Raw genomic sequence first — 56343 nt, 5'->3', positions numbered from 1 at the left:
GCGCCCCGGCGCGGACCTCCAGGTCCGTTGCGGTGATCACGGGCGCGTTTCCTCCATACGGGGGTGGGTGACGAAATTCGGGCGCGACGAAGCCGGCCGCCATGACATGGCTACGTCGAGGTTACGTGCAGGTCGGCACCGCACGCCAACTCATTACGGCGGTCGTGGCGACGCTCACGCTTTGTCGTCGGTGAAGACCGCGGGGCGCTTCTCCTTGCGCGCCGCGACCGCTTCCTCGAAGTTCGCGGTGAGCAGCCGCACGTAGAGCTGGCCGAGACCTTCGGCCTGCATGTGCGCTTCGAGGCTGGCGGCGTCCAGACCGCTCCACAGGGTGCGTTTGGTCAGCTCCACACCGGGGCGGGAGAACGCCGCGATGCGCTCGGCGATCTCGCAGCAGACGTCGAGCAGATCCTGTTCGGGGACGGTGCGCGACACCAACCCGATGCGCTGCGCCTCATCGGCGTCGACGTCGCGGCCGGTCAGCATGATCTCGAACGCGCGCGACGAGCCGATGGCGCGCGGCAGCAGGTAGCTCAGGCCGAGTTCACTCGCGGTGAGGCCGTTGTTGATGCCCGCGGCCCGGAAGTAAGCGCCGGATGCGGCCACCCGGATGTCCGCGGCCAGCGCGAGGCAGAGCCCGCCGCCGATCGCCGCGCCGTTCACCGCGGCGATCACCGGTTGGTGCATCTTGCGCAACGCGAGGATGACGTCGTCGAGGATCTCCATCGACCGCAATCCGTACGACGGCCGGGTCAGCCCGTCGACGTGCGGCACCGAACCCGCCGATTTGTGGTCGGCGCCGGAGGAGAAACCCCGGCCTGCCCCGGTGAGCACGACCGCGCGCACGGAGTTGTCGTAGGTCAGCTCGTGGAGGACGTCGCATAGCGGCACCATGACGTCGAAGGCCATGGAGTTCATCCGCTCCGGGCGGTTGAGCGTCACCACCGCGACCTGCGGACGCGGGCGGTCGACGAGGACGTACGAGTCGTGTGCGGTCACGCAGAGCACGCTAGCGCGTGCCCGGCGTCGAACCCGTCACTCGGACTGGGCGTTTTCCTGCTCGGCGATCGCGGCGTCGATGTCGAATTCCTTGACCTTCTGCACAAGGTCCTCGAGCGCGGCGGGCGGAAGGGCACCGGCCTGGTTGAACACCAGCTTGCCCTTCTTGAACGCCATCAGCGTCGGGATCGAGCGGATGTCCGCCGCGGCGGCCAGCTGCTGCTCGGCCTCGGTGTCGACCTTGGCGTGCACGACGTCCGGGTGCTTCTCGGACGAGGCGGCGAAGGTCGGGGCGAACGCGCGACACGGCCCGCACCAGGACGCCCAGAAATCGACGAGCACGATCTCGTTGTCGTTGATCGTCTCGTTGAACTGATCTGCGGTGATGTCTTGGGTAGCCACGATTGTCCTAACGTTGTGACGTCGGTGTCTGTTCCCCGATAGCCGCAGCTCAAACCCGAGGCGGCTGGCCTCAGCCTCAAAACACCCGTTGGTGTCGGTGCCCGCGCGCATACTGACCGGCGAGATGCCGGAATGGGGAGGCTGCACCAGATGAGCAAGCGGTCGTCCAATGCAGCCGACGGTGTTGGCGGACTCATCTTCTTCGTCATCCTTCTCATCGTTCTGATTCCCAAGCCGGTGTGGATCTTTCTCGGCGTGCTCGTCGGAGTCGTGCTCATCGGCTGGTTCGTCGCTTGGATCGTCTCGTCGGAGAAGGAGCGCCGCGCGGCTGCAGAAGAGCAGGAGCGTGTTGGGCGGGCTGAGAAGGCGGCGGCAGCCAAGCGGCAACGCGAGGAGCGGCTGCGCAAGGAGAGACAACTGCGCATCGACACCCTTGGCAAGGACAACGCCGCGCTTGTCGAATCGGCGTTGAGCGCGGTCAGGCAGATCACCGCCTCCGAGGCCGCCCACGCCGGATGGTTGGGCGACGTCAACTTTACCGCCGACATCAATGGAGTCACCGCCAGCTTCGAGAAGGCCTTCGCCTTACGCCGGGTTGCCGACAAGCTGGCGGCCCTCGACAAGCCCAGCGCCGACGATCGCACGATCCTGGCCGAGGCGAGGACGACCATCGCGACATTGGAGGGCGCTGCGCGCGAACGGGTGGAACTGATCCGTAAGTGTGCCAAGGAAGCGCAACTCATCGACAAATCGCTGCGCACCGAACGCGAGGACGCCCACGTCGCCGAACAGCGCGCCGAGCTCCATGCGAAGTTGAGCGCGATGCTCTACGGCATCGAGGCCACACCGGACACCACGCCGGCAGATTCGGCGGTGGACGCGGTCATGGCGCGCGTACACGCGTACCGAGAGATCGAGAACCAGATCGAGCTGGCCCGCAACGACGGAGATCGCCACCCATAGCGCCGAGCGGCAACGTACGCGCCACGTCGCTCACAGATCGAATTCCTCGTCGGTGAGCACCGCTCCTTGACTCGTGATGACGTGGGCCTGGGCCGATCCGCCGGCCACGCGACACCAACTCAGTGATTCGAGGTAGCCCTGGCGCAGGGTGACGTGGAATCCGCCGTACATGCCGGGGATCGGAAACCACACTGACTGGCCTGGCGCCTCATGAAGCACGCCGACGGGCGGGTAGCGCAGCGCCTTGCGAGGGTCCCGGTCGGGGTAGTCACGGTCGAGCCCGAATTCTCGGATGCGTCTGTCGATGACCTCGGCGAGATACCGGTCGAACAGTGCGACCCGCTGCTCACCCAACGGGGATCGACGCGGGGTCAGAAGTGTGATCACGTCGTCCGAATGCCTGCGCTCCACCGCGACGTCGCGAGCCGTCCGCCCCTTCGCGTCCATCAAGGATCGGAGTGCTCCGCGCTCGAGGAGCGCCGCGACCACCGGAACCGGGGCACCGTGCCAGGCTGCTTGATGCAGGGGCGTGAACCACTTCGGGCTCCCCGGCCGCCATTGGTTCGGATTCAGCTCGATGTCCTTGATGCCCAGGTGGTCGCCGCCGCTGTCGAGCAGATGGAGGACGGCGCTCCAATCACCAGCCCGGGCCGCGTCTGCCAGTCGGTGTCGTGCCGCGACGACGGCTTCGGAGAGCATCGACGGGTCCAGAACGCCCGCCCAATCGAGCGGTTCCTCGTCCATTCCTGGAGCATATTCGCGACACTGGGACCAGATCTCGGGATCGATCCTTCACTGCTGCCGGGGGCCGTCATGATCGAAATGCTGTCCGACATGCCGGAAGGCGTCACCGGCATCCGCGTATCGGGGCGGGTGGGCGGTGATGAACTGCGTGAGATCGGGCCGACGATGGAGCAACTCGGCGAATCCGGCGAGATCAGGATCGTCGAGGTCATCGAGGACTACGCGGGCTTCGGTCCCGGCGGATTGGTGCAGGACCTGAAGCTGGGTCTCGGCGTCCTCTTCGAGCACCACTCGGCTTTTAAGCGGATCGCCATCGTCACCGACATGGACTGGGTCACCCATACGTTGCACCTGTTCGCGTGGATGGTCCCCGGCGAGATCAAGCTGTTCGGGCTCGCCGACCTCGAGCAAGCCAAGCAGTGGGCCGCCGGCTGACGTCGGCCTCCGCATCCGCGTATCGATGTCGGACCCCTCTGCTTGTATGGGGTCATGTCCTCGAGCGCACCGTGTTTCGTGCCGAGCGCGCCTGGCGCTGCGCGGCTGGAGGCGTTGTTCGAGGAACTGTCCGAGCTGGCCGGTCAGCGCAACGCCATCGACGGCCGCATCGTGGAGATCGCCGCCGAGATCGAGCACGACGGGTTGTGGGGCGCCACCGGGGCCCGTTCAGTCGCCTCGCTGATGGCGTGGAAAACCGGCGTGTCTGCGGCGAATGCGAAATCGATCGTCGCGGTGGCCGAACGGATCGAGGAGCTCCCCCGCTGTGTGCAGGGTCTCCGTGAGGGACGGCTGTCGCTGGATCAGGTCGGAATCATCGCCGAGAAAGCCGGCGCCGGATCCGACGAGCACTACGCCGAGTTGGCCCAGCACGCCAGCGTCAACCAGCTCCGCACCGCGATCAAAGTCGAACCCACACCCGAACCCGCACCCGCACCCGATTCCGACGTCAAAGACAAGCCGCCGCCCCCTCCGCCGCCGCCGCAGGCGTCGATCACCACGACCTCAGATGAGCAGCACACCTACTGGCGCATCACTCTGCCCCACGCCGAATCAGCGAAAGTCGACGCCGCCCTGACGTGCCGGCGCGAAGGCATGGTCGCCCAGTGGGACCGCGACCACGCCGACACCCCGTCCGGGCAGCGGCCCCCAGCCCCGACGACGGTGGATGCGTTCCTCGACATCATCGACACCGCCTGGGACACCGACGCCGCCCGCCGCCCCCACAGCGCACACACCACCGTCGTCGTGCACCTCGACGTCAAAGACCGCATCGCCGCCCTCCACCTCGGCCCACTGCTGCCCGACGCCGACCGGCAATACCTGACCTGCGACGCCACCTGCGAGGTGTGGTTCCAACGCGACGGCCACGTCATCGGCGCCGGACGCACCACCCGGCTGATCAACCGCCAACTACGGCGCGCCCTCGAACACCGCGACCGCACCTGCGTGGTGCCCGGCTGTGCGGCCACCCGCGGGCTCCACGCCCACCACATCGTGCACTGGGAGAACGGCGGCCACACCGAACTCGACAACCTCGTGCTGGTCTGCCCCTACCATCACCGGGCCCACCACCGCGGGATCATCACCATCACCGGCCCCGCAAGCCAACTCGTCATCACCGACAGCCGCGGCCAACCCATGCAACCGGGATCGTCGGCGCGACCACCCACCACCGCACCACCGGCAGTGCCGCCCTACCCCGGACCATCCGGCGAACGCGCCGACTGGTGGTGGTACACCCCATACCAACCCACACCACCCACCACCAACTAGCTCGCGCTGAAAGTCAGTGCTGCACTGGGTAATCGGCAGCCGCCGAACGCGGCCTACCCTTCCTCCGACGGCTCCTCCGCCAGCACCTGTTTGGCCAGCGCCGTCGCGAGCGCCGAGTTCAGCAGCAGTTCCCGGCGGCGGGCCGGCCACCACGTCAGTTCGATGGCCAGCAGTCCCAGGTATACGCAGGAGGCGACGGTCTCCCGCACTGATCCGGTGACCGCATCGACCGCCGCGGTCACGAGCGCCACGACCAGTACCAGCGGCAGCACCCAGCGGTAGCGGTACAGCGGTTCGGCCGAGGCGCGCAGACCGGCGTCGTAGTCGACCACACTGCGGGCCAGCCGCCGGTCGCGAACGGGATAGCCGCGACGCGCGGCCCGCACCACCGTCACACGGTCGGCGGGGCTGAGCTCGTCGGCGCCGGGCCAGTAGCGGTTCATCCGGCGAACAGTCAGTGTGCCGAGGACCGCGCCGGTCGCGACGGTGACGATGGCACCGACGACGAGAAACCCGGAGTCGAGGAGCGCCAGCGCGCCGAAGAACAGCCCTGCGGTGGCGCCGATCAGCACACCGCGCGCGACGGGGCCGCCGCGCCATCCGGTGGCGGGGACGGTCATCACCCGGTGATTGTCACCCGCCGCGCGGCATCAGGGACCTAGACGGTGAAACCGAGCGCGCGGAGTTGTTCGCGGCCGTCCTCGGTGATCTTGTCCGGGCCCCACGGCGGGTTCCACACCCAGTTGATCTTGATCTCCTTGACCAGCCCCGCGCCCACCAGCGCGGTGCGCGACTGGTCCTCGATGACGTCGGTCAGCGGGCAGGCCGCCGACGTCAGCGTCATGTCGATCAGCGCCACGTCGCCTGCGTCGCCCTTCTCGACGTCCAGCCCGTAGACCAGTCCGAGGTCGACGACGTTGATGCCGAGTTCGGGGTCGACGACGTCGCGCATCGCCTCCTCGATGTCGGCGAGCAGTTCATCGTTGGCGGCCGTCGTTTCGCTCATCGTTTCTCCTCCGAATCGTGGGACGCCTGGGCCACGGCGTCCTTGAAAGCCATCCAGCCGAGCAGCGCGCACTTCACGCGTGCCGGGTACTTCGAGACACCCGCGAACGCGATGCCGTCACCGAGCACATCCTCGTCCCCCTCGATGGTCCCCCGCGACGAGACCATCTCGGTGAACGCGGCGACGGTCTTGAGCGCGTCGCCGACGGTCTCCCCGATCACCTGATCGGTGAGCACCGACGTCGACGCCTGGCTGATCGAGCAACCCTGTCCGTCATAGGAAACGTCCGCCACGGTCTCGCCGTCGTCGGCCAACGCCACGCGCAGTGTCACCTCGTCGCCGCAGGTGGGGTTGACGTGGTGCACCTCGGCGCCGAACGGTTCCCGCAGCCCGCGGTGGTGCGGATGTTTGTAGTGATCGAGGATCACTTCCTGGTAGATCTGCTCGAGGCGCACGTCAGTCCCCGAAGAACTCGACGGCGTGGCGGACACCGGCGACCAACCGCTCGACCTCGTCGAGGGTGTTGTAGACCGCGAACGACGCCCGGGCGGTGGCGGTGATGCCGAACCGGCGGTGCAGCGGCCACGCGCAGTGGTGGCCGACGCGCACGGCCACGGCGTCGTCGTCGAGAACCTGGCCGACGTCGTGGGCGTGGATACCGTCGACGACGAACGACACCGGCGAGCCACGCTCGACCGTCGACAGCGGCCCGACGATGCGGACGCCGCCGATCCCCGAGAGTCCCTCCAGCGCGGCGGAGACCAGTTCGGCCTCGTGCGCCTCGACCTCGGCCATGCCGATCGCCGACAGATACCGCGCCGCCGCCGCCAGCCCGACGACCTGTGAGGTCATCGGGGTGCCCGCCTCGAAGCGCTGCGGTGCGGGCGCATAGGTGGCGCCCTCCATGGTGACCGTCTCGATCATCGAACCGCCGGTCAGGAACGGCGGCATCGTCGCGAGCAGCTCACGCCTGCCGTAGAGCACGCCGATCCCGTTGGGGCCCAGCATCTTGTGCCCGGAGAACGCGGCGTAGTCGACGCCGAGAGCGTGGAAGTCGATCGGCTGGTGCGGCACCGACTGGCACGCGTCGAGCACCGTGAGCGCCCCGACCGCCTTCGCCCGCGACACCAGTTCGGCGACCGGTGCCACCGCGCCGGTGACGTTCGAATGATGCGTGAACGCAACCACCTTCACCCGCTCGTCGAGCTCCAGGGAGTCCGGGTCGATGCGGCCGTCCTCGGTGACCGAGTACCAGCGCAGCGTCGCACCGGTGCGGCGGGCCAGCTCCTGCCACGGGATCAGGTTGGCGTGGTGCTCGAGTTCGGTGGTCACGATGACGTCGCCCGGGCCGACGGCGTGCCCCTCGAACCGCTCGTCACCCAGCACGTAGGCGACGAGGTTGAGCGCCTCGGTCGCGTTCTTGGTGAACACCAACTCGTCGGTGTCGGCGCCGACGAAGGCCGCGATGTCGGCACGGCCGGCCTCGTAGGCGTCGGTCGACTCCTCCATCAACTGGTGGGCGCCGCGGTGCACGGCACCGTACGACGTGGTCAGGAAGTCGCGTTCAGCATCGAGGACCTGCAGCGGACGCTGCGACGTCGCACCGGAATCCAGGTAGGCCAGCTGATTTCCGCCGCGCATCACCCGCTGCAGGATCGGGAAGTCCGCACGGATCCCGGCCACGTCCAGTCGGCTCGCCGCGGTCGTCATGGCAATGGCCCCCTTACGCGCCCGCCGCCGCGGCCTGCTGGGTGAACCGCACGTACCCGTTGGCCTCGAGCTCGTCGGCGAGTTCGGGTCCGGCCGACTCGACGATGCGCCCGCCGACGAACACGTGGACGAACTGCGGCTGGATGTAGCGCAGGATCCGGGTGTAGTGCGTGATCAGCAGCACGCCGCCGTCGGACTCCGCGGCGTAGCGGTTCACGCCTTCGCTGACCACCCGCAGCGCATCGACGTCGAGGCCGGAGTCGGTCTCGTCGAGGATGGCGATCTTCGGCTTGAGCAGCGACAGCTGCAGGATCTCGTGACGCTTCTTCTCGCCGCCCGAGAACCCTTCGTTCACACTGCGTTCCGAGAACGCCGGATCGATCTCGAGGTCGTCCATCGCTCCCTTGACCTCTTTGACCCAGTGCCGCAGCTTCGGCGCCTCACCGCGCACGGCCGTGGCGGCGGTGCGCAGGAAGTTCGACATCGACACCCCGGGCACCTCGACCGGATACTGCATGGCCAGGAACAAGCCGGCGCGGGCCCGCTCGTCGACGCTCATCTCGAGCACGTTCTGACCGTCGAGCGTGATCGACCCCGACGTCACCGTGTACTTCGGGTGACCCGCCACCGCGTACGACAGCGTCGACTTCCCGGACCCGTTGGGCCCCATGAGCGCGTGCGTCTCCCCCGAGTTCACGGTGAGGTTCACACCCTTGAGGATGGGCTTGGCCTCGGCGTCATCACCGCCGGTGACGCTGACGTGCAGATCTTTGATTTCCAGTGTGGACATTACGAATTGCTTCCTTCAGTGAGCTCGAGTTCGCGTTCGATGGCGGCGGTGAGGCGGTCCCGCACGGCGGGCACGGCGATCTTGCCGATGATCTCGCCGAAGAAACCGCGCACGATCAACCGGCGCGCCTGGTCCTCGGGGATGCCCCGCGCCTGCAGGTAGAACATCTGCTCGTCGTCGAATCTGCCGGTGGCACTGGCGTGCCCGGCCCCGACGATCTCGCCGGTCTCGATCTCGAGGTTGGGCACCGAGTCGGCGCGGGCGCCGTCGGTGAGCACCAGGTTGCGGTTCACCTCGAAGGTGTCGGTGCCGGTGGCCTCCGCCCGGATCAGCACGTCGCCCACCCAGACGGTGTGGGCGTCGGGCTTGTTGGAGTTCGGATCGCCCTGCAGCGCACCCTTGTACAGCACGTCGGACTTGCAGTTCGGCTGTGCGTGGTCGACGAGCAGGCGCGATTCGAAGTGCTGGCCGTCGTCGGCGAAGTAGGTGCCGAGCATCTTGGCGTCACCGCCGGGTGCGGTGAACCGCACGGTCGCGGTGGTGCGGACGACGTCGCCACCCAGCGTCACGTTGACGTGTCCGAGCACCGCGTCCTTGCCCAGCCGGGCGTGATGGGAGCTCACGTGCACCGCGTCGTCGGCCCAGTCGGCGATCCAGATCACGCCGAGGCCTGCCGCATCGCCGACGATGATCTCCACGTTGTCGGCGTAGGTTCCGCTGCCGCGCAGGTCGACCACGACGATCGCCCGCGAGAGTTCCTCCACGCGGATCTGCAGATGCCCGTAGCCCACCTGGCCCTCGCCCGGCCCCTCGACGGTGATCTCGATGGGCTCGGCCACCTCGGTGTCGCGGGCCACGGTCACCACGGTTGCCGAGTCGAATGACGAGAACGCCTGGGCGGCAACGCGGTCCGAGGGCACACCGCCCTGGCCGAGTCGTTCGTCACCGCGCTGCACCGTTTCCACCGTGACGCCGGGGCGTTCGGTGACGTGGATGCGGGCCTGCGCCGTCGCGGCCGCCGACCCGTCGTGCAGGCCGCGCAGCCGCTTGAGCGGGGTGAACCGCCAGAGCTCGTCACGGCCGCCGGGAACCTCGAAGGCGTTGACGTCGAACGAGGAGAACAGTTCACCCTTGTTCAGCGCGGAACCCGCGGGAGTGCCCTCGGCCGCCGCTGCCAGATTGGACGACGTCACTTAACCCACGGCCCCTTCCATCTGCAGCTCGATCAGCCGGTTGAGCTCCAGCGCGTACTCCATCGGCAGTTCCTTGGCGATCGGTTCGACGAAGCCGCGCACCACCATCGCCATCGCCTCGTCCTCGGTGAGGCCGCGGCTCATCAGGTAGAACAGCTGGTCCTCGCTGACCTTCGACACGGTCGCCTCGTGACCCATGGTGACGTCGTCCTCGCGGATGTCGACGTACGGGTAGGTGTCGCTGCGGCTGATCGTATCGACAAGCAGCGCATCGCATTTCACGCTCGAGCGGGAACCGTGCGCACCCTTGTTCACCTGGACCAGACCGCGGTAGGACGCGCGGCCACCGCCGCGGGCCACGGACTTGGACACGATGTTGCTCGACGTCTGCGGCGCCAGGTGCAGCATCTTGGCGCCGGTGTCCTGGTGCTGGCCCTCACCGGCGAACGCCACCGAGAGCACCTCGCCCTTGGCGTGCTCACCGGTCATCCACACGGCCGGGTACTTCATCGTGACCTTGGAGCCGATGTTGCCGTCGACCCACTCCATGGTGGCGCCCGCCTCGGCCCGGGCCCGCTTGGTGACCAGGTTGTAGACGTTGTTCGACCAGTTCTGGATGGTCGTGTAGCGGCAGCGGCCACCCGGCTTGACGATGATCTCGACGACCGCGGAGTGCAGGGAGTCGCTCTTGTAGATCGGGGCGGTGCAGCCCTCGACGTAGTGCACGTAGGCGCCCTCGTCGACGATGATGAGGGTCCGCTCGAACTGGCCCATGTTCTCGGTGTTGATCCGGAAGTAGGCCTGCAGCGGGATGTCGACGTGCACGCCCGGCGGCACGTAGATGAACGAGCCACCCGACCACACCGCGGTGTTGAGCGCGGAGAACTTGTTGTCACCGGCCGGGATCACCGTGCCGAAGTACTGCTTGAACAGTTCGGGATGCTCGCGCAGGCCGGAGTCGGTGTCGAGGAAGATCACGCCCTGGGCCTCGAGGTCCTCGCGGATCGAGTGGTAGACCACCTCGGACTCGTACTGCGCGGCCACACCGGACACCAGCCGCTGCTTCTCGGCCTCGGGGATGCCGAGCTTGTCGTAGGTGTTCTTGATGTCAGCGGGCAGGTCGTCCCACGTCGCGGCCTGCTTCTCGCTGGACCGCACGAAGTACTTGATGTTGTCGAAGTCGATGCCCTCGAGGTTCGAGCCCCAGTTCGGCATCGGCTTCTTGTCGAACGTGCGCAGCGCGCGCAGCCGGATGTCGAGCATCCAGTCGGGTTCGCTCTTCTTCGACGAGATGTCGCGCACGACGGCTTCGGAGAGCCCGCGCTGGGCGCTGGCGCCCGCGACGTCGGAGTCCGCCCAGCCGTAGCCGTAACGGCCCAGCGAGGCGATGGCCTCCTCCTGCGACAGCGGCTCGCCGATCGTGTGGTCGGGCGTGACGCTCGTCGTGTCCGGGGTGGCGGTCATGTCGACGCTCCTTGGTCGGTGGGGACGGATCCGGCGCGGGCTGTGCGCCGAAGGGGTGGTGCCTGGTCGGGCTGCAGCGGCACGTGGGTGGTGCACGCACAGTCGCCGTTGACGATCGTGGCCAGCCGCTGCACGTGGGTGCCGAGGATCTCCGCGAACGCCTCGCGCTCGGCCTCGCACAGCTCCGGGAACTCCTCGGCGACGTGCGAGACCGGGCAGTGGTGCTGGCAGATCTGCACACCGTCGATCGGGCCGCTGACCCGGTTGGTGGTGGTCGCGTATCCGGCCTCGGTGAGCGCATCGGCCACCCGGTCGGCAGTTGATTCAACACCATCGGCCCCCTCGGTTACTCCCGAGAGGATGGTGTCGATCCGCCGGCGGGCGAAGGTGCGCACGGCCTCGTCGCCGCCGATCTCGCGCAACTGCCGCATCGCCGCCGCGGCGAGGTCGTCGTAGGTGTGGCCGAGCTTGGCGCGGCCTGCGGCGGTGAGGCGGTAGCGCTTGGCCGGGCGGCCCCGGCCGGAGTGCTGCCAGGCGGCCGCCGCGGCGGCCTGCGCATCACCCGCCTCGATCAGCGCGTCGAGGTGCCGCCGCACGCCCGCGGCGGAGATGCCGAGCCGCTCGCCGATCGCCGATGCGGTGACCGGCCCCTGCAGCAGCATCTGGACGATCGCACTGCGGGTATGCCCGTCCGAGACGTGCGCAGCGGACACGCCGGCAGCCTCGGTAGGGATTTTCACAACACCATTGTGACGGAATTCGACAGGTGGTTCCACCAAGGCCACCCTTAGTCGGAGCGTGAGAATGGCCATAGGCGCGGCGGCTACTCTGCTCGAATGGCTCGTATGGCCGGGCGGCTGCAGTCCTTCAGTTCCTCGATCGCCCGCTGGCACGGCGACGAGCGCACGGTCGGCTCACCGCTCACCGAGGCCGATCTGGTCGCGCTGCGCCGGACGCGGTTGTTCGGGGCGACGGGCACCGTGCTGATGGCGATCGGCGCTCTCGGTGCCGGCGCCCGCCCTGTCATCCAGGACCCGACCTTCGGCGTCCGGCTGCTCAACCTGCCTTCACGCATCCAGACCGTGTCGCTGACCATGACGACGACCGGCGCGGTCATGATGGCCCTGGCCTGGCTGATGCTGGGCCGCTTCGCGCTCGGCAGCAGGCGGATGTCGCGCAGCCAGACCGACCGGACGCTGCTGCTATGGGCGATCCCGCTGCTCATCGCCCCGCCGATGTACAGCAAGGACGTCTACTCCTACCTCGCACAGAGTGAGATCTCCCTGCAGGGACTCGACCCGTACGAGGTGGGCCCGGCCACCGGGCTGGGACTCGACCACGTCTTCACGCTGTCGGTGCCGAGCCTGTGGCGCGAGACGCCTGCGCCCTACGGTCCGCTGTTCCTGTGGATCGGCCAGACCATCTCCTCGATCACCGGCGAGAACATCGTCTGGGCGGTGCTGTTCCACCGACTGGTCGTGCTGCTCGGCGTCGGCCTGATCGTGTGGGCCACCCCCCGGCTGGCCCGCCGCTGCGGGGTCGCCGAGGTCAGCGCGCTGTGGCTGGGGCCGTGCAATCCCCTGCTGTTCATGCACCTGGTCGCGGGCATCCACAACGAGGCGCTGATGCTCGGGCTGATGCTGGCGGGCACCGAGTTCGCGCTGCGCGGGGTGGACGCCGCCCGGCCACTCGTCCCGCGACCGTTGCACTGGCCGTCGGGGGCCACGCAGTGGGCGCGGTGGTATCCCATGGCCATGCTGCTCGCCGGCACCGTGCTGATCGCGATGTCGTCGCAGGTGAAGTTGCCCTCGCTGCTTGCGCTCGGGTTCGTCGCGATGGCGCTGGCGTGCCGGTGGGGCGGCACGGTCAAGGCGTTCTTCATCGCCGGCGGATCGCTGACCGCGGTCGCGGTGGCGGTCATGGCGCTGATCGGCTGGGCGAGCGGGCTCGGGTTCGGCTGGTTGTTCACCCTCGGCACCGCCAATGTGGTCCGCAGCTGGATGTCCCCGCCGACGCTGATCGCGCTGGGCACCGGTCAGGTCGGCATCCTGCTCGGGCTGGGCGACCACACCACCGCGATCCTGGGGCTCACCCGCGCCATCGGTGTGAGCATCATCGCCGTCCTGGTCAGCGGGCTGCTGCTGGCGGTGCTGCGGGGACGGCTGCATCCGGTCGGCGGTCTGGGCGTGGCGCTGGGGGCGACGGTGCTGCTCTTCCCGGTGGTGCAGCCCTGGTACCTGCTGTGGGCGATCATCCCGCTCGCGACGTGGGCCACCCGCCCGGGATTCCGCGGGTCGACGATCGCGGTCACGCTGATCGTCGGCATCTTCGGGCCGACCGCCAACGGCGACAGGTTCGCACTGTTCCAGATCGTGATGGCCACCCTGGCCAGCACCGTCGTGGTCGCCGTGCTGATGGCACTGACGTGGCGGAGGCTCCCGTGGCAGCCGTTGCCCGACGGCGATCCGCCGGCCATGCCGGGGCTGCCGCCCGAGTCGCCGGCGCCCGCCCAGAACGAGCCCCGACCACCGCAACCGCGGTCCGCCGCGCCGGGCGCATACGCTGATTCCCCGTGACCACCGGATCCGAAGCCGTCGGCTCCTCCCGCGAACGCTCGTCCGCACAGCCCGTGCGGATGCGTGGTGTGAGCAAGCGCTACGGGTCGACGACGGCGGTCGCCGGCCTGGACCTCGACGTGCACCGCGCGGAAGTACTGGCGCTGCTCGGGCCCAACGGCGCGGGGAAGACGACGACGGTCGAGATGTGCGAAGGGTTCCTGCGTCCCGATTCGGGGACCATCGAGATCCTCGGCATGGACCCCGCCGCGCACAACACCAGAGTCCGCGAGCGCATCGGCGTGATGCTGCAGGGCGGCGGGGGTTACCCGGCGGCCCGGGCCGGCGAGATGCTCGACCTCGTCGCCGCCTACGCCGCCGATCCGCTCGACCCGCGGTGGCTGCTCGACATCCTCGGGCTCACCGACGTCGCGCGCACCACCTACCGTCGGCTGTCCGGCGGCCAGCAGCAGCGGCTGGCGCTGGCCTGCGCTGTCGTCGGCCGTCCCGAACTGGTCTTCCTCGACGAACCGACGGCCGGGATGGACGCCCACGCCCGCATCGTGGTGTGGGAGTTGATCGACGCGCTGCGCCGCGACGGCGTCACCGTCGTGTTGACCACCCACCAGCTGACCGAGGCCGAGGAGCTGGCCGACCGGCTGGTGATCATCGACCACGGGGTCGCGGTGGCCGCCGGGACGCCGGCGGAGCTGATGCGCAGCGGCGCCGAGAACCAGTTGCGGTTCAGCGCGCCGCCCAAGCTGGATCTGTCGCTGCTGATGACCGCGCTGCCGGAGAGCTACAAGGCCACCGAGACCACGCCGGGTGAGTACCTCGTCGAGGGGCACGTCGACCCGCAGGTGCTGGCCACGGTGACGGCCTGGTGCGCGCGGCTGAACGTGCTGGCCACCGACATGCGCGTGGAGCAGCGCAGCCTCGAGGACGTGTTCTTGGACCTGACCGGCCGGGAGTTGCGGAAATGACGACCAACCAGTTCGCGCCGGGCACGTTCACACCCGATCCGCGGCCCGCGGCCGTGCCGAAGATGCTGGCCGCCCAGTTCGGCCTGGAGCTGCGGTTGCTGCTGCGCAACGGCGAACAGCTGCTGCTGACGATGTTCATCCCGATCACCCTGCTGGTCGGGCTGATCGTGTTGCCGCTCGGCGACTTCGGCGACGACCGCGCGGGCACGTTCGTCCCCGCGATCATGGCGCTCGCGGTGATCTCGACAGCGTTCACCGGACAGGCCATCGCGGTGGCCTTCGACCGTCGCTACGGTGCGCTGAAAAGGCTCGGTGCGACGGCACTCCCGGTGTGGGGCATCATCGCGGGCAAGTCGCTTGCGGTGGTCACCGTGGTATTCCTGCAGTCGATCCTGTTGGGCGCCATCGGGTTTGCGCTGGGATGGCGCCCCGAGGTGGTCGGACTGCTGCTCGGCGGGGTGATCATCGCGCTGGGCACCGCGGGGTTCGCGGCGCTGGGCCTGCTGCTCGGCGGCACGCTGCGCGCCGAGATCGTGCTGGCGGTCGCCAACCTGCTGTGGTTCGTGTTCGCGGGCCTGGGCGCGCTCACCCTCGAGGGTCAGGCGGTGCCCGGTGCGCTCGCGTGGGCCGCCCGGCTCACGCCGTCGGGCGCGCTGACCGAGGCGCTGACGCAGGCGATGACGCTCTCGGTCGACTGGTTGGGACTGGCCGTCCTCGCGGCGTGGGGCGGCGTCGCGGCGCTATGCGCGCTGCGCTGGTTCCGCTTCACCTGAGACCAGCGCGGGCAGCAGATACTCCAACTGGCCGACCTCCTCGATGTTGTGCCGCACCCAGGCGCGCATCTTGTCGTCGGGGAAGTGCCGCGCCACCAGCCTGTTCACCGGCGCGAAGAGCGTGGACCGGACGCCCAGGTCCATCACCGTGACGTAGTGCGCGCCGTCCGCCCCGGCCGACCAGGTGTGCTCGAGCTGGAAGAACACCATGCCCGCGAGCCGCTTGACCAGGCGGATGCCCGTCGCGTCCAGCTTCTCGACACGCGCCACCTCGTCGATCGTGAACTCGGGACGCCCGCCGAACGCCTCCACCATGCGGAATCGGGCGCCGTCGGCCGCCCCGCCGCCGGGGGCGGGACGGGTCAGCTCCCACCGGATGTGGTCGATCGGATGCCACGCCAGATAGCGGTCGATCACCTCGCCGCCGTAGACCATCGTCGCGCCGAGATGGGTGAACCAGTCGAGCAGCATCGCCGGCGTCACACCCGCCAGCGGCCGGTGGTCGATCGTCACCCGGCGGCGGTGATGCGGTGCGTTGATGAGCTGCACGGTGGCGGTGTCGACGGAGCGCAGCGGGTAGAGCACAGGGCGGGACATGGCGACCTCCGGGAGAAACGGTTTCGTATCTCCGACGCTAGAACCGTGCGATAAGATACGCAAGCGTTTCTTTCGAGGAGGGTCATGGGAAGACGACACGGCGCGGAACTCGACGCGGCCATCCGGGCCGCCGTGCTGACCCTGCTGGCCGAACAGGGACCGGGCGCCGTGACCATGGAGTCGGTGGCCGCCGCGGCCCGCACGAGCAAGCCGGTTCTGTACCGGCGGTGGCCGGACCGGGCGAGCCTGCTGCGGGACACGCTGATGCAGATCGCGACGACGGCCATCCCGCACGACGACACCGGCAGCTTCCGTGGCGACATGCTCGCGGTGCTGCGCGGCTGGGCGGCGCTGTTCACCGGACCCGACGCCGCGGTGATGAAGGCCGCCGTCGCCGCAGCCGCCCACGATGCGGAGCTGGCGGCCGCCCTGCGCGACGACGTCATCGGCTGGCGCAAACGGGAGATGGCCGCGCTGCTGCGGCGGGGCGTCGACCGGGGGGACGTGCGCCCCGACGTCCCGGTGGAGATCGCCCGTGAACTCGGCCAGAGCGTGCTGTGGCACCGGCTGCTGATCACCGGGGATCCGATCACCGACGACCTGGTGGTCGCGCTGGTCGATCAGGTGCTGGTCCCCTTCGTCGCGCCGCGGTGACGGGCGGGCCTACTACGAGCCGTAGTTAGGGCTGCTCTACCATCGGATTCGTGCCCGTCAGACGACTCTTCCTGCGGCTGGTCGACCTGCTGCCGCTGCCCAGTCTGCGGGTCCAACGCGCGATCGCCGTCGCGGTCATCCTGACCCAGGGCGGGATCTCGGTCACCGGCGCGATCGTCCGCGTCACCGCGTCGGGGTTGGGCTGCCCCACCTGGCCGCAGTGCTTCCCCGGCAGCTTCACGCCGGTACCGCACGCCGAGGTGCCCGGTATCCACCAGGCCGTCGAATTCGGCAACCGCCTCATCACGTTCCTCGTCGTGCTCACCGCCGCGGCGGCCGTGCTGGCCGTCACCCGCGCCCGGCGCCGCCGCGAAGTGCTCGTCTACGCGTGGCTGATGCCGGCGTCGACGGTGGCGCAGGCGGTGATCGGCGGCATCACCGTGCTGACCGGGTTGCTGTGGTGGACCGTCGCGATCCACCTGCTCGTCTCCATGGCCATGGTGTGGCTGTCGGTCCTGCTGTTCGTCAAGATCGGAGAACCCGACGGCGGCGCCCCGGTGCGCACGGTTCCCAGACCCCTGCGCCAGTTGACGCTGCTGAGCGCCCTCACCCTGGCCGCCACCCTGGTGACCGGCACCCTGGTGACCGGGGCCGGGCCACATGCGGGCGACAAGAGCATCGAGCAACCGGTCCCCCGCCTGCAGGTCGAGATCACCACGCTGGTGCACCTGCACTCGTCGCTGCTCGTCGCGTATTTGTCCCTCGTGATCGCCCTCGGCTTCGGGCTGCTCGCGGTGCGGGCGCAACGGCCGGTGCTGATCCGGCTGGGCGTCCTGGCCGCGATCGTCGTCGCCCAGGGCACGGTCGGCGCCGTGCAGTTCGTCACCGGGGTTCCCGCGGCGCTGGTCGCCGTGCACGTGGCGGGGGCGGCGGCCTGCACGGCGGCCACCGCGGCGCTATGGGCGTCGATGCGACAGCGGACCGAGTCCGAGGCGCTCGAGCGCGACCTCGACGGCGACGGCGAAGTCGCGCTGGCGGTCCGCGCGCGTGGCGGCGTCGAGTTGCCGCCAACCCAGTGACGGCTCGACGAGTTCCACCTCTAGTACGCGCGCGTCCGCGTCGGTCCCGATGACGTCGACCCGCGCATAGAGGAACTCGGCCACTGCCATCCCCAGGGCGTCGGCGGCCGCCTTCAGCGCCGCGCGCCCGAGATCCCACAGCTCGAAATCCGGTTCCGCGGGACCCAGCGTCTCCAACGCGTAGGTGCCCGATTCGTCGAACACGGGCGGCCCCTCCGGGGGCAGCATCGCGGCCTTGGTGAACGCATGCGACTGCTCACCGCCGAGGAACACCAGCGCCGTCTCCCCGTACTCCACCCGCGCGTCGTACGTCTGCACGAGGACCGCGCGGCCCTGCGCCTGCAGCTGCGCCGCGTGGGCGGCGGCGGCCAGCGGATCGGTGAAGCGTTGCGCCCCTGCAGAACCCCCGCCGACCGCGGGTTTGACCACGACCTCGCCGTCGGGGACGACGACGGTGTCACCGCCGCCGAAGTAACGGGTCGGCACCGTCGGGATCCCCCGCCCCTCCAGGTCCGCGAGGTAGCGCTTGTCGGTGTTCCAGGCGACGACGTCGGGGCCGTTGAGCAGGTTGCGCACCTGCCGCGTCCACACCTTGAACTCGTCGAGACGCTCGATGTAGTCCCACGTCGCCCGCAGGATCACCAGGTCGGCGTCCAGCACCGCGGGATCGTCCCAGGGCAGCCAGCGGGGGTGCAGACCCCGTGTGCGCAGCGCCTCGACCAACCCGTCGTCGTCGCCGTCGCCCTCGGGCAGCGCCGGGCAGCCGGCCAACACGATCCGCGGGTGGAACAGGTCGGGACGCGCGAGCCTCACCTGCGTCATGCTAAGCCGTGGATGATGGTTCGCATGTACGCCATCGAAGTCTCCGAAACCGGCGGTCCCGAGGTCCTCACCCACGTCGAGAAGGATCCCCCGTCGCCCGGCCCGGGTCAGGTGCTGATCAAGGCCGAGGCGATCGGCGTCAACTTCATCGACACCTACTTCCGGTCCGGCCTGTATCCGCGAGAGGTGCCGTTCGTCGTCGGCACCGAGGTCTGCGGCACCATCGAGGCCGTCGGCGACGACGTCGCGGCCCTTCAGGTGGGCGACCGGGTGGTGACCGACAAGGCGCTCGGCGCCTACGCCGAATACACCGTGGCGCCTGCGGATTTCGTGGCTTACGTACCCGCCGGGGTGGCTCCCGCGGTCGCCGCCTCCTCGCTGCTGAAGGGGATGACCGCCCATTACCTGATCAAGTCGACCTATCCGGTCCAGCAGGGCGACACGGTGCTGGTGCACGCGGGAGCCGGCGGGGTCGGGCTGATCCTCACCCAGTGGGCGACCAGCCTGGCGGCCAAGGTCATCACGACCGTCTCCACGCCGCAGAAGGCCGAACTCTCCCGCCAGGCGGGGGCGATCGAGGTGCTCGACTATCCGGAGGATCCGCAGGAGTTCGGCGCCCGGGTCCGCGAGCTCACCGGCGGCAACGGTGTGGCCGCCGTCTACGACGGCGTGGGTGCGGCGACGTTCGACGCCAGCCTGGCCAGCCTCGCGGTACGGGGCACCCTCGTCCTGTTCGGTGGCGCGAGCGGCCCGGTGCCGCCGGTCGACCCGCAACGGCTGAACTCCTCGGGCTCGGTGTACCTGACCCGGCCCAGCCTGGTGCACTACACCCGCACCCCCGACGAGTTCTCCTGGCGTGCCGGCGAGGTGCTGGACGCGATCGCCAGGGGGCAGATCACGGTGACCGTCAGCGAGCAGTATCCGCTGCGCGAGGCGGAGCGCGCGCACCGCGATCTGCAGGGGCGCAAGACCGTCGGGTCCGTGGTCCTAATTCCGTAACGATCGTGTGACTGGTGTGAAAATTTCACACCAGTGGCTTACGCTGGAGCGGTGCCCACTCTGAACGCGCATGCCCGGCGGGCGGCGATCGCCGCGAGGATCAACGCCGACCGGGAAGTCGACTTCGCTTCGCTCGCAGGGGAATTCGATGTCTCGGAGATGACGATCCGGCGCGACATCGAGCGGCTGGAGGATCAGGGCATCGCCCGCCGGGTGCTCGGCGGCGCGATCGCGTTCGGCGGTAAGTCCACCGAGCCGTCCTTCGCCTCCCGCGCGGCCGAGGCGGCCGACGAGAAGATCCACATCGCCAGCGCGGTCGCGGATCTGCTCACCCCGCAGGAGACGGTCATCCTCGACAGCGGCAGTACCGTTCTGGCGGTGGCCCGGGCGATCAAGGGACGCGCCCTGGGCCTCACCGTGATCACCCCGAGCATCCTGGTCGCCGTGGAGCTCGCCGACGAACCCGACACCACGATCCTGCTCACCGGCGGCAAGGTCCGGCCCGGCGAACTGAGCCTCATCGGCGCCGAGGCGGAGGACTTCTATCTGCGCTACAACTGCGACACCTACGTGATGGGCATCGCCGGCGTCGACGGCAAACGGGGCGCGTCGGAGTATCACCGCGAAGAGGGCAACGTCAAACAGGCGGCGATGCGGTCCGCCGACCGGGTGATCGTGGCGGCCGACGCCGCCAAACTCGGTCGCGTGCAGCTGATCAACGTCGCTCCGGTGTCGGACATCTCGGTCCTGGTCACCGACGGCCCGTGTGACCATCCGACCGTGGAGAGTCTGCGCGCCGCGGGCGTTCAGGTGGTGTGCGTCGACGCCGCGGGGCCGCAGACCACCGCGACGGCCTGATCAGCCCCAGCGGACCGCCACGGTCTCGTCACCGTGGGTGGGCCGGTGCACCGTCGCGCCCGCCTCCTCGGCGATGAGAGCGCCGGCCGCCCAGTCGTGCACAGCCAGATCGTCTTCGACGAAGGCGTGCAGACTGCCCTGGGCGACGAGGCACAGGTCGACGGCCGCGGCGCCGAAGCGGCGCATGTCGGTGTAGTCGGCCAGCAGCGCGCCGAGTTCCCGGACCTGACGCCGCCGCCGTCCGGGATCGTAGGCCAGGCCGGTGCCGATCAGCCGCGCCGAGGTCGGGGGCAGCTGCAGCGGCAGCACCGCCCGCTGCGCCGGCGACCTGAGCTGCGCTCCCCCGCCTCTGGCCGCGCTCCAGGTGGCACCCAGCGCCGGTGCGCTCACCGCGCCGGCCAGCCAGACCCCGTCGGCGGTGCGGCGCACCGCCACCGAGGTGGCGAAGTACGGGATCAGCCGGGTGTAGTTGGTGGTGCCGTCCAGCGGGTCGACGACCCACTCGAGCCCGCTGGTCCCGGTGTGCGCGGGCAGTTCCTCCCCGAGTACGGAGTCCGCGGGGCGGGCGTCGAGCAGAACCTGCCGCACGGCTTCCTCCGCCGCCCGGTCGACCGTGGTGACGACATCGCCTGCCGCGCTTTTGGTGCTCACGACGATCGGCTCACCGAGCCGGCTCAGGCACAACCCCGCCCCCGTCTCGGCGGCGAGCACCGCCAGCTTCTCCAGCTCTACGGCCGCGGCCGGCATCTCCCGGACATTCACAGCGTGGCGCGGAAGTCCCGCACGGCGGTCATCAGCTCGGTGACCCGGGACGCCACCGCGCGATTCTCGAACACGCCGTCCTCCTTGAAGTAGGTCCCGACGATGGCTCCGTCGGCGATCGACAACTGCTCGGCGGCGTTGTGGGCGCGCACACCGGTGTTGACGAAGACCGGCACGTCGCCCGCCTCGTCCTTGACCACCTGCAGGGCCTGCGAGTCGGTGGACGCGCCTGCGGTCAGCCCGGAGACGCAGATGCCGTCCGGCCGGGTCGCGAACACCGTCGTCTTGGTGATCGACGCGAGATCGCGGTCGGACAGGTAGGCCGCCGACTCCGGCACGATGTTGAACAGCAGCTTCACCCCGGCGCCGCCGATGCGGTGCCGGTGGCGGGCCACCGCCCCGACATTGGTGTCCCAGAGCCCGAAGTCGCTGGCGTACACGCCGGTGAAGATCTCGCGCACCCACTGTGCGCCGGTCGCCACTGCGAGGTCGATCGATGCCCGGCCGTCCCACAGCACGTTGACGCCGTAGGGCAGCGTGAGGTCGGGCAACAGCTCCCCGATGATGCGTGCCATGGTGATGGCGGTGATGGGTTCGGTCTTGGTCAGGTACGGCAAGCTGAACTCGTTGGAGATCATCACGCCGTCGACGCCACCCTCGCGCAGCGCGGCCAGTTCGCCCTTCGCGCGGTCCACGACCGCGCGCAGCCCGGCCGCGGAGTCGTATCCGGGATCGCCGGGGAGCGCGGACAGGTGCAGCATCGCGATCACCGGTTTCTCGACCGCGAACACCTCATCGAGCCAGTTAGTCATGGAACGCCTCTCACGGTTGTCGTCGACATCCTGGATGTTATTCAATAACAGTCAACGTGCGGCAGCACAGCGTTTTACGTGACGGTTACACACAACGTGTGAGAATCTAACAGATGCGCGGTACGGTCAGCACCCGAGCGAGACGAGAGGACGGCATGTCGGAGTTCACGATCGGTGTCGACGTCGGCACCACGGGGACCAAGACGGTGCTCATCGATGTCGCGTCGGCGCGGATCGTCGCCCAGGCGTCCGCCGAGAGCCGGCTCTTCGCCGATGCGCCCGGCCACGCGGAGGCCGACCCGGCGCAGTGGATCGACAACGCGCACAGCACAATCCGCGCGGTTCTCGAGGAATCCGGGGTGGCCGCCGAGCGGATCGGCGCGCTCGCCACCACCGGCATGGTGCCCGCGGTGGTACCCGTCGACGCACACGGCGCCCCGGTGCGCCGCGCCCTGCTGCAGAACGACGCCCGCGCCACCGCACAGATCGACCGGTTGAGCGAGGCACTGGACCCCGCCGACGTCCTCGCGGCCACCGGATCGGCGATCACCCAGCAGTCGGTGGCGCCGACCGCGATGTGGCTGCGGGACAACGATCCGGACTCCTGGGCGCGGACCGAGCGCCTGGTCGGGTCCTACGACTGGGTGCTCATGGCGCTCGGGGCGGGGCCGCACGTCGAACTGAACTGGGCGATCGAGTCCGGCCTCGCCGCCCTCGACGGCCGCCGCTACGACCCGATGTTCGCCGCTGCCGGCCTCGGTCCGGACGTCATGCCGGACGTGCTGACCCCGGGTGGGCAGGCCGGGACCCTGAGCGCATCGGCCGCCGCGGCCACCGGACTGCCGCAGGGTCTGCCGCTGATCGTCGGCGGGGCCGACCACGTGCTGTCGGCGTACGCGGCGGGAGTGAACGCCGCGGGCGACTGGCTGGTGAAACTCGGTGGCGCCGGCGACGTCCTCGCCGCCAGCGACACCCCCGTCGTCGACAGCCGTCTCTACCTCGACGCCCATCCGGTTCCCGGCCGCTGGCTGCCCAACGGGTGCATGGCCACCAGCGGCAGCCTGATCCGGTGGTTCCAGACGCTGACCGGCGGCGTGGACCTGCTGCAGCTCGACGACGAGGCCGCCGACCGGGGTGCGGCCGAAATACTGTGCCTGCCCTACTTTCTCGGCGAGAAGAGCCCGCTCCACGATCCGGACCTGCGGGGCGCCTTCGTCGGGCTCGACCTGGCGCACACCCGTGCGGACATGTACCGCTCCGTACTCGAGGCGATCGCCTTCGGTTTCCGACACCACACCGAGGTCTTCGCCGAGATCGGCGTTCCGTTGCGGCGCGCGATGGTCACCAACGGCGGCAGCCGTTCGGTGCTGTGGAAGCAGATCCTCGCCGACGTTCTCGACACCCCGCTGTGGCCGGTCGTCGGGCATCCGGGAGCATCCCTCGGTGCGGCGGTGATCGCCGCCATGGGGATCGGCGCGCTCGACGACTGGGCCGCTGTCGAGCGTTTCCTCACCCTCGGTGACGCCGTCGGACCCGACCCGCGTCACGTCGACCGGTACGCCGAGGCCTACGCCCAGTGGCGCACACTCGGCGGCCTGCTCACTCCTGTCTCCCACGAACTCGCCCGAAAGGCCCATTGATGACCGACGTTTCACCTTCGATCCGCACCGCTGTCGTCACCGGCGCCGGCTCAGGGATCGGCCGCGCGATCGCCACCACGCTGGCCGCGCGGGGGTGGCGGGTCATCGTCACCGACATCGACACCGCAACCGCCGCCGAGACCGTGGCCGCCCTCGACGGCGCCACCGAGCGGGGCCACGAGGCGCTGCCGTTGGACGTGACCGACGCCGCGGCGGCCGGTCGGCTCGCCGACGACGTCGCCGACCGACTCGGCCTCGACGCGTGGATCAACAACGCGGGCATCTCGGCGATGGAGCGGTTCGTCGACGTCACCGCCGGCCAGTACGACCGCACGCTGGACATCAACACCAAGGCGGTGTTCTTCTGCGGGCAGGCCGCGGCGCGGGCCATGATCCGCACCGGCCGCCGGGGCACGATCGTCAACACCGCGTCGATGGCCGCCAAACAGGGCCGGGTGCCGTTCCTCTCGGACTACGTGGCGTCGAAGTTCGCCGTCCTCGGCCTCACCCAGGCGATGGCCTACGAGCTGGCCGGGCACCGGATCACCGTGAACTGCGTGTGCCCGGGCTTCGTCGCCACCCCCATGCAGTCGCGGGAACTGGAGTGGGAGGCGCGGCTCACCGGCTCCACGCCGGACGCGGTACGCGAAAGCTGGATCGAGGCAACGCCTTTGGCCCGGCTCCAGACACCGGAGGACGTCGCCCGCGCGGTGGCGTTCCTGGTGTCCGAAGACGCCCGTTTCATCACCGGGGAAGCGCTCTCGGTCAACGGCGGTGCGTACATGGATTGAGCCGGGCCCCGCCGACCCGGTCAAGCTCGATCCAGCCCAACCAGGAGGAAGTGAGTACCCATGAAGATCCCGATGCTCGGCCGGCGCCCAGCGCGGCGGAACGCCACGCGCTGGATGCCGGCTCTGGCCATGACCGCAGGGCTCGTGCTGGCCGGCTGCGCCGGATCCGGCGGCTCCGGCGATGAGCAGAGTTCGTCGGGGCTGGGTGACGTCCCGACCGACACCAAGGCGACGGTGCGCGTGCTGATGGAGAACGTGCCCGACACCGACATCGTGCAGGGGATGGTCGGCAGGTTCAACGAGAAGTACCCCGCCGTCGACGTCCAGATCGAGACCATGACGTTCGACCAGATGCGCGACCGCCTGGTGTCGTCGTTCCAGTCGGCCCAACCCGCCTACGATCTGATCGTCGTCGACAACCCCTGGATGGACGACTTCGCCGCCGCCGGGTTCCTGGAGCCGCTGAACGACCGGATCTCCTCCACCAGCGACTACCAGCCCGACGACTTCTTCCCGTCGCTGACCGACATCACCGACGTGGACGGCACGACCTACGGGGTGCCGTTCTACAACTACGCGCTGGGCTACATCTACAACACCCGCGACCTCCAGGCGGCGAACCTGCAGGCGCCCACCGATCTCGACGCTCTGGTCACCACGTCGCAGCGGCTCAAGGCCGGCGACCGCGCAGGCATCGCCATGCAGCCGCAGCGTGGGTACAAGATCTTCGAGGAATGGGCGAATTGGCTCTTCGCCGCGGGCGGGTCGATCTACGGCGAGGACGGCAAGCCCACGCTGAACACCGAGCAGGCCGCCCGCGCCCTGGACGCCTACATCGAGACCTACCGCACCGCCGCCCCGGCGAACAGCCTGTCCTGGGGCTTCGACGAGGCGTTCCGCTCGGTCTCCGGCGGCAACGCCGCCTCGATGATCGGCTACAACTGGAACCTGCCCGCGCTCAACGACCCGGCGGGCGCCTCCGGGGAACGGGCCGGCCAGTTCGCCCTCGCACCGATCCCGGGCGGCAAATCCGCTCTCGGCTCGTGGAGTTGGGCCATCCCGGCGAACTCCGCGGCGCCCGACGCGGCGTGGGCCTTCGCCTCGTGGATCACCTCACCCGCCGTCGACGCCGACCGCGTCGCCGCCGGTGGTGCGGTGATCCGCCAGGGCTCGCTGACCGATCCCAAGGTGCTCGCCGACGGATACGGCGAGGAGTACTACCGCGTCGTCGGTGAGATTCTGCAGGACGCGGCCCCGCTCACCCAGGGCCGCGGCGGCGAGGAGATGATCCAAGCCGTGGGAACCGAACTCAACGAGGCGGCGGCGGGTAACAAGAGCGTCGCCGACGCCCTGCGCGACGCGCAGGCGGCGGCCGAGCGTATCCAGCAGTGACGCACGGGAATCCGACGGCCGCAGGAACGGGCACATGACATTCAAGTACGGCATGCTGTTGCCGCTGCTCGCTCTGTTCGGCGTGGCCGTCGGATTCCCGCTCTGCTACGCGGCCTACCTGTCGGTCACCGACTACCAGCTGACCGACCGGCAGGCACCGGCGTTCGCGGGCCTCTCCAACTTCGGCAGCGCGCTGTCCAACCCCGCGTTCTGGGAGGCGTTCGGCACCACCGCGATCTACGTCGTCGTGGCGGTGGCGCTGGAACTGGTCATCGGCTTCGCGCTCGCGCTGGCCCTGCACCAGCAGAAGTGGGCCAAAGACCTTTCCCGCGCGATCGTGCTGGCGCCCATGTTCATCACCCCCATCGCCGTCGGGCTGATCTTCCGGTTCCTGCTCAACGACCAGATCGGTGCCATCCCGGCGCTGCTGCACGCCGTCGGCGCCGACTACGACTTCTTCGGCTCCGGCCGCGCGTTGCTGACCCTGGCGTTCATCGACGTGTGGCAGTGGACCCCGTTCATGGTGCTGCTGATCCTGGCGGGCCTGGAGTCGATGCCCAAACAGCCGATGGAGGCCGCCCGGGTCGACGGCGCCGGGCCCGTCTACCGGCTGCGACGGGTTCTCATCCCGATGCTGGCGCCGGTGCTGACGGTGGCGGTGCTGCTGCGTGGGCTCGACGCGCTTCGCGTGTTCGAGTACGTCTACGCCACCACCCGCGGTGGGCCGGGCACCGAAACCCAGACCCTGCAGTACTTCATGTACCTCGAGGGCATCCAGTTCTTCCGGCTCGCGCAGGCCAGCGCGATGGCGTTCATCGTGCTGGTGCTGGTGCTCGCCGTGATCGTCGTCGCCTTCCGGGCGATGGAACGCAGCCGCGAGAGGGCCACCGCCTGATGACCCGGCCGCGTCCCCTGGAGGTCCTGCGTATCGCCGTGCTGACCGCGGCGCTGGTGTTCGTGCTGTTCCCCATCGCCTGGGTGGCGCTGGCGAGCTTCAAGACCCCGGCGCAGATGTCCGAGCCGTTCCTGTTCGCATTCGGCCCCACCCTGGACAACTGGCGGGCGGTGCTGGACTCGGGCATCTTCGCCGCCGCGGGCCGCAGCGTCGTGGTCGGCGTGGTCACCGTCGGGGTGAGCCTCGTGGTCGGCAGCATGGGCGCCTATGTGATCGCCAAGTACCGCGCCGGCGGGTCGCTGACCCGGTTCGGCATGCTCGCCGCGCAGGTCGTGCCGCCCGCGGTGATGGTGTTCCCGTTCCTGACCATGGCCCAGGCGCTGCGCCTGACCGACACGCTGGCGCCGGTGATCTTCGCGCACCTGTCGTTCGTGCTGCCCCTGGTGACGTGGTTCCTGATCGGCTTCTTCGAAGCCGTTCCCGCCTCGCTGGAGGAGCAGGCCCGCGTCGACGGCTTCACGCGCTGGCAGGCGTTTCGGCTGGTGGTGCTGCCGCAGGTGCTGCCCGGGATCGGCGCGGCGGGGATCTTCGGGTTCACGCTGTCGTGGAACGACATGTTCTACGGGCTGATCCTGGCACCCGGCAACGCCGCGATCCTGCCGGTGGCGATCTCGAACTTCAACACCTTCCGCGGCGTCCAGATCGGGACGATGAGCGCCGCGATCATGATCGCCATCGTGCCGGTGGTGGTCGCCAGCTTCTTCATCCAGCGACGCCTGGTCCAGGGGATCAGCGGCGGCGCGGTCAAGTACTAGTAGCGAGGAACTCCCCCATGGCATCGGTCACCTTCTCCGCGGTCACCAAGGCGTTCGGCGACGCCGCCGTGGTCTCCGAACTCGACCTCGAACTCACCGACGGCAGCATGACCGTGCTGGTCGGTCCGTCGGGATGCGGTAAGACCACGTCGCTGCGGATGCTCGCCGGGCTCGAGAAGGTCAGCTCCGGATCGATCCACATCGGCAACCGTGACGTCACCGCGCTGGAACCCAAGGAACGCGACATCGCCATGGTGTTCCAGAACTATGCGCTCTACCCGCATCTGTCGGTGCGGGAGAACATCGCGTTCCCGTTGCGCGCCAAGCGCATTCCGCGCGCCGAGGCGCTCGAGCGCGCCGACGAGATCGCCGAGTCGCTCGGTCTCGGCCACCTCACGGCGCGCAAGCCCAAGGATCTGTCCGGCGGGCAGCAGCAGCGGGTGGCGATCGGCCGCGCGATCATCCGGGAACCCTCGGTGTTCCTGTTCGACGAACCGCTGAGCAACCTCGACGCGAAGCTGCGGGTGGAGACCCGCACCGAGCTGCTGCGCCTGCAGCGCCGGCTCGGGATCACGTCGCTCTACGTCACCCACGACCAGGAGGAGGCGATGACCCTGTCGGACCGCATCGTGGTGATGCGCGACGGCCGGATCGCCCAGGCCGCTCCCCCGGCCGAGGTCTACCAGCGCCCCGCGGACACCTTCGTGGCGACGTTCGTCGGCAGCCCGAAGATGAACCTCGTGACCGGCGCCGTGGCGGCCGGGGAACTGCGCTGTGACGGGCTGCGGATGACCGTCGGCGGCCCCGACGCCGCAGCCGTGACGATCGGTGTGCGTCCCGACGACCTCATCCTCGCTCCGGCCCGGGACGGCTCCGCGACCGTGGAACTGGTCGAGTTGCTGGGTCCGCGCGCGATCGTCACCGTGCGGGCCGGTGCCGAACAGCTGACCAGCGTGGTGGCCGCAGCGCAGTTGGCCGACGTCTCCCCCGGCACCGCGGTCGAGCTGTCCGCGCGACCCGCCGACGTGCACCGCTTCGATCCGCAGACGGGCGTGCGGCTGCCGGTCGAGTGACCGGTCAGCCGAACAGCGTCGGCAGCGCCAGCACCGAGTCGACCGCCAGCGCGGCGAACACGACGGCCAGGTAGTTGTTCGACTGCAGGAACAGCCGCAACGGTTTGACCGGCTCACCGCGCTTGACCCCGCTGTAGAGCTGGTGGGCCATGACCAGGAACCAGGTGCCCGCGAGCACCGCCACCGAGGCGTACAGCCAGCCCGTGGCCAGCGCCAGCGCCAGCGTGGTCAGCACCGTCAGCCAGGTGTAGATGAGGATCTGGCGGGTGACCTGACGCTCGGTGGCGACCGCGGGCAGCATCGGCACCCCGGCCGCCTTGTAGTCGTCCTTGTAGCGCATCGCCAGCGCCCACGTGTGGGGCGGCGTCCAGAAGAAGATGATCGCGAACATCACCAGCGCGGGCCATTGGATCGTGCCGGTGACCGCCGACCAGCCGATCATCACCGGCATGCAACCGGCGGCCCCGCCCCAGACCACGTTCTGGGAGGTGCGCCGCTTGAGCAGCAGCGTGTAGACGAAGACGTAGAACGCGATGGTGGCGACCGCGAGCAGGCCGGACAGGAGGTTACTGGTGCCCCAGAGCCAGAAGAACGAGCCGACCGACAGCGTGAGCCCGAAGACCAGCGCATTGCGGGTGGGGACGGTGTCGCGCGCGAGCGGCCGGCGGGCGGTCCGCTTCATCTTCTTGTCGATGTCGGCGTCGGCGACGCAGTTGAGCGTGTTCGCGCCCGCGGCGGCCAGCATCCCGCCGATGAGTGTGTTGAGGATCAGCAGCGGATCGACCGTGCCCCGATCGGCCAGCAGCATCGCCGGGATGGCGGTGACCAGCAGCAACTCGATCACGCGTGGTTTCGTCAGCGCCAGGTAGGCCAAAACCGTGGTGCGGATGCGAGACGGCGCCCCATGGTTGAGGTGGCGCTCGCGAATGCTCACGCAGTCAACTCCTCATTGTCGGCGGTGTTCGTCCGATGTTGATGGTCTTCCGCTTGTTGATGGTCACAGCCGCCGCGCAACATCTACTACAGACGATGGTAGACCGCTGGGGTTACTGCGGATGACCGCAGGGTCGTTTCCTCGTCACCACCGTAACGGGAGCACCGAATCTCCCCGCATGCACCATGCGGCGTCGTGGCCGGGAGCACTAGGGTTGGAGGCGCGGTCCGGGGGTTGTGTGCGGCCGCTGAACCAACATGCCACCGAGGAGCGAGCCAGTGACCACCGTCGACGAGATCGCGACGCTGACCGAAGCCCACCATCCCGACGACTGGTCCGAGGTGGACTCCGCCGCGGTCGACACCGTCCGGGTGCTGGCGGCCGACGCCGTCCAGAAGGTCGGCAACGGCCACCCCGGCACCGCGATGAGTCTGGCGCCGCTGGCGTACACGCTGTTCCAGCGGACGATGCGGCACGACCCGAGCGACGTGCACTGGCTGGGCCGGGACCGGTTCATCCTGTCCTGCGGCCATTCGAGCCTGACCCTCTACATCCAGCTCTACCTCGGCGGGTTCGGCCTCGAACTCGACGACATCGAGTCGCTGCGGACCTTCAAGTCGAAGACGCCGGGCCATCCCGAGTTCCGGCACACCAAGGGCGTCGAGATCACCACCGGCCCGCTCGGCCAGGGCCTCGCCTCGGCCGTGGGCATGGCGATGGCGGCGCGCTACGAACGCGGTCTGTTAGACCCGGATGCCGCGCCGGGCACCAGCCCGTTCGACCACTTCATCTACGTCGTCGCCTCGGACGGGGACATCGAGGAGGGCGTGACCAGCGAGGCCTCGTCGCTGGCGGGGACCCAGCAGCTCGGCAACCTGATCGTCTTCTACGACCAGAACCAGATCTCCATCGAGCACGACACGAACATCGCGCTGTCGGAGAACGTCGCCGACCGTTACCGCGCCTACGGCTGGCACGTGCAGGAGGTCGAGGGCGGGGAGAACGTCGTCGGCATAGAGGCCGCCATCGAGGAGGCCAAGAAGGTCACCGACAAGCCGTCGTTCATCGCGCTGCGCACGATCATCGGCTATCCGGCGCCGAACAAGATGAACACCGGCGGCGTGCACGGCTCAGCACTCGGCGACGACGAGGTCGCGGCGGTCAAGGAGATCCTCGGCTTCGACCCGGCCAAGACGTTCGAGGTGCGCGACGAGGTCATCGAACACACCCGCAAGCTCGTCGAGCGGGGCCGCGAGGCCCACGAGAAGTGGCAGCCGGAGTTCGACGCATGGGCCGAACGCGAACCCGAGCGCAAGAAGCTGCTCGACCGGCTGCTGGCCCAGGAGCTGCCCGAGGGTTGGGACGCCGACCTGACGCACTGGGAGCCGGGCAGCAAGGCCGTCGCCACCCGTGCCGCGTTCGGCCAGGTGCTCAACGACGTCGCCCCGAAGCTGCCGGAGCTGTGGGGCGGTTCGGCCGACCTCGCGGGCAGCAACAACACCACCATCAAGGGTGTGAGGTCGTTCGGACCGCCGTCGATCTCGACCAGCGACTTCACCGCCGACTGGTACGGCCGGGTGCTGCACTTCGGTGTGCGCGAACACGCGATGGGCGCGATCCTGTCGGGCATCGTGCTGCACGGCCCGACCCGCGCCTTCGGCGGGACGTTCCTGCAGTTCTCCGACTACATGCGGCCGTCGGTGCGGCTGGCGTCGCTGATGGACATCGACACCATCTACATCTGGACCCACGACTCGATCGGTCTCGGCGAAGACGGGCCGACGCACCAGCCGATCGAGCATCTCGCCGCGCTGCGGGCGATCCCGAACCTGTCGGTGGTCCGGCCCGGTGACCCGAACGAGACGGCCTACGCCTGGCGCAGCATCGTCGCCCGCGGAAACGGCAGCGGCCCGGTCGGTTTCATCCTGACCCGTCAGGGCATCCCGGTCCTGGAGGGCACCGACTCCGACGGTGTCGCCCGCGGCGGGTACGTCCTCGGCGGCGGTGACGCCACCGGGGCCGACGTGATCATCATCGCGACCGGCTCGGAACTGCAGCTCGCGGTGGAGGCGAAGAAGCTGTTGGCGGACAAGGACATCGACGCGGCGGTCGTGTCCATGCCGTGTGTGGAGTGGTTCGAGTCGCAGCCGAAGGAGTACCGCGACAGCGTGCTGCCGCCCACCGTCTCCGCGCGTGTCGCCGTGGAGGCCGCCGTCGCCCAGAGCTGGTACAAGCTCGTCGGCGACACCGGCGAGATCATCTCCATCGAGCACTACGGGGAGTCCGCCGACGACAAGACGTTGTTCCGCGAGTTCGGCTTCACCGCCGAGGCCGTGGCCGCCGCCGCGGAGCGATCGATCGCCAACTGACCCACAGCACTGCTGAAAGGCAACACCATGACCCAGAACGCCAACACCGCCGCTCTGTCGGCCGCCGGAGTGTCCGTATGGCTCGACGACCTGTCCCGGGAACGGCTGCAGACCGGGAACCTGCAGGAGCTCATCGACACGCGCGGCGTCGTGGGGGTCACCACGAACCCGTCGATCTTCCAGGCCGCGCTCTCGGCCGGTGACGCCTACGACGCACAGGTGAAGGAGCTCGCCGAGCGGGGCGCCGACGTCGACGCCACCATCCGCACCGTCACCACCGACGACGTGCGCAACGCGTGCGACGTGCTCGCCAAGCAGTACGAGCTGTCCGCTGGTGTCGACGGCCGGGTGTCCATCGAGGTCGACCCGCGACTGGCGCACGACTCCGACAAGACGATCCTGCAGGCCATCGAGCTGTGGAAGATCGTCGACCGGCCGAACCTGCTGATCAAGATCCCGGCCACCGAGGCGGGCCTGCCTGCCATCACCGCGGTGATCGCCGAGGGCATCTCGGTCAACGTGACGCTGATCTTCTCCGTCGAACGTCACCGCGCGGTGATGGACGCCTACCTGGAGGGCCTGGAGAAGGCCAAGGAGGCCGGCCACGACCTGTCGACGATCCATTCGGTGGCGTCGTTCTTCGTCTCGCGCGTCGACACCGAGATCGACAAGCGCCTGGAGAAGATCGGCTCGGAGGAGGCACTCGCACTGCGTGGTCAGGCCGGGGTGGCCAACGCCCGGCTGGCCTACGCCGCCTACGAGGAGGTCTTCGTCGGTGGCTCGCGGTTCGAGGAGCTCAAGGCCGCGGGCGCCCGTGTGCAGCGGCCGCTGTGGGCGTCGACCGGGGTGAAGAACCCGGACTACTCCGACACGCTCTACGTGACCGAACTCGTCGCGCCGAACACCGTGAACACGATGCCGGAGAAGACGCTCGAGGCCGTCGCCGACCACGGCGTGATCACCGGTGACACAGTGACCGGCAGGGCCGCCGAATCGCAGGCGGTGTTCGACGAACTCGACGCCGTCGGCATCGACGTCCGCGACGTCTTCCTCGTGCTCGAGCAGGAAGGTGTCGAGAAGTTCGAGAAGTCGTGGCAGGAATTGCTCGAGGCCACGCAGGGCCAGCTGGACGAGAAGAAGTCCTGAGCCGGCATGGGCGCCGACGCTGCCGCCACCGAGTGGCGTAATCCGCTTCGGGACAAGCGCGACAAGCGGATGCCGAGGATCGCCGGTCCCTGCAGTGTGGTGATCTTCGGCGTGACGGGCGACCTGGCGCGGAAGAAGCTCATGCCGGCCATCTACGACCTCGCCAACCGGGGTCTGCTGCCGCCGACGTTCTCGCTGGTCGGGTTCGCTCGGCGGGATTGGGCCGACGAGGACTTCAGCCAGGTCGTCTACGACGCGGTCAAGCAGCACGCCCGCACGCCCTTCCGCCAGGAGGTCTGGGACCGGCTCGCCGAGGGGATCCGGTTCGTCCAGGGCACCTTCGACGACGAGAAGGCGTTCGAGCAGCTCGCCGAGACACTGACCAAGCTCGATGCCGAGCGCGGCACCGGCGGCAACCACGCGTTCTACCTGTCCATCCCGCCGAAGGCGTTCCCGCAGGTGCTCGAACAGCTCTCCCGCACGGGGCTGGCCACCAAGACCGACGGCCACTGGAGCCGCGTCGTCATCGAGAAACCGTTCGGTCACGATCTGAAGAGCGCCGAGGACCTCAACGCGATCGTCAACAACGTCTTCCCCGAGTCGTCGGTCTTCCGGATCGATCACTACCTCGGCAAGGAGACCGTTCAGAACATCCTCGCGCTGCGGTTCGCCAACGAGCTCTTCGAGCCGGTGTGGAATTCGCACTACGTGGACAGCGTGCAGATCACGATGGCCGAGGACATCGGGCTCGGCGGGCGGGGCGGTTACTACGACGGTGTCGGCGCCGCACGCGATGTCATCCAGAACCACCTGTTGCAGCTGTTGGCGCTCACCGCCATGGAGGAGCCGGTCAGCTTCTCACCCGACGAGCTGCAGGCCGAGAAGATCAAGGTGCTCTCGGCCAGCAGGCTCGTCGAGCCGCTGGACCAGACCACGTCGCGAGGCCAGTACACGGCGGGGTGGCAGGGCGGCGAGCGCGTCGTCGGCCTGCTGGAAGAGGAGGGTTTCTCGCAGACCTCCACCACCGAGACGTTCGCCGCGATCACCGTGGACGTCGACACGCGCCGCTGGGCCGGCGTCCCGTTCTATCTGCGCACCGGGAAACGCCTGGGGCGCAGGGTCACCGAGATCGCACTGATCTTCAAACGCGCGCCGCATCTCCCGTTCGACGCCACCATGACCGAGGAGCTCGGGCAGAACGCGTTGGTGATCCGGGTCCAACCCGACGAGGGCATCACACTGCGATTCGGATCCAAGGTCCCCGGCAACCAGATGGAAGTGCGCGACGTCAGTATGGACTTCTCCTACGGATCGGCATTCGCCGAGGAGTCGCCCGAGGCATACGAGCGGCTCATCCTCGACGTCCTGCTGGGCGAGCCGTCGCTGTTCCCGGTCAACGAGGAAGTCGAACTGGCGTGGAAGATCCTCGATCCCGCATTGGACTTCTGGGCTTCCCACGGGAAACCCGACCCCTACCAATCCGGTGGCTGGGGACCGGATTCGGCGTTCGAGATGCTGCGCCGCACCGGCCGCGAGTGGAGGCGGCCGTGATCATCGAAGGCGACGACGAGTGAGCATCGCAGCGAGGCACGAGCGAGGAGCGGAGCGAGGAGGAGTCGAGCCGTGATCATCGACCTGCCCGACACAAACACCGGTGCCATCAACAAGAAGATCCAGGCGCTGCGCGAAGAGGGCGGCGCGATCACGTTGGGCCGCGTGCTCACCCTGGTCATCGCCCCGGACACCGAGGCGATTCTCGAGGAGTCGATCGACGCGGCCAACGCCGCGAGCCGCGAGCATCCGTGTCGGGTCATCGTGGTCGCGCCCGGCGACCGGCGCGCAGAGAAGGCGCAATTGGACGCCCAGTTGCGCGTCGGCAGCGACGCCGGCGCCAACGAGGTGGTGGTACTTCGCCTCTCGGGACCGCTGGCCAACCACGCCAGCAGCGTGGTGATGCCGTTCCTGCTGCCCGATACGCCCGTCGTCACCTGGTGGCCGGACGTGGCACCCGATGTCCCCGCACAGGATCCGCTGGGCAAACTCGCGCTTCGCCGCATCACCGATGCCACCAACGGAATCGATCCGCTGTCGTCGATCAAGAATCGGCTCTCCGGTTACACCCCCGGCGACACGGACCTCGCGTGGAGCCGGATCACGTACTGGCGTGCGCTGCTGACCGCGGCGGTGGATCAAGCCCCCCACGAGAAGATCAACTCGGCGCTGGTGTCGGGCCTGGAGACCGAGCCCGCCCTGGACGTGCTGGCGGGCTGGCTGGCCAGCCGGATCGACGGCCCGGTGCAGCGCGCGGTGGGCGAACTCAAGGTGGAGCTCGTCCGGGACAGCGAGACCATCACGTTGAGTCGCCCCCAAGAGGGCATCACCGCGAAGATCACCCGAACCGCCAAGCCGGACGCGTTGGTTCCGTTGGCGCGCAGAGAGACTCGCGAGTGCCTGGCCGAAGACATGCGGCGCCTCGATGCCGACGAGATCTACTTCGAGGCACTGCAGGGAATCGAGAAGGTGGAGTACGTATGACGGCCTCTATACGCAAGTACCCCGACGGTGATGCGCTGGTCGACGCCGTCGGCGACCGGCTCGCCGACGAGATCGTCTCCGCCGTCGAGCAGCGCGGGCGGGCGAACATCGTGCTCACCGGCGGCGGCACCGGTATCAAGCTGCTGGCGCGCCTCGGCACCCACGACGACCGCATCGACTGGTCGAAGGTGCACGTGTTCTTCGGCGACGAACGCTACGTGCCCGAGGCCGACGACGAGCGCAACGACAAGCAGGCCCGCGAAGCCCTGCTCAGCCACATCGCCATCCCGGCGGCCAACGTGCACGCGATGCCTGCCGCCGACGGTGAGTTCGGCGACGACCTCGACGCCGCCGCACTGGCCTACGAGCAGGTGCTGGCGGGGCAGGCCGAAGGGGACGAACCGACGCCGGTGTTCGACGTGCACCTGCTCGGCATGGGCCCGGAGGGCCACGTCAACTCGCTGTTCCCGCACACCCCGGCGGTGCGGGAGACCACCCGCATGGTGGTCGGGGTGCCGGACTCCCCCAAACCGCCCCCGCAGCGGATCACGTTGACACTGCCCGCGATTCAGCGTTCCCGCGAGGTGTGGCTGGTGGTGTCGGGTGACGGCAAGGCGGAGGCCGTTGCGGCCGCCGCGGGCGGCGCCGACCCCGATGACTGGCCGGCGGCCGGAGCTGTCGGGCGTGAGGCGACGGTGTGGTTCCTCGACGAGGACGCCGCGTCCCGGCTCTAGCGACGACTGGTCACGGCACGAACTCCACGTTGGCCACCTTGATCTCGTCACCGAGTCGCTGCACGGTGATCCGCATCCGCCATGCGCGTGGGGACTGCTCCGGCACCGCGCCGGTCGACGTGTTCACACTCACCGCGACAAGCACTTTCGCATCGTCACCGGAGGAGGACTCGAGCGCGGCTTCGGTGACCGTCCCCACCGATGTCGACTGAGCCTGCTGGACCACGTCGAGAAACGGCCCGGATCGGCGCTGGAAATCCTCGAGGAAGGCGCCGGTCGCCGACTCGAGGATGCGCTGGACGTCGGCATCGGCCCGCTGCCAGTCGATGGTGGTCAGGTTGAGCGCCCCCTGACGGGCCACCTCGACGAACCGTTCGTGTAGCCGGTCCGCCTGATGCAGCTCGTAGGTGCGGTATCCCAGCCACCCGACCGAGACCGCCAGCGCCGCCACGATCATCAACCCCACGATGCCCGCCGACCGCCGGGACACCGCCGTGGATGCGGCGGGCGCCACCTTCCTCGGCTCATCGGCCTCGCCGTGCTCGTCACCGTGCTCGTGGTCGGGGTCCTCGTCGGGTTCGGCCGGGGTGTCGACTACTTCGTCGGGGGCAGCAGCATGTTCTGCCACGTTCTCTCCTCCGGGACGCTCGGAGCCAGATCGGCTTGGTTGTACACCCGCCCGTCGGGCCCGACGTACGTGCCGGTCGCCGGGTCGTATTCGGCAGCGGCGATGGGCACCGGCGGCACCGGCGGCGCCGGTGCCGCGGGTGGCGTCCCGGGAGGCGGCTGGGGTACGGGTTGCCCCGACAGCGTCGCGTTGGGATCGCCCTTCCAGTTGTAGCCGTCGTTGAGCGGTACGTAGGATTCGTCGCTCTCGCACATCTTCACGGTCGGTGCGCGTTTACCGGGCACCGTCACGCAGGGCAGGTTGCGTGCGCCGCGCACGTTGAACGCGGCATCCTGCGGCACCCGGCAGTACAACTCCCCCGCCGGTCGGTCGGGGTAGTCCTCGAAGGTGGCCACTCGGCGTTGCTGAGCGGGCAGGAAGCCGGTGGTGCACGACGGCGGCAGGTTGAGGTTCAGGTTGAAGACCAGGTAGTCACCCCGGTAATCCTGGAGGGTGTTACGCCGGGCCACCCCCACCCCCTGCGTGACCGCGGTGCCCTGCGGGAACAGCACCAGCAGTTGCTCGAGGCTCGGCTGATAGGTCAGCGCCACCTCTCCCACGCTCACGAGGTTGGCCAACAGGATCGGAAGTGTCGGCTGCAGTCGATCCAGCAGGGCGCGCACCTCGTCGGCCGCCGCAGGCCCCACGTCGAGTATGCCGGCCAACGCCGAATCTTGCTGTCGCAGTTGATCGCTGACACTGGCCAGGTTCGCCGCCCAGGCTCGGATGGACGACGCGGTATCGGATTGCGAGTCCAGTACCGGCTGCGAGCGGTCGATCAACGTGGTGAGGGGGTCGAGGTGGGTGCGCGCGTCCGCCGCCAGCGTGGCCGTCCCGTCGATCAACCGGCGCAGGTCCGGCCCGAGTCCGCCGACCGCAACGGACGCCTCGTCGACCACCGTCTTCAGATTGTCCCGGGGGATCACCGCCAGCCCGCGGTTCACCTGGTCCAGGAGCGTGTTGACGTCGGTCGGGACGGTGGCCCGGTCCCGCGGGATCACGTCGCCGTCCCGCAGCGCCGGGCCGGCACCGCTGCGCGGGACGAGTTGGACGAACTGCTCTCCCACCGAGGACACGCTGTGCACTTCGGCGTCGACGTCGACGGGGATCTTGACATCCGAATCGAGCGAGAGCTCGGCCGCCACACCGGAATCGGTCAGCGCAACGCTCTTGACGGTGCCGACCTCGACACCGCGGTAGGTGACGTTGCCGCGGGTGTACAGACCGCCGGACTCCGGCAACTCGAGCGTCACCTCATACTGACCGATTCCGAGGAGGGCCGGCACGCGCATGTACCCGAAGACCATGATCACGAGCGCGCTGGTCGCCACGACGGCGAAGATGGCCATCTGAATCAGGATCCGCCGGGTCAGTCGCATGTCAGCGCTCCTGGTCCCACCGGTAGGGGATGATCAACGGGTTGCCCTTGGTGTACGGGCTGGGCATCTGCCCGATCGTGCGACCCCACTGCAGTTCCAGCTCGGTGAGGTCGCCCTCCCACCGGGTACCGGTGAAGAATCCCGAATCGATCCGGCTGAGCGTCATGTCGACGATCAGCGTCAGGTTCGCGTAATCGCCCCGCATCCAGTTGGTGAGCGTCTCCTTGGGGAACGGGAACGTGGGCAGGAAGCTCAACGCGCGAGTCAGCGCCGGGCCGGCGTCGGCCAGCGACTGCAGTACCGGGCCGAGGTTGCGCAGTTCCTGGACCAGCGCGTCGCGAGTCTGGTTCACCGAGTCGGCGGCCAGTGCGCTGAACCTGCCCAGCTGCACGAGCGCCTCGGCGAGTTTCTCCCGCTCATCCCTGAGAGTGGCCAGCGCCGCCGGAACGGTCTGTAACGCCCTGTCCACCACGGGTTTCTGTTCGGCGAACTGGCCGACCAGGTCGTTGAGGCTCTCGCTTGCCGCGATGATGTCGTTCTTCTGGTCGTCGAGATGACCGGTGGCCTGGTCGATCTGCTCGATCAGGCTGCGCACATCGTTCTCGCGCCCGGCGAAGGCGGTGCTCAACGCGTCGGTGATGTCGTAGACGTTGCCGAGCCCGCCGCCGTTGAGCAGCATGGCCATCGCCGCGAGCGCCTCCTCGGTGCTGGGAAACGCTCCCGCGGACGACAGCGGGATCAACGATCCGTCGTGGAGCCGGCCCTGCGGTGGCACATCGGTGGGCGGCGCGAGTTCGATGTGCAGCGATCCCAACAGGCTGGTCTGACCTAGTCGGGCGGTGGCGTTGGCGGGCAGATCGACGTTCTCGTTCAGGTCCATGGTGACCAGGGCGTGCCACCCTTCGCGCTCGATCCCGGTGACGGTGCCGACGTTGACATCCCCGACGCGGACCCGGGAGTTCGGCTCGATGTTGTCCACGTCCGGCATCTGAGCGCGGACGGTGAACGCCCCCGGCCCCGCCCCCTGAACCCCCGGCAGGGGAAGCGAATTGAGCCCGCGCCAGTCGGCGCAGCCGGTGAGCGCGCCACTGAGCACCACGACGACACCCGCCGCGAGACGAGCCCACCCCGACGCGGTCACGGTCCCGCTCCCGGAGGCACCATGAGGCCGTGAAGTCCGTCGGCCGGGCTCGGCGTGGTCGCCTCGGCGGCCAGCGGCGGGCCGGCGGCCGGGCTCGGCGTGGTCACCTCGGCAGGCGCCGGCTGTCGGGCCGGCCCGTCCGGCGGTATGTAGTCCGGGCGTAGCCAATCCTCGCTGTAGGTCAGTTCGTTCGGCCGCGTCGTCGCGCCGACGAAGAGGTTCTGACCCAACGGCGGGAAGTTGTACTGGCGGTTCTTGACTATCGGCGCCAGATACTGCACACACAGTTTCGCCGCCTGCTCGGCTCCGAGTCGGGAGGCGGCCTGAACGGCCCCGCAGAGAAACGAGATCGGGTCGGAGAAGTTGTTGATCATCGGCACGGCGCTCACCGCTCCCTGTGCGGGCTGCCAGATGTTCACGTAGTTCTGCAGACTGGTCGGCGCCACGTGCAGCAGCTGCTCAACGTCGTCGAGGCTGTCGGTCAGCGCCTGTGTCACACCCGCCAACTTGTCGGACGTCGTGCCGAGCGCTTCACGGTTGTCCGCGACGAAATCCCGGACCTCACCCACGGTGCCACCGAGATCGCCCACCGCCCTGGCCACCTCGCCCGGATCATCGGCGAGCAGACCGGTCACGGCAGCCAGGTTCTCGTTGAGTCGACGCATCACGTCGGTGCTGTCCTGCAGTGCCGAGACCAGGATCGCCAGATTCTTGACCGTGGCGAAGATGTCGGTGCTGTGATCCCCGAGAGCCGACACCGCCTGGGACAGTTCGACGAGCGTTTCGCGGATGTCGGCGCCCTGCCCCCGGAGGTTGTCGGCGGTGGTGTTGATGGCCGACCCCAGAGGGCTGACGCCGCCGGGCTCGGTTGGCTGCAACTGTGCGGTCAGCTCCGCCAGTTGCGCACGGACGTCGTCCCATTCGACGGGGACCGCAGTGCGTTCTCGGGGGATGACCGCGTTGTCGGCCAGCACGGGCCCACCGGTGTAGGCGGGGGTGAGTTGTATCGCCCGGGCAGTCACCACCGTCGGCGACAGGATCGCGGCCTTGACGTCTGCCGGTACCTGATACCGGCTGTCGTACCAGAACGAGATGCGGACCCGCTCGGGCTGCGGTTCGATCGCGGTGATCTTGCCGACCGGCACACCCAGAATGCTGACGTCGTCGCCGGCGAAGACGCCGTTGCTGTTCTCGAAGTACGCCACGACGTGGGTGCGGTCGACGGTATTGGCGGTCCGAAGGGCCACGACCGTGCCGACGACCAACAGCGCCACCAGGACAGCGGCCAGCCATGGCCGAGCGCGGCGGGTCACGGTCGCCCCCCGTCGTCGGCCGGCGGCACCTCACCCGGTGCGGGTACGAACACCGGTGACGGCGTCGGCTGCGGTGTCGACTCCAGCCCGGGCGGCGCCGCGGCAGGGGGTCCCGGCGGAGGGCCGCCCGGTGGCGGGGCGGGCAACGGCTCGCGGTAGGGATACCGCGGATCGCCCGGCTTACCGGTGATCGCGTCGGGGAGTGTCAGATGCGGTTCGCCGCCTTGACCGGTCCGCGGATAGGGCATCGGCAGCGCCGGCGTGCCCGGCTGGCCGACGGGTGGGTCGGTCCGCTCCGACGGAAGCAACACGCTGGGATCCAGACCCAGGTCCGAGAACGCCGCATCGATGGCCGGTTGGACGAACTGTCCCGGCAACAGATTCGCGACATAGGTCTTGAAGAAGGGACCGGACGAGACCGATTCGCCCAGCGACATCGAGTAGTCACCGAGCAGCTTGATCGACTTCTGCAGTCGCTCCTTACGGTTGTCGAGAATCGTCAGCACACCGTTGAGCTTGTCCAGCGCGGGGCGCAACGTCGCGCGGTTCTCGGCGATGACACCCCGCAGCTGAACGCTGAGCGCCGAGATGTTGGCGGACAACTCGTCGATGGCGGCGCTCTGTGTGCGCAGCCGCGCCAGTAGCGAATTCGTGTCGGCCACCAGACTCACGATCTGGTCGCTGCGCTCGGCGAGCACGGTGGTGGCCTTGTTGGCGTTGGCGAGCAGGCCGCGCAGTTGGGCGTCGCGCTCGTTGAGTGTCCGAGAGAACCGAGCCACGCCCTCGACCGCGAGACGCAGCTCCGGTGGGGTGTCGGAGAAGGTCTCCGCCAGCACCCTCAGGGAGTCGGACAGCTGGCTGGTGTTCAGCCCGCTGATCGTGGTGGCCAGGTCGCCCAGCGCGTCGGGCAACTGATAGGGCGACCGGGTGCGCTCCATCGGGATGGTGCCCTCCAGCCGACCGTCCCCACGAGAGGTGACCTCGAGCATCTTGGTTCCGAGCAGGCCCCTCGTCTTGATCGCCGCCTCGGTGCGGTCGCCGAGCCGGATGTCCTTGTCCACGGTGAAGTTGACCAACACCTTCGGGCCGTCGAGTGCGATGGACGAGACCTCACCGACCGCGAAACCGGAGACCTGGACGATGGTGCCGGCGGTCAGTCCGCCCGCATCGGCGAAGTACGCCGAGTAGTCATGGCCGGCCTTGAAGATCGGCAGCTTGTCGTACTGCAGCGATCCGACGATGATCCCCGCGGTGACGGCGAGCCCGACGGTGCCGATGACGATCTGGTTGCGCTCGGCGAAGGTCTTCATCTCGGTGCGCACCTTCCGGTGGACTGGCCCGCCACCTTGACGTACACGGGCTGGCCGCCCTTGCCGTTGAGTTTCAGCACGACATCACACAGGTAGAAGCTGAAGAAATCGCCGTAGATGCCTTGTCGCGCAAGCGCTTGGTACGCATCCGGGAGGGTGTTGATCACGTTGTCGAAGTACTCGTGGTCGGCGACCACGATCCCGGCGGCCCGGTCCGTCTCCCGGACGGTCTTCTGCAGAGGTGGCCGGGCCTCGCTCAGCAGGCCGGCGATGCCGGCGGCGGCTGCGTTGGTGTAGGCGACACCGTCGGTGATGTCCTCCTTGCGGGCCTCCAGGCCTTCGATCAGTCCGGCGAGTGCGTCGACCGCGGTGCCGAACTGGTCACTCTGGTCGCCGAGCGAGCCGAGCACCACGTTGAGGTTGACGATCACCTCGCCGATCAGCCGGTCCCGGTCGGCCAGCGTGCTGGTCAGCGCTGCGGTCTGGGCCAGGAATGAGTTGATCGTCGGGCCCTCCCCCTGGAGCGCCTGGATCAGCTGGCCGGACAGGGCATTGACCTGATCCGGCGACAGCGCCCGCAGCAGCGGGCGGAAGCCGCCGATCAACGCGTCCAGGTCGAGTGCCGGCGAGGTCTGCGCCACCGGAATCGTGCCGCCGGGGGCGAGCCGCGCGGCATCCGCTGCGCCTTCTTCGAGGGCCAGGTAGCGCCCGCCGATCAGATCGTCGTAGCGGATCACCGCGCGGCTGGCTTCGGTCAGCGGTACGGAGCGGTCGGCGGTGAACTCGACCAGCGCGGTGGTGTCGGGCTGGATCTCGACCTTCTCGACCTGTCCGACCTCGACTCCGGCGATGCGCACGAAGTCGCCGCCCTCCAGTCCGGTCACGTTCGTGAACTCGGCCCGGTAGCCGGCGGTCTTCTCACCGAAGCGAAGTTGACCGAAGACCGCGAACAGGCCGAACACGCCCAACGTGCAGATGACCAGGAACACCGTCAGCCGCACCGCGTCATGAAGGATTCGTGTTCTCACGGTTTCTCACCTCCACTCGTCGATGCTCATGGACGGCCTTGCGGTGCCGGAGCGGGCGGCAACGGGGTGGGCTGCAGTTGCGCCGGATGCGGGACCACGAACGGTTCCGAACCGGGTGTGGGTCCGGGCTCGCGCGGCGCGCCGGGCGGCGGCGCCGGCGGGAGCCCCGGCCACAGCGGGGTTCCGTCCGGCGCGTAGAGGTCGGCACCGTACGCCGGGGCACCGGGATACGGGACCGGCCCGATCGCCGGGCCACCGAAAAGGTTTCGGATACTCGGCGGTTCCGGGACGGCGCGGGTGACCGGGAAGTAGTTCGCCCACCCGGGGAACCCGATGCCGGGGTTGGGCCGCCAGTCCAGTCCGGTCCCGAAGCCGGTGTTCGTCACGAGGTTGCGAACCGGCCAATTGTCGTCGACGAACGGCAATGAGCCACAACCCGGTTCGCCACCGGGCCCCCCTTTGGCCCCGACGACGGGCAGATGGTCCGGATACCGGTAGGGGTCGTCGCCGAGCGACAATGCGGTGTCGAGTATCAGGGTGCGGCCGTCGCCTCCCGATGCTTCGTAACCACCCTTGTCGAGCAGGGTTTTCGCGCCGACCAGCAGGCACGTGTACTCCGGGTTGTACTTGTACAGCAGATCGGTGGTCGGCTCGAGCACGTTGACGGCCCTGATGAGGTTGGCCTGATTCGGTGCGAGCAGTCGGATCCCGGAATCGGAGAGCCCGATGGTGGCCAGCAGCAGGGCGTCGAGTTGCGTCGACCGGCTGACGATCGTGGTACTCGTGGTGCTGAGTGCGTCCAGTGTGCCCAGGATGTCCTGCGCCGCGGCGCTGAACGTGTCGTTGAAGCGCTTGACCGCTCGCAGGTCCGCGGTCACCGTCTCGTGGCGCGGATTCAATTCCAGCAGAACCGCATTGCCGTCGGTGATCGTCCGACCGATCCGTTCCCCTTGGCCGCGGAGCGCCTCGGCCAGCGCGGACAGCGTGCTGTTGAGCTTGGCGGGGTCGATCTGATCGAGCACGTCGACCAGGTTCTGGAAGACGGTGTTGACCTCGCTGGTCACGTTGCGCGACTCGATCACCTGGTGGGCCGCCAGTCGCTGCGGGCTGGGGTCGCCGGGGTAGACCAGGTCGACGAACTTGGCGCCGAATACCGTGGTGGCCCGGATCTGCGCTTCCACGTTCGCGGGGATGTACTGGATCTGGTCGGAGTCGATCTCGAGCTCCAACGCCACCGGTTGCCGGCCGCCGATGATCCCCGACACCCGCCCGACCTGCACCCCGCGCATCTTGACCCGGGCGTTGGTCTCCATCACCAGGCCGGAGCGGTCGGATGTGACGGTAACCGGGACAACGGATCTCAACGAGCCGGTGAACAGCACATACGTCAGCGTCACCGATACGACGAAGACCACCAGCAGGATCAGGGTGTACCACCCCGGGTGCAGGCCTCCGTCTCGATCATCCATGGCGCTATCCCGCCAGGTTGAAGTTGCCGGACTGCCCGTACACGGCGAGGGAGAGCATCACCAGCACGAACGCCGAGAAGATCAGCGCGGCACGCACTGCCCGGCCGACCGCCTCCCCGACCCCGGCCGGACCGCCCCGCGCGTGGTAGCCGTAATACGTGTGGACGAGCATGATCACCACCGACAGCGCGGTGCACTGGACGAACGACCAGATGAGGTCGGTCGGATTCAGGAATGTCCGGAAGTAGTGGTCGTACACCCCGGTCGCCTGTCCGTAGAGGACCGTCGTGCCGAACCGGGCCGCCCAGAACGACGCCAGCACTCCCACGCAGTACAGCGGAATCACCACGATGAATCCGGCGATCACCCGCGTGGAGGCGAGGAAGGCGACGGAGCGGATCGACATCACCTCCAGCGCGTCGATCTCGTCGTTGATGCGCATCGCCCCGAGCTGCGCGGTGGCACCGGCGCCGATGGTGGCCGACAGTGCGATCGCGGTGGTGGCCGGCGCGATCAGTCGCACGTTGAAGAATGCGGACGCGAAGCCGGTGAAGGCCTCGACGCCGAGCTCGGAGAAATCGTTGTAGCCCTGCACGGCGACCAGGGCCCCGGTGGTCACCGTGAGGAAGGCGACGATCGCCACCGTCCCACCGATCACCACGAGTGCACCTGCACCGAGGCCCATCTGGGCGATGATCCGGATCAGCTCGATGCGGTAGTGGATCAGCACGTAGTGGATGGACCCCAGCGTGCGACCGTAGAACTTGACCTGCCTTCCGACCCGATTCCACGCTGCCGCCCAGGCTTTGAGCCTGCGTTGGACCCCGCCGCGGGCGGCGGCGCTGACGGCGGTCACAGCGTGACCTTGATCGCGACGGCCGTTGCGACGATGTTGATCGCGAACAACGCCATGAACGTGAACACGACGGTCTCGTTGACGGCGTTGCCGACCCCGGTGGGCCCACCGCCGACGGAAATCCCCTTGTAACAGGCGATCAGACCGGCCGACAGACCGAACAGGGCGGCCTTGATCAAGGCGATCACCACGTCGGGCGCGCCGATGATCAGCGTCAGACCCGCGGCGAACGCGCCCGGGCTCACATGCTGGATGTAGACGCAGAAGAAGTAGGCGCCGGCGAGTCCGACCAGGATGACCGTGGCCGACAGCGCCAGTGACACCGTGGTGGCGGCGAGTACGCGGGGAACGACCAGCGCCTGAATGGGATTGACGCCCATGACACGCAGCGCGTCGAGCTCCTCACGGATGGTTCGAGCGCCCAGGTCGGCGCACATCGCGGTGGCGCCGGCACCCGCCACGACGAGCACGGTCACGATGGGTCCGATCTGCCTGACCGAGCCCAGCGCCGCTCCGGTTCCGGAGAAGTCCGAGGCGCCGATCTCGGTGAGCAGGATGTTCTCGATGAACGTCAGCAGCACCGTGTACGGAATCGTCAGCATCAGGGTCGGCAGCAGCGACACCCGGGCGACGAACCAGGACTGCGCTATGTACTCCCGCCACGCGAAGGGCGGCCGGAACATCTGCACGAAGGTGTCGAGAACCATCGAGTAGAAGCCCCCGAACCCCCGTAAGGGTTTGGCCACCGCCGCCGGAACAGTCACGACCGACTCGCCGAACCGGTGAGTGGTTGTGGGTGCTTGTCTCCGCCGGCGAACACCTTCCCCTCCGAAACGGGCTTCTACCGAAATGCGGACGACGTTAACATCTGGTATAGGCGCGTATCGGTGCTTTCCGGAACTCAAGGACGATGTGGAGGCGGGGTGGTCGGGCCTCGCGGAATCGCCGCGAATCTCGCCGGATGCCGCTACAGTGTCGGCCTGCGCGCCGGCCCGGATGTGCAGGAGGTCGCGTGATGACCGAAGCGTCCACACCCGCCGTGCCCCGCGCTCACCCACGTGCGGTCGTACCGCTCCTGGTGGCGGTGGCGTGCGTATTCGGACCGGCCGCATCGGGTTGGGCGGCGCCGCCGGACATCCCGGCGCAGCCCGCGCAGGCGGCGTGCTCGTACCGGCTCGACCCGCCGCGTCGGATCGATCAACCGTCGGGCACCGCCGTGGTGGCCACCACGATGTCGGTGACCGGGTGCCGGGGCGAGGCGTTCCCGGTCGAGGTGACCGCGTGCATCCGAGCCGACGAGGGCACCCAGTGCCGAACCAAAGGTGCTTGGCTCCCAGCGAGTTTGGAGTTCCGCCCGTGGCGGCCCGGATCCACCTACACCGCGACCGGTCGCGGTTGCGCGCTCCTCGGAAATCCTCCGACGCGGGTGTGCACGCCGATGGGCCCGGTGTCGGTTGTGCTCTGAGGTACGGCGCTGCTCGTCATCCGGATCCGTAGACGGCCACCACGACGGTTCGATCCAGGCTGTTCTCCGACCAGACACCGATCGCCGTGTAGCGACAATCCCGCATGATCGCGAGGTAGGTGGGGTCGTGGTACCACCGGTTGATCAGTTCCACCCCGCTGATGGCCAGGGCCGGGTTGATCGCGACCGTCTCGGCGACCTCTCCGCGGAAGCCCGCGGCCGCTGCCCGGTCCGCCGGTGTCGAACCGTTCGATCCGATGTCTCCGTTCAGGGCACGGTTGACGAGCAGATCTCTGGTATGCCACTCCGCGGCGAGTTGCAGGCGCGGTTCGATTCTCAAGGTGTTCGTGCAGCCCGCCTGACGCTGGACGGTGTAGACGTTGGCCACCACTGCGTCGTTGAGCCTCTTGTTGTCGGCGTACGCCTGCGGCGACGCGGGCAGTGCCACCCCGACCAGCAGGCAGGCGTAGCCGATGTACCTGTAGTCGCGCCGTTTCACGCCATTCCCCCTGTCTCTCAGGGTGCCGACCGATACCCGGCTGCGGAGTTGCGCAGCTGCCAGATCAGCGCCGGGCACAGTTCCCCGACGGCCTGCCCGATGAGGTAGGACGCCTGCATCTCGTCGGAGGTGCCGAAGTCGGTCATCACATCGCCGACCAGATCGGGATAGCTGCGGCCCCGCGAGACCTTGTCGCACAGGCCGTACCCGTAAGCCAGAGCTGCTGCGGCACTGGGAAAGTGGTAGCCAGGCCGCACCGTCACGTTGACCAGGTAGGCGACCTCGTCGGCCCGTGCCGGGGCGGATGTGCCGATGATCGCGGCGCCGACGACGGCCACGGCCGGGATCGTGAGGACTTTCGTCGCCCGCATCGCCGATCACCCTGCTCAGATCGGCGTGAAGTCGGAGATCAGCCATCGGCCGCCGACGTTGTCGAGCGTGACCCGCACGGTGGAGGCCAGGTCGGAGGGCGGACCGTTCCCGATGGCGGTGGTCTGGTTGACGAAGACGAGCACCACCGCACGGTTCACCCCGGCTGACACCGTCGCGGCGGCGGCCACCTTCGCCTCCGCGGAAACCTGCTGTTCTCTGGCGCCGGGGATGACGACGTCGTTGACGAGCGAGGAGTAGGAGTCGCGGAAGTCACCGGTCAGGAAGTCGCGTGCGGTGGTCAGATCCTGCTCGACCGTGTCGGGTCGATAGGTCAGCATCGCCACGGTGCCGTCCCTGGCGGCCTGCAGCGCCGGCCCCGCGGCGACGTCCGAGCCGTGCAGACCCGCGTACTGCCATTTCAGCAGACCGGCGGCGATGGCCAGCAGGAACGCGAGAACGGGAAGGACCACCCAGACGCCCACGTTCTTCCAACCGCGTTCGCCGCGCGGCGGGCGGGTCGGTGGGGTGGTCGGCTCGTCCTCGTCGACACATGAGGGCTCCGTGACCACGTCGGACGACGTGGCCGACTCGGTTGTGGCTGCTGTCGACTGCGGCCGCTTCACTGGCATGAGGCCTCTACCCTCGGACGAACGCGGCCACCTTACCTCTGTGGGGCACCCGGCGTTGCCGGTTCCGCGGGCCCGGTAGGCGCGGCCATCGGCATGCCCGGCTTCGTACTCGGCGGCCGAGGTCGCCGTGTCGACCGTGGAGGGCCTCCGGGGGTTCTCGCATGCGCGGGACTGCACGCAATTGAGACGTCGAGACCGCGTCGGCGGTTCCCCGACCCGTCATAATGGCGATCATGGTTGACAGAAGCGGTCGGGGTACCACGCGCACGGGCACTGAGCGCATCAGGAAACTCGCGCAGGCGGCGCTCAACGCCGACGTGACGGTCGAACAGGTCGACACCATCCTCGACGGGCTCAGCGACACCCTCGACGACCTCAACAGGTCGACGGCCAACCTCGACGTCACACTGGAGCGCTTCAACGAGACCATCAACCAGATCAACGCGCTGGCACCGCGACTGACCGCGGTGGTCGACCGGATGGAGGGCATCGTCGGCCGCGTCGAACGCCTCGTCGGCATGGGCGAGGCCGTGCTGGGCCCGTTGGCCGCGACGGAGAACGCGGTGCGCGGCGCGCTCAACGCCGTGCGTCGCAGCACCGGTTTGTGACCAGCCGCTGTTGCGGCAGCAACGATTCAGCCACGGTTGCGGCAGCAACGATTCAGCCACGGTTGCGGCAGCAACGATTCAGCCGCTGTTGCGCAGCGCTGTCGCCAGCCCGCTCATGGTGAGCAGGATGCCGCGCTGCACCAGCTCGTCGTCCTCCCCCGACCGGTACCGGCGGAGCAGTTCGACCTGCAGGTGGTTGAGCGGTTCGAGGTAGGGGAACCGGTTGAACACCGACCGCGCCAGTGCCGGGTTGTCGGCCAGCAGGTCTTCCTGACCGGTGATCAGCTTGTGCATCCGGATGGTGCGCGCGTGCTCGTCGGCGATCTTGTCGAACACCCGGCGGCGCAGGTCCTTGTCCTCTACCAGCTCCGAATACCGCGCGGCCAGGCCCAGATCCGACTTGGCCATCACCTGAGCCATGTTCGACAGCACCGTCCGGAAGAACGGCCACCGCCGGTAGAGGTCCTGCAGTACCGCCAACCGGTCCTCACCCCCGGCCTCTCCTTCGTCGACGTACTGCTCGAACGCGCTGCCGGTGCCGTACCAGCCGGGCAGCATGACCCGCGACTGGCTCCACGACAGCACCCACGGGATCGCCCGCAGGTCGGAGATGGAAGTCGTCGGCTTTCGTGAGGCCGGCCTGCTGCCGATGTTGAGGGCGCCGATCTCGCTGACCGGTGTCGAGGCCTTGAAGTAGTCGACGAAACCTGGTGTCTCGTGGACGAGTTCGGCGTAGGCGCGCTGCGCCCGCGCCGCCACGTCGTCGAGCACCTCGTAGGCCCTGTTCGCCAGCCCCCCGAGACCTTCGATGTCGAGCAGCGTCGACTCCAGTGTCGCGGCGACCAGTGTCTCGAGGTTGCGGTGGGCGATACGCGGTTCGGCGTACTTGGCGGCGATCACCTCACCCTGTTCGGTGATGCGCAGCGAACCGTTCACCGCGCCCGGGGGCTGCGCCAGGATCGCGTCGTAGCTCGGTCCTCCGCCGCGGCCGACGGTGCCGCCGCGACCGTGGAAGAGCCGCAACCGGATACCGGTCTTGCGGGCCGACTCGACGAGGTCGAGTTCGGCGCGGTAGAGCGCCCAGTTCGCGGCCAGGTAGCCGCCGTCCTTGTTCGAGTCGGAGTAGCCGAGCATGACCTCCTGACTGTCGCCGCGCGCGGCGACCATGCCGCGGTACAGCGGGAGGTCGAGGGCCGCTTCGAGGATCGACGATCCGCGCTGTAGGTCGTCGATCGTCTCGAACAGCGGCACGATTCCCACCGGCGCGTAGGGTTCGTCGCCGGAGACGTCGAGCAGACCCGCCTCCTTGAGCAGGATGGCGGCCTCGAGCATGTCGGACACCGACTCGCACATCGAGATGATGTAGTTGGGGACCGCCTGCGGACCGAACACCCGCACCGCACGCGCGCCGGCCTTGACGATGTCGAGTTCCTTGCGCGCCAGTTCGGAGAGTTCGGCTTTCTCGGAGGTGAGGGGGCGACGGGTGGCGAGCTCGCCCGCCAGGATGTCGATGCGGTCCGGCTCGGACAACGACGCGTAGTCGGCATGCACACCGGCCCATGCCAGCAGCTCCGCGACGACCTCCTCGTGGACGTCCGAGTTCTGCCGCATGTCGAGGCCGGACAGGTGAAAACCGAAGACCCGCACCGCTTCCCGCAGCCGGAGCAGCCGGTCGTCGGCGAGTACGGCACTGCCGTTGTGCCGCAGTGAGGTGTCGACGACGTCGAGGTCGGCGAGCAACTCGGCCGGCGTGGCGTAGCGGTCCAGGCCGAGGTCGAGTTCGTGTTCGGGTTGGACGTCGAGGATCTCGCCGGCGGTGGCGGTGAGCCTGCCGTGGATCACCCGCAGCGCCCGGCGGTACGGTTCGTCGGCGCGGGCGGCCTCGTGGCACGCGTCGGCGAGTGCGGTGAGCTCGTCGCTCACGCGCACCAGCCGCGCCGACATCGACAATTCCTGCTCGAGCCCGGTCAGCTCCTCGAAGTAGTGCTCGAACGCCGTGTACGCGGCGCGAGACGTGGCCAGCCGCACCACTTCCGCGGTGACGTTGGGGTTGCCGTCGCGGTCGCCGCCGATCCACGAGCCGGGCCGCAGGATCGGTTCGGCCAGCAGATCTGTGTCGGGCCACCGAGACTGCAGCGCGGAGCGGACCTCGGCGTTGACGCGCGGGATCACGTCGAAGAACGCGGCCTGGTAGTAACGCAGCCCGGTCTCGATCTCGTCCTGGATCTTCAAGCGCGACAATCTGATCAGCGCGGTCTGCCACAGCGTGAGGATGTGCCTGCGCAATTCCAGTTCGACATCGCGGCCGTCGTCGGTGGTGTCGTGCCCGTGCGAGCGCAGGCGCATGAGGTCGGTGATGCGGTGCTGGGTGTCGAAGACCGTGCGCCTGCGGGTCTCGGTGGGGTGGGCGGTGATCACCGGCGAGACCAGCGCCCCGGTCAGCGCGGCGGCCACCTCGCCGGAATCCAGTTGAGCGGAGTCGAGTTTCGCGTACGTCGCGGCGAGGCTGCTGTCCTGCGGCGGCTCTCCGGCAGCCACGTGCACGGCCCGGCGGCGCTCCCGGTGGATGTCTTCGGCCACGTTGGCCAGCAGCGCGAAGTGGGTGAAGGCCCGGATGACCGGTATCGCGGCGCGGGCGCCGATGCCGTCGAACATCCCGGCCAGGTCGGCGCGGTCGATCTCGGAGCGGCGGACCCGGAAGGATTCCACCCGGGCGCGTTCGACGAGGTCGAACACCTCCGCGCCGTTCTGCTCGCGGACCGTGTCCCCGAGTATGGCGCCGAGCAGCCGGATGTCTTCGCGCATCGGCTCACTGGCTTCGCGGCCGACCTCGGTCCGGGTCACCGAGCCGATCGGTTCGAGCGCGTCAGGGAGGTCAGCCATGCGTTCCAGTATCGGTGCCCGGTGGACCCGCCGCATGGCGGGCGGGTCCACGGGACGATGGACGTGGGATCGGGTCAGACGTCTGAGTTACATCGAGCCGGCGGGCTTGTCCGCGCCGGTGATGTCCCGCTCGTGCTGAGCGCGGCGGGCCAGTTCGTCGTCGTCGACCGGACGCGGTTCCTTCGCGTGCTCACGGTGATCGGGGTGCACCTCTTCGGTCGGCACCATCACTTCGCTGATATCGGGATTGTCGTCTCGAGCCATGACAGTTCGATACCCACCGCGAGCCCGCCGCAACCGGGCTGTGACGGGTGCGACGGGGTCAGCTGTACTTGATCTGCAGGGCCACGCCGACGATCGAGACCACCCAGATGCCGACGACGAACAGGGTCAGCCGGTCGAGGTTCTTCTCCACGACCGTGGAGCCCGAGAGGCTCGACTGGACGCCGCCACCGAACAGCGTGGACAGCCCGCCGCCCTTGGCACGATGCAGCAGCACCAGGAGCACCACCAGCAAGCTGGTGACGATCAGCGTGATCTGCAGTGCGAGAACCATGGCGGACAGCCTACAGGCCGCGAGCCCGTGCTCAGGGCAGGGGCCCGCCTGCGGCGATCGCCGACAGGGTGGCGAACTGCTCGCCGTCGAGGGAGGCGCCACCGACCAGCGCGCCGTCCACATCCTCCTGGGCGACGATCTCCCCGACGTTCTTCGCGTTCACCGACCCGCCGTACAGCACCCGGATCCCGGCGGCCAGCTGTGGCGAGGCGAGCTTGCCCAGCTCGTCCCGGATCGCCTTGCACACCTCTTGCGCGTCGGCGGCACTGGCCACCCGGCCGGTGCCGATCGCCCATACGGGCTCGTAGGCGATGACGGCCTGACCGACCTGCTCGGAGGTCAGCCCCGCCAGCGAACCGCGCAACTGCTCGACGTTGTGCTCGACGTGGTTGCCTGCCTCACGCACCTCGAGGTGCTCACCGATGCAGACGATCGGGGTGATGCCGTGCCGGAACGCGGCGGCGGCCTTCGCCGCCACCAGGGCGTCGTCCTCGTGGTGGTAGGTTCGGCGCTCCGAGTGCCCGACGACGGCGAACGTGCATCCCAGCTTGGCCAGGAACGCGCCGCTGATCTCGCCGGTGTAGGCACCGGAGTCGTGCTGGCTGACGTCCTGTGCGCCGTAGGTCAGGCGCAGTTTGTCGCCGTCGACCAGCGTCTGCACGCTGCGCAGGTCGGTGAACGGCGGGATGACCGTCACATCGACCTTGTCGAAGTACTTGTCCGGCAGGGAGAAGGCGACCTTCTGCACCAGCGCGATGGCCTCGAAGTGGTTGAGGTTCATCTTCCAGTTGCCGGCGATCAGCGGCTTACGGGCCATGGTCTAGGACTCCAGTACGTGGATGCCGGGCAGTTCCTTGCCCTCGAGGTATTCCAGCGACGCACCGCCGCCGGTGGAGATGTGCGAGAAGCCGTCCTCGGGCAGGCCGAGTTGGCGCACCGCCGCGGCACTGTCGCCGCCGCCGACGACGCTGAACGCACCCTTGCCCGTCGCACCGATGATCGCCTCGGCGACCCCCTTGGTGCCCGCCGCGAACGCCGGGAACTCGAACACGCCCATCGGGCCGTTCCAGAACACCGTCTTGGCGTTCGACAGCAGGTTGGCGAACCGCTTCACCGACTCGGGGCCGATGTCGAGACCCATCTTGTCCTCCGGGATGCGGTCGGCCGCAACGGTTTCCGGTTCGGCATCGGCGGAGAACTCGGGTGCCACGACGATGTCGACGGGCAGGTGGATCACGTCGGCGTAGGTGTCGAGCAGCTCGCGGCAGGTGTCGACCATCTCCGGCTGCACCAGTGACTTCCCCACCGGAACCCCTTGCGAGGCAAGGAAGGTGAAGCACATCCCGCCGCCGATCACGAGGCTGTCGGCCTTCTTGGCCAGCGATTCGATCACCGCCAGCTTGTCGGAGACCTTGGAGCCGCCCAGCACCACCGCGTAGGGGCGGTCGGTCGAGCTGGTCAGCTGTTCGAGCACCTTGACCTCGGCGGCCACCAGCGTGCCCGCATAGTGCGGAAGCAGCGTCGCGATGTCGTACACCGAGGCCTGCTTGCGGTGCACCACGCCGAAGCCGTCGGAGACGAACGCGCCGTCGTCACCGACGAGTTCGACCAGGGCCTTGGCCAGCGCCCGGCGCTCGTCGTCGTCCTTGCTGGTCTCGCGGGGGTCGAATCGGATGTTCTCCAGCAGCAGGACATCACCGTCGGTGAGCCCCTCGGCACGGGCCAGCGCGTCGGTGCCGACCACGTCGCCGGCGAGCTGGACGTGCCGCCCGAGTTGCTCGCCCAGCGCGGCGGCGACGGGCTTGAGCGAGTACTTCGGATCCGGTCCGCCCTTCGGCCGCCCGAGGTGGGCGGTCACGATCACCTTCGCGCCGGCCTCGGCGAGCGCCTTGAGCGTCGGCACCGAGGCGATGATGCGGCCGGGGTCAGAAATGGCGCCGTCGTCGTCCAGAGGGACGTTGAGGTCGGAGCGCACCAAGACGCCCCGACCCTCAACGCCGTCGTTCAGCAGATCGTCGAGCGTCTTGACGGCCATTTAGAGGGACTTACCCACTAGCGCGACCAGGTCCACGAGGCGGTTCGAGTAGCCCCACTCGTTGTCGTACCAGGAGACGACCTTGGCCTGGTTGTCGATGACCTTGGTCAGGCCGGCGTCGTACAGCGAGCTGTGCGGGTCGGTGACGATGTCGCTCGAGACGATCGGCGCGTCGTAGTACTTGAGGATGCCCTTGAGCGGACCCTCGGCGGCGGCCTTCATCGCGGCGTTGATGTCGTCGACGGTTCCCGGCTTGGCCAGTTCGGCGGTGAGGTCGGTGACCGAGCCCGTGGGGATCGGCACCCGCAGCGCGTAGCCGTCGAGCTTGCCCTTGAGCTCCGGCAGGACCAGGCCGATGGCCTTGGCGGCGCCGGTCGAGGTGGGGACGATGTTGATCGCGGCGGCGCGGGCGCGGCGCAGATCCTTGTGCGGGCCGTCCTGCAGGTTCTGGTCCTGGGTGTAGGCGTGGATCGTCGTCATCAGTCCCTTGACGATGCCGAACTCGTCGTTGAGGACCTTGGCCAGCGGACCGAGGCAGTTCGTCGTGCACGACGCGTTGGAGATGATGTTCTGGCTGCCGTCGTACTTGTCGTCGTTGACGCCCAGCACGATCGTGATGTCCTCGTCGCTGGCGGGCGCGGAGATGATGACCTTCTTGGCGCCGGCGTCCAGGTGGCCCTGGGCCTTGTCGCGCTTGGTGAAGATGCCGGTCGACTCGACGACGACGTCGACGCCCAGGTCACCCCAGGGCAGCGCCGACGGGCCCTCCTTGATCGACAGACCCTTGAGCGCGTCGCCGCCCACGTTGATGGTCTCGCCGTCCACGGAGACGTCGAACGGCAGCCGGCCGAGGATCGAGTCGAACTTCAGCAGGTGGGCGAGGGTCTCGTTGTCGGTGAGGTCGTTGACCGCCACGATTTCGACATCGGTGTTCTTGCCCTCGAGCTTCTGGGCGGCCAACGCCCGGAAGAAGTTGCGGCCGATGCGGCCGAAGCCGTTGACGCCTACCCGGATGGTCACGTGGATCTCCCCTGTCTGCCTGGCGGTGAATTGCTCGCCCGCCAGCCTAGTGGGGCCGGATTTCGAGCGCGCGGGCTGGTCAGTGCACGGCCAGGCTCTGGTCGGCGTACGGATTGCCCAGCCATTTGCGGCGGATCTGCTGCAGCGTGCCCGCGTCCTCCAACTCGGCCTGCGCGACGCTGATCCGGCTCAGCAACTGCTGGTCGTGCCCGGCGACGGCGACCGCGATGTTCTCGACGGAGAGCCCCTTCTGGACGACCTCGACGCCCGGGAGCTTCTTGGTCAGTTCGGTCAGCGTCGGCCCGAGCGCCATCACGGCGTCACACCGGCCGGCGGACAGATCGGACAGCGCCGTGGCCAGGTCGCCGTGGGGCTCGGTCCGTCCGGCGCGGCCCTGTTCGACGAGGTTCTCGGCGACCTGCCGGCTGGGGTTGTCGCGCTCGACGGCGATGGTCAGGCCGGCCAGGTCCTCGGCCGCGTGCACGTGGGGCAGCCGTGCGGTGTCGACGGCGATGGCCTGTCCGGTGATGAGGTAGGGCGGGCCGAAGGCGGCCCGGTGTTCACGCTCATCGGTCACGGTGACACCGGCGATGCAGTCGAGGTCGCCGGCGGACAGGGCGTCGAAGACCGTCGCGCCCTCGGAGGGGATGAACTGCGCCGTCTCCCCGATCGCCTCGGCGATGGCCGTCATGAGGTCGATGTCGAGGCCGGCTTCACCGTCCATGCCGTTGAACGGCGGGGACGGGACGATCACGCCGACGCGGAGAGTGCCCATACGTCTCTCCTATGTCAAGCCGCTGCCATTTGGCAAGGCTTTTGACGGTGGTTGTGGTCTGTCTGCAAATGGCCGAAGA

General features: G+C 68.7%; 57 protein-coding genes and 2 pseudogenes (1 of these 59 only partly in view). 23 read left to right on the top strand and 36 right to left on the bottom strand.

The genetic code is table 11. The annotated features are described in order from the left end of the window. From AU195_RS12780 to trxA, 3 genes are all read right to left on the bottom strand, one after another. On the bottom strand, positions 1 to 40 hold the 5' portion of the coding sequence (locus AU195_RS12780) for an ABC-F family ATP-binding cassette domain-containing protein (protein ID WP_059159437.1). 1589 nt of this gene lie to the left of the window's left edge; the window shows 40 of its 1629 coding nt (coding positions 1-40); it begins with the start codon at positions 38 to 40; its stop codon lies beyond the left edge, outside the window. Positions 41 to 174: 134 nt separating this feature from the next. Continuing rightward, positions 175 to 1008 (bottom strand): enoyl-CoA hydratase, encoded by an 834-nt coding sequence (locus AU195_RS12775; RefSeq protein WP_059159436.1) that lies wholly within the window; start codon positions 1006 to 1008, stop codon positions 175 to 177. 27 nt (positions 1009 to 1035) lie between these two features. Beyond that, a complete protein-coding gene (trxA, locus tag AU195_RS12770; RefSeq protein WP_059095544.1) occupies positions 1036 to 1401 on the bottom strand; it encodes a thioredoxin in 366 nt (121 codons plus the stop codon). A gap of 150 nt (positions 1402 to 1551) precedes the next feature. Between trxA and AU195_RS12765 the strand changes: the two genes are divergently transcribed. Continuing rightward, positions 1552 to 2364, top strand: a complete 813-nt coding sequence (locus tag AU195_RS12765; RefSeq protein WP_059159435.1) for a hypothetical protein — start codon at positions 1552 to 1554, stop codon at positions 2362 to 2364. 30 nt (positions 2365 to 2394) lie between these two features. On the opposite strand, the gene AU195_RS12760 is transcribed toward AU195_RS12765, so the two are convergent. Then, positions 2395 to 3108, bottom strand: coding sequence for an ankyrin repeat domain-containing protein (locus AU195_RS12760; RefSeq protein WP_059159434.1), 714 nt, complete (start codon positions 3106 to 3108; stop codon positions 2395 to 2397). A 69-nt stretch (positions 3109 to 3177) separates the two neighbouring features. Between AU195_RS12760 and AU195_RS12755 the strand changes: the two genes are divergently transcribed. Continuing rightward, positions 3178 to 3543 carry a SpoIIAA family protein gene (locus AU195_RS12755; RefSeq protein ID WP_059095546.1) on the top strand — a complete coding sequence of 122 codons (366 nt, stop codon included), beginning with the start codon at positions 3178 to 3180 and terminating at the stop codon, positions 3541 to 3543. A gap of 54 nt (positions 3544 to 3597) precedes the next feature. Continuing rightward, positions 3598 to 4878, top strand: coding sequence for an HNH endonuclease signature motif containing protein (locus AU195_RS12750; RefSeq protein ID WP_059159433.1), 1281 nt, complete (start codon positions 3598 to 3600; stop codon positions 4876 to 4878). A 53-nt stretch (positions 4879 to 4931) separates the two neighbouring features. Here the strand turns inward: AU195_RS12750 and AU195_RS12745 are convergent, their stop codons facing one another. Genes AU195_RS12745 through AU195_RS12710 form a run of 8 tightly spaced genes read right to left on the bottom strand, consistent with a single transcriptional unit; the run spans position 4932 to position 11853 of the window. Next, positions 4932 to 5498 carry a hypothetical protein gene (locus AU195_RS12745; RefSeq protein ID WP_286149229.1) on the bottom strand — a complete coding sequence of 189 codons (567 nt, stop codon included), beginning with the start codon at positions 5496 to 5498 and terminating at the stop codon, positions 4932 to 4934. Positions 5499 to 5536: 38 nt separating this feature from the next. Further along, positions 5537 to 5884 carry a metal-sulfur cluster assembly factor gene (locus AU195_RS12740; RefSeq protein ID WP_059159431.1) on the bottom strand — a complete coding sequence of 116 codons (348 nt, stop codon included), beginning with the start codon at positions 5882 to 5884 and terminating at the stop codon, positions 5537 to 5539. Continuing rightward, entirely contained in the window at positions 5881 to 6339 is a 459-nt protein-coding gene (sufU, locus tag AU195_RS12735) for a Fe-S cluster assembly sulfur transfer protein SufU (RefSeq protein WP_059159430.1), read from the bottom strand. Before sufU ends, AU195_RS12740 begins: the two co-directional genes overlap by 4 nt. Position 6340: 1 nt before the next feature. Then, a complete protein-coding gene (locus AU195_RS12730) occupies positions 6341 to 7594 on the bottom strand; it encodes a cysteine desulfurase (protein ID WP_059159429.1) in 1254 nt (417 codons plus the stop codon). Between the two features lie 13 nt (positions 7595 to 7607). Then, complete coding sequence (gene sufC / locus AU195_RS12725) at positions 7608 to 8384, bottom strand: Fe-S cluster assembly ATPase SufC (RefSeq protein ID WP_059159428.1); 777 nt, start codon at positions 8382 to 8384, stop codon at positions 7608 to 7610. Further along, the gene (sufD, locus tag AU195_RS12720; RefSeq protein ID WP_059159427.1) at positions 8384 to 9577 is read right to left on the bottom strand and encodes a Fe-S cluster assembly protein SufD; all 1194 of its coding nucleotides are present in this window, start codon (positions 9575 to 9577) and stop codon (positions 8384 to 8386) included. The genes sufC and sufD overlap by 1 nt, the downstream gene beginning before the upstream one ends. Further along, on the bottom strand, positions 9578 to 11041 hold the full coding sequence (gene sufB / locus AU195_RS12715; protein WP_059159426.1) for a Fe-S cluster assembly protein SufB: 1464 nt from the start codon (positions 11039 to 11041) through the stop codon (positions 9578 to 9580). Next, positions 11038 to 11853: a helix-turn-helix transcriptional regulator gene (locus tag AU195_RS12710; protein WP_172800559.1), complete on the bottom strand. Its 816-nt coding sequence runs from the start codon at positions 11851 to 11853 to the stop codon at positions 11038 to 11040. The genes sufB and AU195_RS12710 overlap by 4 nt, the downstream gene beginning before the upstream one ends. Before the next feature lie 33 nt (positions 11854 to 11886). Here AU195_RS12710 and mptB point away from each other — a divergent pair, with 33 nt between their 5' ends. Genes mptB through AU195_RS12695 form a run of 3 tightly spaced genes read left to right on the top strand, consistent with a single transcriptional unit; the run spans position 11887 to position 15352 of the window. Beyond that, the gene (gene mptB, locus AU195_RS12705; protein ID WP_172800562.1) at positions 11887 to 13617 is read left to right on the top strand and encodes a polyprenol phosphomannose-dependent alpha 1,6 mannosyltransferase MptB; all 1731 of its coding nucleotides are present in this window, start codon (positions 11887 to 11889) and stop codon (positions 13615 to 13617) included. A gap of 59 nt (positions 13618 to 13676) precedes the next feature. Beyond that, positions 13677 to 14579: an ABC transporter ATP-binding protein gene (locus tag AU195_RS12700; protein ID WP_059159456.1), complete on the top strand. Its 903-nt coding sequence runs from the start codon at positions 13677 to 13679 to the stop codon at positions 14577 to 14579. Next, positions 14576 to 15352, top strand: a complete 777-nt coding sequence (locus AU195_RS12695) for an ABC transporter permease (protein WP_059159423.1) — start codon at positions 14576 to 14578, stop codon at positions 15350 to 15352. The genes AU195_RS12700 and AU195_RS12695 overlap by 4 nt, the downstream gene beginning before the upstream one ends. On the opposite strand, the gene AU195_RS12690 is transcribed toward AU195_RS12695, so the two are convergent. After that, entirely contained in the window at positions 15320 to 15949 is a 630-nt protein-coding gene (locus AU195_RS12690) for a hypothetical protein (protein ID WP_059159422.1), read from the bottom strand. The genes AU195_RS12695 and AU195_RS12690 overlap by 33 nt on opposite strands. Positions 15950 to 16033: 84 nt before the next feature. Here AU195_RS12690 and AU195_RS12685 point away from each other — a divergent pair, with 84 nt between their 5' ends. Further along, entirely contained in the window at positions 16034 to 16603 is a 570-nt protein-coding gene (locus tag AU195_RS12685) for a TetR/AcrR family transcriptional regulator (protein WP_059159421.1), read from the top strand. 77 nt (positions 16604 to 16680) lie between these two features. Continuing rightward, entirely contained in the window at positions 16681 to 17682 is a 1002-nt protein-coding gene (locus tag AU195_RS25200; RefSeq protein ID WP_286149228.1) for a COX15/CtaA family protein, read from the top strand. Between the two features lie 570 nt (positions 17683 to 18252). Here AU195_RS25200 and AU195_RS26460 read toward each other — a convergent pair. Beyond that, positions 18253 to 18504, bottom strand: a pseudogene (locus tag AU195_RS26460) (DcsG N-terminal domain-containing protein); the annotation flags it as partial. Between the two features lie 24 nt (positions 18505 to 18528). Here AU195_RS26460 and AU195_RS12665 point away from each other — a divergent pair. Together AU195_RS12665 and AU195_RS12660 are read left to right on the top strand one after the other, a co-directional pair. Continuing rightward, positions 18529 to 19503, top strand: coding sequence for a quinone oxidoreductase family protein (locus tag AU195_RS12665; protein ID WP_059159418.1), 975 nt, complete (start codon positions 18529 to 18531; stop codon positions 19501 to 19503). Positions 19504 to 19554: 51 nt separating this feature from the next. Further along, complete coding sequence (locus AU195_RS12660; protein ID WP_059159417.1) at positions 19555 to 20361, top strand: DeoR/GlpR family DNA-binding transcription regulator; 807 nt, start codon at positions 19555 to 19557, stop codon at positions 20359 to 20361. Here the strand turns inward: AU195_RS12660 and AU195_RS12655 are convergent, their stop codons facing one another. Then, positions 20362 to 21108 (bottom strand): inositol monophosphatase family protein, encoded by a 747-nt coding sequence (locus AU195_RS12655; RefSeq protein ID WP_059159454.1) that lies wholly within the window; start codon positions 21106 to 21108, stop codon positions 20362 to 20364. 11 nt (positions 21109 to 21119) lie between these two features. Further along, positions 21120 to 21935, bottom strand: coding sequence for a BtpA/SgcQ family protein (locus tag AU195_RS12650; protein WP_059159416.1), 816 nt, complete (start codon positions 21933 to 21935; stop codon positions 21120 to 21122). A gap of 155 nt (positions 21936 to 22090) precedes the next feature. On the opposite strand from AU195_RS12650, the gene AU195_RS12645 reads away from it, so the two are divergent. The 6 genes from AU195_RS12645 to AU195_RS12620 are packed head-to-tail and all read left to right on the top strand — an operon-like array spanning position 22091 to position 28541. Further along, positions 22091 to 23575 (top strand): FGGY-family carbohydrate kinase, encoded by a 1485-nt coding sequence (locus AU195_RS12645; RefSeq protein ID WP_059159415.1) that lies wholly within the window; start codon positions 22091 to 22093, stop codon positions 23573 to 23575. Continuing rightward, the gene (locus AU195_RS12640) at positions 23575 to 24366 is read left to right on the top strand and encodes an SDR family NAD(P)-dependent oxidoreductase (protein WP_059159414.1); all 792 of its coding nucleotides are present in this window, start codon (positions 23575 to 23577) and stop codon (positions 24364 to 24366) included. Before AU195_RS12645 ends, AU195_RS12640 begins: the two co-directional genes overlap by 1 nt. A 60-nt stretch (positions 24367 to 24426) precedes the next feature. Further along, the gene (locus AU195_RS12635; protein WP_059159413.1) at positions 24427 to 25758 is read left to right on the top strand and encodes an ABC transporter substrate-binding protein; all 1332 of its coding nucleotides are present in this window, start codon (positions 24427 to 24429) and stop codon (positions 25756 to 25758) included. Between the two features lie 34 nt (positions 25759 to 25792). After that, entirely contained in the window at positions 25793 to 26653 is an 861-nt protein-coding gene (locus AU195_RS12630; protein ID WP_059159412.1) for a carbohydrate ABC transporter permease, read from the top strand. Next, positions 26653 to 27468: a carbohydrate ABC transporter permease gene (locus tag AU195_RS12625; RefSeq protein ID WP_059159411.1), complete on the top strand. Its 816-nt coding sequence runs from the start codon at positions 26653 to 26655 to the stop codon at positions 27466 to 27468. The genes AU195_RS12630 and AU195_RS12625 overlap by 1 nt, the downstream gene beginning before the upstream one ends. A 17-nt stretch (positions 27469 to 27485) precedes the next feature. Beyond that, positions 27486 to 28541, top strand: coding sequence for an ABC transporter ATP-binding protein (locus AU195_RS12620; RefSeq protein WP_059159410.1), 1056 nt, complete (start codon positions 27486 to 27488; stop codon positions 28539 to 28541). 4 nt (positions 28542 to 28545) lie between these two features. On the opposite strand, the gene AU195_RS12615 is transcribed toward AU195_RS12620, so the two are convergent. Continuing rightward, positions 28546 to 29475, bottom strand: a complete 930-nt coding sequence (locus AU195_RS12615; RefSeq protein WP_059095571.1) for a heme o synthase — start codon at positions 29473 to 29475, stop codon at positions 28546 to 28548. Positions 29476 to 29753: 278 nt separating this feature from the next. Here AU195_RS12615 and tkt point away from each other — a divergent pair, with 278 nt between their 5' ends. From tkt to pgl, 5 genes are all read left to right on the top strand, one after another. Continuing rightward, entirely contained in the window at positions 29754 to 31844 is a 2091-nt protein-coding gene (tkt, locus tag AU195_RS12610) for a transketolase (RefSeq protein ID WP_059159409.1), read from the top strand. 27 nt (positions 31845 to 31871) lie between these two features. Continuing rightward, the gene (tal, locus tag AU195_RS12605; RefSeq protein ID WP_059159408.1) at positions 31872 to 32990 is read left to right on the top strand and encodes a transaldolase; all 1119 of its coding nucleotides are present in this window, start codon (positions 31872 to 31874) and stop codon (positions 32988 to 32990) included. A 6-nt stretch (positions 32991 to 32996) separates the two neighbouring features. Then, entirely contained in the window at positions 32997 to 34541 is a 1545-nt protein-coding gene (gene zwf / locus AU195_RS12600) for a glucose-6-phosphate dehydrogenase (protein WP_059159407.1), read from the top strand. A gap of 72 nt (positions 34542 to 34613) precedes the next feature. Continuing rightward, the gene (gene opcA, locus AU195_RS12595) at positions 34614 to 35525 is read left to right on the top strand and encodes a glucose-6-phosphate dehydrogenase assembly protein OpcA (RefSeq protein ID WP_059159406.1); all 912 of its coding nucleotides are present in this window, start codon (positions 34614 to 34616) and stop codon (positions 35523 to 35525) included. After that, on the top strand, positions 35522 to 36259 hold the full coding sequence (gene pgl / locus AU195_RS12590; protein ID WP_059159405.1) for a 6-phosphogluconolactonase: 738 nt from the start codon (positions 35522 to 35524) through the stop codon (positions 36257 to 36259). The genes opcA and pgl overlap by 4 nt, the downstream gene beginning before the upstream one ends. A 10-nt stretch (positions 36260 to 36269) precedes the next feature. Here the strand turns inward: pgl and AU195_RS12585 are convergent, their stop codons facing one another. Genes AU195_RS12585 through AU195_RS12545 form a run of 9 tightly spaced genes read right to left on the bottom strand, consistent with a single transcriptional unit; the run spans position 36270 to position 46129 of the window. Beyond that, the gene (locus tag AU195_RS12585) at positions 36270 to 36887 is read right to left on the bottom strand and encodes an Rv1363c family protein (RefSeq protein WP_059159404.1); all 618 of its coding nucleotides are present in this window, start codon (positions 36885 to 36887) and stop codon (positions 36270 to 36272) included. Beyond that, entirely contained in the window at positions 36854 to 38305 is a 1452-nt protein-coding gene (locus AU195_RS12580; protein WP_059159403.1) for an MCE family protein, read from the bottom strand. The genes AU195_RS12585 and AU195_RS12580 overlap by 34 nt, the downstream gene beginning before the upstream one ends. A gap of 1 nt (position 38306) precedes the next feature. Further along, on the bottom strand, positions 38307 to 39446 hold the full coding sequence (locus AU195_RS12575) for a virulence factor Mce family protein (RefSeq protein ID WP_059159402.1): 1140 nt from the start codon (positions 39444 to 39446) through the stop codon (positions 38307 to 38309). Next, a complete protein-coding gene (locus tag AU195_RS12570) occupies positions 39443 to 40759 on the bottom strand; it encodes a virulence factor Mce family protein (RefSeq protein ID WP_059159401.1) in 1317 nt (438 codons plus the stop codon). Before AU195_RS12570 ends, AU195_RS12575 begins: the two co-directional genes overlap by 4 nt. Next, the gene (locus tag AU195_RS12565) at positions 40756 to 42069 is read right to left on the bottom strand and encodes an MCE family protein (protein ID WP_059159453.1); all 1314 of its coding nucleotides are present in this window, start codon (positions 42067 to 42069) and stop codon (positions 40756 to 40758) included. The genes AU195_RS12570 and AU195_RS12565 overlap by 4 nt, the downstream gene beginning before the upstream one ends. After that, positions 42066 to 43097, bottom strand: coding sequence for an MCE family protein (locus AU195_RS12560; RefSeq protein WP_059159400.1), 1032 nt, complete (start codon positions 43095 to 43097; stop codon positions 42066 to 42068). Before AU195_RS12560 ends, AU195_RS12565 begins: the two co-directional genes overlap by 4 nt. Before the next feature lie 26 nt (positions 43098 to 43123). After that, positions 43124 to 44566 (bottom strand): MCE family protein, encoded by a 1443-nt coding sequence (locus AU195_RS12555; protein WP_059159399.1) that lies wholly within the window; start codon positions 44564 to 44566, stop codon positions 43124 to 43126. A 4-nt stretch (positions 44567 to 44570) separates the two neighbouring features. Next, on the bottom strand, positions 44571 to 45422 hold the full coding sequence (locus AU195_RS12550) for an ABC transporter permease (RefSeq protein WP_059159398.1): 852 nt from the start codon (positions 45420 to 45422) through the stop codon (positions 44571 to 44573). Continuing rightward, positions 45419 to 46129: an MlaE family ABC transporter permease gene (locus AU195_RS12545; protein ID WP_059159452.1), complete on the bottom strand. Its 711-nt coding sequence runs from the start codon at positions 46127 to 46129 to the stop codon at positions 45419 to 45421. The genes AU195_RS12550 and AU195_RS12545 overlap by 4 nt, the downstream gene beginning before the upstream one ends. Positions 46130 to 46437: 308 nt before the next feature. On the opposite strand from AU195_RS12545, the gene AU195_RS12540 reads away from it, so the two are divergent. After that, complete coding sequence (locus tag AU195_RS12540) at positions 46438 to 46887, top strand: toluene tolerance protein (protein ID WP_286149227.1); 450 nt, start codon at positions 46438 to 46440, stop codon at positions 46885 to 46887. A gap of 25 nt (positions 46888 to 46912) precedes the next feature. Here the strand turns inward: AU195_RS12540 and AU195_RS12535 are convergent. The 3 genes and pseudogenes from AU195_RS12535 to AU195_RS12525 form a co-directional block, all read right to left on the bottom strand. After that, positions 46913 to 47362: pseudogene (locus tag AU195_RS12535) on the bottom strand (CAP domain-containing protein); the annotation flags it as partial. Between the two features lie 41 nt (positions 47363 to 47403). Next, positions 47404 to 47757 carry a DUF732 domain-containing protein gene (locus AU195_RS12530; protein WP_059159397.1) on the bottom strand — a complete coding sequence of 118 codons (354 nt, stop codon included), beginning with the start codon at positions 47755 to 47757 and terminating at the stop codon, positions 47404 to 47406. A 15-nt stretch (positions 47758 to 47772) separates the two neighbouring features. After that, positions 47773 to 48387 carry an Rv1363c family protein gene (locus AU195_RS12525; protein ID WP_059159396.1) on the bottom strand — a complete coding sequence of 205 codons (615 nt, stop codon included), beginning with the start codon at positions 48385 to 48387 and terminating at the stop codon, positions 47773 to 47775. Positions 48388 to 48620: 233 nt separating this feature from the next. On the opposite strand from AU195_RS12525, the gene AU195_RS12520 reads away from it, so the two are divergent. After that, on the top strand, positions 48621 to 48995 hold the full coding sequence (locus AU195_RS12520) for a hypothetical protein (protein WP_059159449.1): 375 nt from the start codon (positions 48621 to 48623) through the stop codon (positions 48993 to 48995). Positions 48996 to 49073: 78 nt separating this feature from the next. Here AU195_RS12520 and ppc read toward each other — a convergent pair whose 3' ends face one another. The 7 genes from ppc to AU195_RS12490 all read right to left on the bottom strand — a co-directional run bounded on the left by ppc (position 49074) and on the right by AU195_RS12490 (position 56264). Beyond that, positions 49074 to 51878: a phosphoenolpyruvate carboxylase gene (gene ppc / locus AU195_RS12515; RefSeq protein WP_059159448.1), complete on the bottom strand. Its 2805-nt coding sequence runs from the start codon at positions 51876 to 51878 to the stop codon at positions 49074 to 49076. A gap of 87 nt (positions 51879 to 51965) precedes the next feature. Next, positions 51966 to 52142: a hypothetical protein gene (locus AU195_RS25940; RefSeq protein ID WP_172800558.1), complete on the bottom strand. Its 177-nt coding sequence runs from the start codon at positions 52140 to 52142 to the stop codon at positions 51966 to 51968. A gap of 58 nt (positions 52143 to 52200) precedes the next feature. Further along, positions 52201 to 52434 (bottom strand): preprotein translocase subunit SecG, encoded by a 234-nt coding sequence (secG, locus tag AU195_RS12510; protein WP_011559804.1) that lies wholly within the window; start codon positions 52432 to 52434, stop codon positions 52201 to 52203. A gap of 31 nt (positions 52435 to 52465) precedes the next feature. After that, entirely contained in the window at positions 52466 to 53251 is a 786-nt protein-coding gene (tpiA, locus tag AU195_RS12505; RefSeq protein WP_059159395.1) for a triose-phosphate isomerase, read from the bottom strand. 3 nt (positions 53252 to 53254) lie between these two features. Next, positions 53255 to 54469, bottom strand: coding sequence for a phosphoglycerate kinase (locus AU195_RS12500; RefSeq protein WP_059159394.1), 1215 nt, complete (start codon positions 54467 to 54469; stop codon positions 53255 to 53257). After that, complete coding sequence (gene gap, locus AU195_RS12495; RefSeq protein WP_059159393.1) at positions 54470 to 55489, bottom strand: type I glyceraldehyde-3-phosphate dehydrogenase; 1020 nt, start codon at positions 55487 to 55489, stop codon at positions 54470 to 54472. It lies immediately after the preceding gene. A gap of 79 nt (positions 55490 to 55568) precedes the next feature. After that, positions 55569 to 56264: an ABC transporter substrate-binding protein gene (locus AU195_RS12490; protein WP_059159392.1), complete on the bottom strand. Its 696-nt coding sequence runs from the start codon at positions 56262 to 56264 to the stop codon at positions 55569 to 55571. Positions 56265 to 56343 lie beyond the last annotated feature (79 nt).

This window comes from Mycobacterium sp. IS-1496 (genome assembly GCF_001499995.1).
Taxonomy (GTDB): Bacteria; Actinomycetota; Actinomycetes; order Mycobacteriales; family Mycobacteriaceae; genus Mycobacterium.
This window is presented reverse-complemented; position numbering and strand designations above follow the sequence as displayed.

Bases quoted from the DNA above. Each gene is read 5' to 3' on its own strand.
- AU195_RS12500 (WP_059159394.1), bottom strand. From the start codon at position 54,469: ATGGCCGTCAAGACGCTCGACGATCTGCTGAACGACGGCGTTGAGGGT.
- AU195_RS12565 (WP_059159453.1), bottom strand. From the start codon at position 42,069: ATGAAGACCTTCGCCGAGCGCAACCAGATCGTCATCGGCACCGTCGGG.
- AU195_RS12665 (WP_059159418.1), top strand. From the start codon at position 18,529: ATGTACGCCATCGAAGTCTCCGAAACCGGCGGTCCCGAGGTCCTCACC.
- AU195_RS12580 (WP_059159403.1), bottom strand. From the start codon at position 38,305: ATGCGACTGACCCGGCGGATCCTGATTCAGATGGCCATCTTCGCCGTC.
- AU195_RS12655 (WP_059159454.1), bottom strand. From the start codon at position 21,108: ATGCCGGCCGCGGCCGTAGAGCTGGAGAAGCTGGCGGTGCTCGCCGCC.
- AU195_RS25940 (WP_172800558.1), bottom strand. From the start codon at position 52,142: ATGGCTCGAGACGACAATCCCGATATCAGCGAAGTGATGGTGCCGACC.
- tal (WP_059159408.1), top strand. From the start codon at position 31,872: ATGACCCAGAACGCCAACACCGCCGCTCTGTCGGCCGCCGGAGTGTCC.
- AU195_RS12685 (WP_059159421.1), top strand. From the start codon at position 16,034: ATGGGAAGACGACACGGCGCGGAACTCGACGCGGCCATCCGGGCCGCC.
- sufB (WP_059159426.1), bottom strand. From the start codon at position 11,041: ATGACCGCCACCCCGGACACGACGAGCGTCACGCCCGACCACACGATC.
- zwf (WP_059159407.1), top strand. From the start codon at position 32,997: ATGGGCGCCGACGCTGCCGCCACCGAGTGGCGTAATCCGCTTCGGGAC.
- AU195_RS12525 (WP_059159396.1), bottom strand. From the start codon at position 48,387: ATGCCAGTGAAGCGGCCGCAGTCGACAGCAGCCACAACCGAGTCGGCC.
- mptB (WP_172800562.1), top strand. From the start codon at position 11,887: ATGGCCGGGCGGCTGCAGTCCTTCAGTTCCTCGATCGCCCGCTGGCAC.
- AU195_RS12745 (WP_286149229.1), bottom strand. From the start codon at position 5,498: ATGACCGTCCCCGCCACCGGATGGCGCGGCGGCCCCGTCGCGCGCGGT.
- AU195_RS12755 (WP_059095546.1), top strand. From the start codon at position 3,178: ATGATCGAAATGCTGTCCGACATGCCGGAAGGCGTCACCGGCATCCGC.
- AU195_RS12545 (WP_059159452.1), bottom strand. From the start codon at position 46,129: ATGGTTCTCGACACCTTCGTGCAGATGTTCCGGCCGCCCTTCGCGTGG.
- pgl (WP_059159405.1), top strand. From the start codon at position 35,522: ATGACGGCCTCTATACGCAAGTACCCCGACGGTGATGCGCTGGTCGAC.
- AU195_RS12640 (WP_059159414.1), top strand. From the start codon at position 23,575: ATGACCGACGTTTCACCTTCGATCCGCACCGCTGTCGTCACCGGCGCC.
- AU195_RS12710 (WP_172800559.1), bottom strand. From the start codon at position 11,853: ATGGCCATTCTCACGCTCCGACTAAGGGTGGCCTTGGTGGAACCACCT.
- AU195_RS12620 (WP_059159410.1), top strand. From the start codon at position 27,486: ATGGCATCGGTCACCTTCTCCGCGGTCACCAAGGCGTTCGGCGACGCC.
- secG (WP_011559804.1), bottom strand. From the start codon at position 52,434: ATGGTTCTCGCACTGCAGATCACGCTGATCGTCACCAGCTTGCTGGTG.
- AU195_RS12700 (WP_059159456.1), top strand. From the start codon at position 13,677: ATGCGTGGTGTGAGCAAGCGCTACGGGTCGACGACGGCGGTCGCCGGC.
- AU195_RS12650 (WP_059159416.1), bottom strand. From the start codon at position 21,935: ATGACTAACTGGCTCGATGAGGTGTTCGCGGTCGAGAAACCGGTGATC.
- AU195_RS12645 (WP_059159415.1), top strand. From the start codon at position 22,091: ATGTCGGAGTTCACGATCGGTGTCGACGTCGGCACCACGGGGACCAAG.
- sufC (WP_059159428.1), bottom strand. From the start codon at position 8,384: ATGTCCACACTGGAAATCAAAGATCTGCACGTCAGCGTCACCGGCGGT.
- AU195_RS12530 (WP_059159397.1), bottom strand. From the start codon at position 47,757: ATGCGGGCGACGAAAGTCCTCACGATCCCGGCCGTGGCCGTCGTCGGC.
- AU195_RS12625 (WP_059159411.1), top strand. From the start codon at position 26,653: ATGACCCGGCCGCGTCCCCTGGAGGTCCTGCGTATCGCCGTGCTGACC.
- AU195_RS12740 (WP_059159431.1), bottom strand. From the start codon at position 5,884: ATGAGCGAAACGACGGCCGCCAACGATGAACTGCTCGCCGACATCGAG.
- AU195_RS12630 (WP_059159412.1), top strand. From the start codon at position 25,793: ATGACATTCAAGTACGGCATGCTGTTGCCGCTGCTCGCTCTGTTCGGC.
- AU195_RS12765 (WP_059159435.1), top strand. From the start codon at position 1,552: ATGAGCAAGCGGTCGTCCAATGCAGCCGACGGTGTTGGCGGACTCATC.
- AU195_RS12555 (WP_059159399.1), bottom strand. From the start codon at position 44,566: ATGGATGATCGAGACGGAGGCCTGCACCCGGGGTGGTACACCCTGATC.
- AU195_RS12490 (WP_059159392.1), bottom strand. From the start codon at position 56,264: ATGGGCACTCTCCGCGTCGGCGTGATCGTCCCGTCCCCGCCGTTCAAC.
- ppc (WP_059159448.1), bottom strand. From the start codon at position 51,878: ATGGCTGACCTCCCTGACGCGCTCGAACCGATCGGCTCGGTGACCCGG.
- AU195_RS12690 (WP_059159422.1), bottom strand. From the start codon at position 15,949: ATGTCCCGCCCTGTGCTCTACCCGCTGCGCTCCGTCGACACCGCCACC.
- AU195_RS12635 (WP_059159413.1), top strand. From the start codon at position 24,427: ATGAAGATCCCGATGCTCGGCCGGCGCCCAGCGCGGCGGAACGCCACG.
- AU195_RS12730 (WP_059159429.1), bottom strand. From the start codon at position 7,594: ATGACGACCGCGGCGAGCCGACTGGACGTGGCCGGGATCCGTGCGGAC.
- AU195_RS12520 (WP_059159449.1), top strand. From the start codon at position 48,621: ATGGTTGACAGAAGCGGTCGGGGTACCACGCGCACGGGCACTGAGCGC.
- AU195_RS12750 (WP_059159433.1), top strand. From the start codon at position 3,598: ATGTCCTCGAGCGCACCGTGTTTCGTGCCGAGCGCGCCTGGCGCTGCG.
- AU195_RS12695 (WP_059159423.1), top strand. From the start codon at position 14,576: ATGACGACCAACCAGTTCGCGCCGGGCACGTTCACACCCGATCCGCGG.
- AU195_RS12760 (WP_059159434.1), bottom strand. From the start codon at position 3,108: ATGGACGAGGAACCGCTCGATTGGGCGGGCGTTCTGGACCCGTCGATG.
- tpiA (WP_059159395.1), bottom strand. From the start codon at position 53,251: ATGGCCCGTAAGCCGCTGATCGCCGGCAACTGGAAGATGAACCTCAAC.
- AU195_RS12540 (WP_286149227.1), top strand. From the start codon at position 46,438: ATGACCGAAGCGTCCACACCCGCCGTGCCCCGCGCTCACCCACGTGCG.